The sequence below is a fragment of the Methanococcoides sp. DA23 genome, assembly GCF_057593895.1.
In genome coordinates this window covers 517,675-574,735 of sequence record NZ_CM172520.1, presented here as the reverse complement: position 1 = coordinate 574,735, position 57,061 = coordinate 517,675, and the positions used below count along the sequence as shown (strand labels likewise).

The window sequence follows — 57,061 nt, the reverse complement described above, 5'->3', positions numbered from 1 at the left end:
CTTCTACGAACACAAGTTCAAATACGAATTCCCCAGAGATCGGCCCTTCGAGCACGACACCCTTGCCAGAACCTAAAGCAGAACTGTCATCATCAAGGACCCAAATATCCCCATCATTGGAGATCCCTTTCCTGAACTCTATCGTGTCACCACCGATATGAACACGTGTTTTGAAACCTTCGGAATAGCTACAAATAATGGTGTTATTTTCCACAGCCCATGCCGTATTGGTCAAATTGCCATCCATGTCCGGGTCCGGATCGACACCGAATGAGACATACTCCACGTGTTCCGGCAATGAAATGTCAAACCTGCTCATCGTACCTTCAACATCATTAAGGGAAATATCCCTTGCATACCCATTCTGAATCGATGATATCCCAAGTGCAACATCCTCTAGCTGTTTGTCCACGTGAGCATCATCGATCACAGGAGAAATGTTGTTCCACGAAAACGCGGTCATCAGGATTATCATGCCTGCAATTGAGAGATAGAACACCATCTTCAACGGTATGGTATCAACACCACGGGTGTCAGCTAAGAAGCGTTGAAGGGAGTTCATATCATCCAACTACAATTCAGTAATAGCAGTATCTTGATTTAATCGAGCCAGGCGAAGAACTTGTCCAGCGCTCTTTTGCGATGGGACATTTTATTTTTCTCCTCGGTACCGAGCTCACCGAATGTCTGACCTTTATAATCGAATATAGGATCATAACCAAAACCACCGCTGCCACGCTCTTCATAGGCGATCTCACCTTCGACGGTGCCGGTAAATGTCACAGGTTCCCCTCCGGGTTCGCAATAGCCTATGACCGACTTGAAAACAGCACCCCGGTCAGACTCATCTTCCATGAGCTTTAAGACCCTCTGATTACCAAGATTTTCTTCCACGAATGCGGAATAAGGACCCGGAAAACCATTCAGTGCATTGATGAAAAGACCCGAGTCATCCACCATCACAGGATGTTTCAACTTTTCCGCACAGTATTTTGCACCATATGCAGCTATAGGTTCAAGTTCATCTTCCTGAAGTTCAGGATAGCCATCCTTATTCTGTATAAGTTCAATGTCCTTGGCTGCAAGTATCTCTTTTGCCTCACTGAACTTACCTTTATTTCCTGTCACAAATACCATTTCACGCATAACGACCCCTCTTTTCGATCTCTTTAACTCTATCCAGCACTTCATCCGCCATATCAAGGGTTATCCTGTAACCGCGACTGAAGGCCTTTATCAATTCCTCATGATCCGTATGTGTGCTCTCAAGGGTCTGGAACAGAACATGGATGTCAACACCCCTCGATTCTACCGAACCATCCACATATGCAAGCCCGAAATCGATAAGGTAGATACGATCCCCACTGTAAAGCATATTGGAAGTTGTCAGATCACCATGGATTATACCACCACTGTGAAGCCTTCCGATAAGCTTGCCCATAAGCTTACACATATTTTCATCAATAACATATTTTACAGGCTTGCCCTCGATATATTCCATTTCAATAGTAAAATCATAAATATCATGTATTATCGGAGTAGGCACTCCACAACGCCTTGCATCGGACATCAATCGGGCTTCCGCACGTGTCCTTTCCTTGCGTATCCTCTCGTCCAGTTCCGCAACCCTGTATCTTTTCGGGATACGGTCCTTGATGATATAACCGTCTTTAAGGGAAACCACCGCTTCAGCCCCACTTTGAAGATACATCACAGGACCTCCTTTTCATCGACTATCCAGGTCACATCGACAGTATCCGGTCTGAAGCTCGGGTCCACATGAGAACTTTCGACAGGTAAAGTGGTCCCGGAATTGAACATCAACAGACCGGTATAAGCTATCATGGCACCATTGTCACCCATGAAACGTCTTTCAGGTACGTAGAAGCTCGCACCCCTGTCCTCACACATTACATTGAGCATTTCACGAAGCCGCATGTTCGCACCCACACCCCCTGCAAGAAGCACTTCGCTCTTACCGGTGTGGGCCAGTGCACGCTCGGTAACCTCCACAAGCATTGCAAAAGCATTCTCCTGGAAAGAATAACAGACATCTTCAAGGGAATTGTCCTTCAACGCATCCGTTGCAGCCGTGGATAAACCTGAAAAAGAGAAGTCCATACCCTTCACAACATATGGCATCTTCACATAGCTCGTAGCTTTCCTGGCATACGCCTCCACCTTCGGACCACCCGGATGGGTCAGCCCTGCGCCCCTTGCAAACTTATCAAGGGCATTCCCTATGCCGATATCAAGGGTTTCTCCGAATATCCTATACTTCCCAGCCCTGTGAGCAAGCACCTGCGAGTTCCCGCCACTGACATATAGCACCACAGGATCAACTGCCGGCGTTTTCCAGCGTCCGATCTCAACATGCCCGATACAGTGATTCACACCCACAAGCGGAATATCCAGCGACAATGCCAGTGCCCTTGCGGATGTTGCAACTGTCCTCAAACATGCCCCTAATCCCGGCCCCTGTGAGAACGCAATAGCATCTATATTTTCAGGAGAATGACCTTTATCCCGATATTCCTTCAGCAATCTTTCAATAACATCGGATGCATGCAAAGCATGATGCTGTGCAGCTTCTCTTGGATGAATACCTCCGGTCTTTGGCCGATATGTCTCAGTCACCTCTGCAATAACATCATCTTCGTCAACGATCGCTGCACTTAGATTCCAGGCTGTGCCTTCTATACCGAGAACAGTTGTCAATAAGTTAGTCTCCTTTTGGGAATAATGATTTTTGTGTGTATTAGATTTGATGGATTACATATAACTTGTCATTCCATTGAGAAACGTTTTAGTACTTAGTAAACCAATCCACACCCATGGAAGAAAAGGAATCAACAGCAAAAAACCCTGAGGTCAAAAACAAGGAAATGCTCCACACTGTCGGGGAAACGAGCCTTGGACTTCACACACCACCATCCTTAAGCAATGAGCTACCTGCCCTTGATGGCATCGAGTATATGTCACACAAGTCAGCAGGATTACAGTCCGCTTCTGACATGTGGATAGACAAAGCAAGGATGACAGAGAATCTTCAGAACAAGCCGGTCATAGAGAAGATCCTGAAAGGCAGGACACTCTAAAACTTCTACTTTTTCTGATACATTATTTTTTGCATCTTTTTTAAAGGAAACTCATGCGGTTATTATACCGATCAGATAGTCTCCAAAAGTTCGTCCAAAGTAAGGGACTTATCGAACTGAGTAACTCGTCCATCATCTGTCAGCGTGAATTTGCCCTGTGAAGCACCAGTGACAACAAAGTGTTCTGGACCAAAATCTTTGGTATCAGCCCATGTGTCATTGTTCAGATAAAGGAAAACCCTTTCCCCGGGAGAAAAAGAAGATTCATCTTCCACATCTATGGAAACGTAACCGTCACTACCACCCTGTATTCTAACTATAACTTCTGTTTCGGGCAATGGGTTTTTGAGATATCCATCCACACTGATAATGACATCAGTATAGAGAACATCATGCCAACCCAGGTCATCGATATCATCGGTTGGCCTCGTTCCGTCAGCAGTGTTCCATTTACTTGGAAGTACTTCCTTGACCGTACCTATTAAAATTACATCAGACCGATCGCTCAGATCTTCATAGCTTAAGAATTCAAGGAGGGCACTAACCACGAGAGTCTCTCCCACAAGAGCACGATCTATCTGATTGGTTGACTCAGTGGTTAATTCATTTTCTTTCACGATATCTATTGTGAAGTTATTGGATTCTGCCATGCCAATCCAATAAGGTTTTGTAATTGATTCACCCCTTGAAGTATGATATACGGCATTAAGTATATACTCACCATTACCCAGGTTCCAACACTTTGAACTAAAGGTAGCATTAAGAGATTGATCGGGATGGAGTTCAACAAGATCATCATTATTTAAAGGCACTCTTGAAATTACTCCACATTCATATGGCACTTTAGAACCATTTGGAAATAAGAAAGTAATATCATAGCTCACTTGTTCTTCCATTTTCCACACATTGATAGTTTTGTTACCAACGTTTGTTAACATCAAGTGAATTTTGAAAATTTCACCTTCCTGCACCTGTGTCTTTTCAGGCACCAGGATAAAATTCAATTCACCGATCTGCTGGTCAGGTTCTTTTGAATCTATACATCCCCCTGCAAGCAACATTGAACTTATTAGGAACAGTACTAGTATTATTGTGGTAATTTCTATATTGCTGAGATCTTTGATGTATTTAATGTTCATCCCCACCTAATCAATAAATTAGGCATATGGATTATATTCTTTCCCCTGTTCAACGTTTTATGTATTGACACACAACATTGACAAGTATGTCAAAATTGTGTTTTAGTTAATTTGAGGAAATCTAAAGATCTAATTATTTTAAAAAGAAGTGTGAGAGGATCATATAATATCCATCTCACTCAGCCTGTTCGGCAGATAAGTATCCGTTACAAAGTCCAGACCCTTTCCGGCAAAAGCTTGTTGTTCCGCCTTTTTCTTGATACTAAGCTGTAAGCTTATCTGCTCTTTCCAGTAATCGTTTGCGAACCTCGGGTCTGTAAGTTCACTTCTAAGCGCATCAATATCCTTGTCTGTCAGCTTATCGGTTGAAAGCTCATACTCAACGATATCCGTTGGCTGAACACCAATGAACTTGGCAGCTGGGGTTGCCATGAACTCCGAAAGGTGAGCACTCTTGATGGCACCGTATGCAACTGAAGCGAAGATCCTGTAAGACCAGGGATCACCATCAGTGAAAACAACTACAGGGATACCAAGCTCCTCGTTCATCCTTTTGATAAGACGGCGTGTTGACCTTGCAGGCTGTCCCTTAAGGTGCACAAGGATAGCATTGTACTTCTCATCAAAGCCGTTCTCGATAAGTCTTGCATACATACCACCAGTCTCTATGGCAATGATGAACTTGGCATCGTGGTCAAGGAACTCGATGTTCTCCACATTGAACGGGATCTGATAACCACTTTCACCGATATCTTCCTGACAGTGTATGATACGGGAACCACGTTTGGTCTCCTCGCGTATCCTTATAGGACCGAACATTGTCGCACCATCCTCTTCAGGACGCATATGGAAATATTCCCTCTGAAGGGCTGTGATTATCTCAAGGTCTTCAATAAGGCGATTGCTCTCCGCCTGCTCACGGAATTTCGCAATATCCCAGTTCTCTGAGATATAGTACAGCTCCCTTAAGGTCGAACCACGGTCCTGTGCCAGATGGTTCTTCACAAGAAAATCAATGGAATGTACTGTCTTAAGCAACTGGAAAGCCCCTTTGACCGTTTTTGCGGTCCTTTGGGTTTCCTTATCGCCATATACCCACACATCACTCTCATTACTGTATTCGATATTGTTCTTGGTACGGCTGGATATAGCCACATTCGGAACTATCTCGTCAATGAACTGGTCATATAGCTCCTCTGCCAGCCCCATCAGCCTGTTCTTTGCCAGATGGTCGTTCTGTTTTTTCTGCTCTGTGTAATTGGAATTAATAGTATCTGCCATTTCAGATCAACCCCTTGATAGCCTTCGCACCTGTGACCAGCTCTTCATCCAGACCTTCAACGATCAATTGAGGTAGCCGCTTTATCTCGTCCTCGCTCATGGAGCTCAACGAATATGTTATCGCTTTAGAGCCTTCAGGAGAAACCTTCATAGCCCATACATAATCAAAATCACTGCCCATTGAGATCACCTTTGGTTCTGGCGATACATCACCGATCTCATAGGGAAGCATATCGTGCAGCTTGAACTCAGCAAGTTTGCTGCCAAAGTTCTTCACCTTAATTGTGATCGCTGTATCCCCGTTATCCCCATGTTCCACATTGCGCATAACAAGAAGATTCCCCATTACCTTTGCGACCACCGGATTGATGTCAGGGAGATCACGCTCAAGCGTATCCGCAAGTTTCTGGGCCATCTTAGGCAATACCTTAGTGATGATGACCTCCTTCTCACGCCTTTTCTTAAGTGTGACCTGACGATTGAGATAACGGTTCATCTTCCTCGAGACCTCTTTGATCGCAAGCTCCACCTCATCCCTTATCTCAGGAATATCAGCAATGGCATCCTTGGATTCTGATGTGAACGGTACGTTCGTAGAAGCCACATGCACAAGCAGGACAACCGGACCAGATGGCATTCCGCCTCCGGGCTGGTTCAGACCATACTGTTTCCACTTGATCCCCTCGACAGCATGGGTTGACGCACATCCACCCTGCTGATACAGCAAGGGAACACGGTTTGCAAATCTCATGATATCAATACGGTCATCTTTCTGGAGAACACCACCGTATGCGATACCTACCTCCACCACGAAAGGATTGCCTGAAAAGACAGAAGGGCTACGAGTGGTCGTTGCGATAAAATCAACATTGAACTCCTTTTCAAGGCCTTTGTAGATGAGCTCTTCACCGATAGGAGAAAGACAATCTGTCGGTGGCGCCATTATCTTCACTTTTTTGAAGGCATCCAGCAGTTTCTTCGTCTGGTCCCTGGTCAGGTCCGAAGGCACCATCTCGGTATCGAGTCCCGCTGCCTTGCAGATCTCCTCGGCCGTAAGCAGACCTATCTTTGAGAACGAATAGCGTAAGAAAGGAGCTAATTTCTGGCGGTCGGTGTAGCGCAGCATCTTCATGAGGGTACCAAGCTCGATCCCATGAGGATGCGGCAATATTTCCTTTGCAGGAATTGGAAGCTTGTCTGTAGCCCTATCAAAGATGACCTCATTCCCGTCCGGCTCGATCAAAGTGAGCCGTGCATGAGGATTAACAATGGCGGTTGCCTTCAGATATTCATAGATGGACTGTCTGCGTCCCTTTACATAAGACGCTTCCATTTCCATCTCCACACGAGTACCATGTGGCCTGTCCCAGTCGATCACCTCATCAAGAAGGATCTCAGGGTCATTGGTACTGGTATTTATCATAACCTCATAGTGATGGGCAGGAGAGTCAGATCCGATCTTGGAAATGACACTTGTCGGGTGACCTGCTGTCAACTGTGCGTAAAGGACAGAAGCTGAGATACCAATACCCTGCTGGCCTCGACTTTGTTTCAGTGCATGAAAACGTGAGCCGTAGAGCAACTTGGCAAACACCTTTGGTATTTGCTCTTTAACAATACCCGGACCATTGTCCTCTATTATCACACGTACATTATCCTTTCCGACACGCTCGATATGAAGCAAGATGTCAGGAAGGATCTCTGCTTCCTCACATGCATCAAGGGAATTGTCCACTGCTTCCTTTACGGTAGTTATCAGACTACGCGGAGCAGAGTCAAAACCAAGGATCTGCCGGTTCTTTTCAAAGAATTCTGCAACACTTATTGCCTGCTGCTTTTTTGCAAGTTCTTCTGCAATTGGGGCTGCCATATGATACTCATCCTACATTACTAAAAATTTGGTTGAAACAACGACTATACATTTTCTGATAGAGATATCAGGAGCTATTGACTGGGATCATTAAAAAATAGAATGCAAGATATTTATTCGTTTGCAACCATTCTAATTTTCAGCATGATCACTCTGACAAGACCTCTGCAAAACATATCCACGAAATGAGATATCGAGTTAGATACTACACCGATAACCATAGTGGATAAGGTTAAGCTCATTTTCCAATATCTTCATTCCAGAGTTCCGGATTTGTACTGATAAATTCGTCCATCATTGATACACATTCGTCAAGATCAAGGTCTATCACTTCAACACCGTGGGATTCCATGAACTCCTTTGCACCCGGAAATGTCCGGGATTCACCAACAATTACCTTTTTTATGCCAAATTGCACCACAGCACCGGCACAAAGATAGCAGGGCATCAAAGTGGAATAAAGAATTGAATCACGGTAGCTCCCAACCCTTCCGGCATCCCTAAGGCATGAGATTTCAGCATGTGCCATTGGGTCATCCTGTTGAACACGCAAATTGTGACCCTTGCCTATAATAAGATCATCCCTTACAAGAACTGAACCAATGGGGATCCCGCCACTGTTAAGTCCCGATCTCGCTTCATCTATTGCTACCTGCATAAATTCATCCATGTTTTTACACCCCGAGAATTTAAATGGAAATATTAATAAGTATAAATATATTAAATATTATAAATGTTTTGAAAAAAAGAATTCATTCAGGGATCCCTAACCTGTAGATCCTGTCATTTTCCCGCACTTTATCCGTGACAGCAATTCCCACGACATCCCCTGAAGATGCGGATAGTACAGAACCTTCATCCGACCTTATTTCAGTGACATCCTGTTCAAAGTATGTGCTTTTGCCTTCGATTATAATGTGATCCCCAACAGCGAGACCAGTTTCGAGAAGCTTTACTTCCGCAGCCCCGCTCTTTCTGTAATAGTTGGTGACCACGCCCACAGCATGTCTTTTAGTAGTTGATATATTCATATCGGATTCGATGGAAATACCATCCGGACCCGGGACCCCGAAGTAGAACCCCGTGGAAAAGCCACGGTTGAAGACAGAGGCCAGCTCTTCTTTCCATGACCTCGCTTTTTCAAGTGTGTACGAACCATCACAATAGGAATCAAGGGCTTCACGATAACAGCGGGATACTGTAGATGTATATCTCGCGTCCTTCAACCTACCTTCGACCTTGAATGCATTCACACCTGCATCGATCAGCTCAGGGATATGTTCTATCATGCAAAGGTCCCTTGCACTTAGCAGATATTTACCTTCAAGGTCGACCTCACTGCCGTCCTCCCCAACAAGTTTCCAGCCCCACCGGCATGGTTGGGAACATTCGCCACAATTACCGGATTTGCCGAGAACGTAAGCGGAAAGGTAGCACCTGCCGGAGATAGCCTGACACATGGCGCCGTGAATGAAAACCTCAAGCTCGACATCGGTGTTACGGCGGATCTCCTTTATGTCATCCATGCTGAGCTCCCTTGCCAGAACGACCCGGGAAGCTCCCAGGGAACCATAGAATTCCACTGTCTGCCAGTTCGAGACATTCGCCTGAGTGGATATGTGAACCCTAAGACCTGCATTTACTGCCTTTGTGATAACCGCCGGATCCCAGGCAATGACAGCATCCACATCCGAGGATGCCACAGAATCAATTACAATATCCAGATCATCAAGGTCATCGGGATAGATCACCGTGTTCAGCGCAAGATAGGCATTGAGGTCATTCTCTTTGATATCCCCTACAAAATCGTTGAGACCATCAAGAGTGATATCACATGCTCTTGCCCTTAGACTGAACCTGTCGATGGAGAAGTAGACCCCGTCTGCATAGTCCCTGCACGCAGCCAGAGCTGCACGATTCTTGACACCCATCATAAGTTCAGGGATCTTTACAGATGATCCAGAGCAGTTCATGGAGTAGCATCGTAAATGATAGTTTAAATCAGTTATTGTTGGAAAAGAAAAAAGAGGGATGCGAGTTAAAGATCGAGAACTTGCTCGATTGGAGCATATATTTCAGTAAGGATATCTTCAGGAGCCACCTCTTGCGGATCGTTCAGATATATTTCCCTCATCGGACCGATAATAGCAAATCCATTCTCGGCCAGCCATGTAAATAGTGCCTGATATGTAGGACCACAGTCCTCATAAGGACCTTTGTGGATGGTCTTCGCCATTTTTCCACCCGGCAGTTCGTAGCACTTGACATTATCAGTATCCTCCATCTTTTCTGATACAGGGATAACGACTTCCAGCTCAGCGTTACCTTCAGAATCAGCCCTCAGTGCATCTTCTTCACTGGTCTCATGCATGACAAAGATCGGTGGACCGGCTATCTCAATATTGTTCCCAACAGCAAACTGGAATATTTCAGGGAACATCGTAGGAAGTAGCTTGTAACTCCCGACCTTTCTTATTCCAATAACGAGTTGTGGTTCAACTTCAACTATACTTATATCGATCATCTCAGTACCCCCATATCATTTCACAATATTACTTGTAGCTAATTTTGTAAATATTGTCCCAATATTGAACATAGCTAGTACTTTTATTTATAAGCATTCCAATTGAACAATGGACATCTTCCCGGAGATCATTCCCCAACAAACGGCCTGGAAACCCTGATAATGATCACTGACACCAGACCCCAGGCAAACGGAAGCCATAAGGGGATGTTAAAGAAAAAGGCAGCTGCGTATGTCCAGACCCCTAGATAAGTACCGATGAACTCTGCACTACATCCAATGATGACACCTGACACAAATACGATATTATCCCCTTTCTCAGACCAGAAATATTCGCGTATGCCATATATAGATAAGATCAGAAAGGTCAGCAGAAGGTTGTTTTCCCAGAATTGTACTGCTACGATCAGTGCAACCGCAAAGATGAACAGGTCCCTGAAGATCGCTTTTTTCATGTAGTTCTCCATGCAGCACTAGAAAACATAATTGTATAAATAAAATTTGGAGTTTATATTGATCAAAGTAAGGGAACAAAGCCAGGATCTTGTTGAGAAGAAAATAAAAAGTTGAAGGTAGGTCAAGCAGACCTAACTACCTCCAAGCATTTTCAGATCACATTGAAATACAAGAGCAGAGCAAGTAATATCAATATAACACCTGTAACGAACCTTATCGCAGAGCGTCTTTTCTCCCTGAATTGCATCACAGTTTCAGGACTCATACCGAACGCCAGAAATACACCAAGTCCTAACACCGGAAGCACGACTCCGAAATTGTATAGGAAAAGATATACAGCCCCTTCCAGCAGATTTGTCCTTGCTATTAACATATCCAGGATAGAAAGATAAACGGCACCTACACAGGGAGCTTTGACCAATGAGAATAAACCACCTGCAAAGAACGATAGAGCAAGGGCATTCTTCCCGTGTATGCTGTCCATAAAGGATATTATTGAACCCGGTGTTTTGAAGGTCGATCTTGAGTGGCGCTTGAGGTGGTATGCGTCATAGATATGCCAGATACCGAGAACCCCTATCAATACCGTCATGAACAATGTTATAGCATCCCTTGATGCAGGGAAGATAGTGACGGCTTTCAGGAAACTGATTCCGAATATCATGTAAGTGGTGAATATACCGGCGCAGAACCCACCGATGACCACCAGCATTTCTTTCTTCCCGCCGTTAGAGGATATCGTGACCGAAGCCAGGAATGCCATCACTGCGAGAAGGCAGGGATTGAAGCCGGCGAGCAGGCCTGTGATCAGTACAATTACCGGTGAGAGTTCAAAGGAAGTAATGCTTCCATCAACATTTTTGGCTAATGGTAAAGTACCATTGGCCGGAATTGCCGGTGCGTTCTCAATAGCTTCTACCAGAAGGCTTTCAAGTAATATATCATCCCCATCGTAATCGGAATAAGCTATAACCGTACTCTTGTTTATTACAATAGCAGGAACAGTGTATACTCCGTATCCTTTCATGATACTGTAGGAGGTCGCTACGTTGTGACTTGTGTAATTGATACCCTCAAGCCTGACGACCACCGAATCTATGACAGGGGACGTTTGCTGGCATTTCAGGCAGCCATCCTCGTAGAAATATTCAACCAGCACTTCGTCTGATCGGGCTGCTGAAGCAGGCATCATGCTTGAAATGACAAGCAGAAGTATCAATAAGGTCAATATCGATTTAGTGGCATACTGTCGTAGCACATGTCTTTTTGTCATATTCACTCTCTGAAACTATCTTTTTTGATATATCCAGCACTTCACCATTATTTGCCAAGACATAACCTTCCACAACATACAGATCGCTTATCTTCTGGCAAGAACAACTGCGCTCCATGATCTCAACTTTCCAAATATCGTATCCCTGCATGGCAGTACCATTTTGGTCGTAAGGTGTTTCCTGGACAAAGGTTGTTCTGATAACCCTCCAATCCGGTTCTTTGAAGTGACGTGCCATATAATCAGATACAACCGGATCATTCATCGTTATTTCTACAGCTTGAGAGCCATTAAGATTAGACCTCAACTGCGGATCGTTCTCCTGCTGAGAGTAATTTGCATAAACAAGACCTACTCCCACAAGACAAAATAAAACCACTACAGCTACTGCTGCTACAACTAAATTTGAACTTTTTATAAGCGTACCCCCTTATTATATACAAATTATAATTGATCTAATATAAGGCTAATTAACTAATTTTTGCATTTCATATATTAGTTACTTAAGAAAGTCAATGCTAAGTTTAATTTTTTGATGAAATATAAAGTTGAGTATAGAGGAAAGAATAGTTCTTGGGTTTAAAGCAAAGGAGTCATCTATCATCTTGTCGGGAAGAAGAAAATGGTTGATCTTGTTAAGCATTTTTATGAGAGGAAAAGAGATGATTCCGATCTAGAGGTTGGAGATGTTGAAAGATTTTTGTTAAGGTCCATTGGCCTACAAAACATGAATAAGATAATTCTACTGTGTAATTGATATAGAATACTATACAAAGATTCAATGAATACCAACTAAAGGAGTGGGGGTTAAAGCATGGGCATGAAAGAATTTGAAGGTATGGTTTTCTGCCAGAGCTGTGGAATGCCTTTGGGGAAAGACGAAGATTTTGGAACTAATGCCGACGGGACAAAAAATGATGAATATTGTCTCTATTGCTACCAGAAGGGGAAGTTCACACAACCTGATATTACCCTGGAAGAAATGATAGAGCAAACTTCAAAAGCAATAGATAAAGAGGGATTTATGCCTCTGGAAGAAGCACAGAAGCTGAGTAAACAGAATATTCCAAAATTAAAGAGATGGAAGTGAATTTTTGAAGTGACGCTGTCAGTGTTACTTTACCGGAAGCAGAATACTAGGTCAGGAAAGCCTTTCAGACTTAATTATCTTATTAAAGAGAGTTGACCTTCGGGCAACCATCTGTGATAGATACATCCAGGGTGAGATGAATCAGGTGAATTTGATAGCTGAACCAAAGCAGGAGAACCAGGACAGAAGAAGACTGCCCTGAATTCACAGGCATTTCCCACTCAATTAAATTATGAATGCAATGCTCATGTTTTTTCGGATTTTCAAACAGGATGAGGAAAGAAGTTGTTCCAGAAAATGCATATTTTTATATAAAGGAGCATAGTACTAACGAAGTCTTCAAAAACGAAAATGAGTGAATCAAATGATAAAAATAAAAGGACATGAAATTGACCCAGTAATTATTAAGAACGCTGGTAATCGTAGAGCTATGCAATTCAAGAACAATATTGTTACGGCTTTGAGAAGGGTCGGTGTTAATGAAAATGATATTGATGTCCCTCTTGAACGTTTAGCGATGAAAAAAACTTATGCTTCTGCAACCTGGTACCAGGATGGACATCGAATGCATTACACCCATGGGCTACAAAATAAATATGTAGAGAATCTTCATATCCTATCCAAGGTGATTGAGATCGAAGCAAATAGGGTAATTTCCGGGGAAAAACCACTGTCCGATTTCATTTTAGAGTTCAAAGAAGATAAAGACGTTCATGACAAGCGCAAAGAGGCACGAGAGTTTTTCGAGTGTGCTCATGATGAGACCGATTTTGAGGTCATTAATAAAAAATACAAGGAAATGGCAAAAGAATTGCACCCGGATAAGCCAACTGGTGACACTGAGAAATTCAAGCAGCTAAATGTCGCTCATAAGATACTGAAGAGAGAATTGACATAAACTCCCTTCATACATCTTACTTTTCATTCCATTCTGATCTGACAGGATCCATTACACATCAACCTTACAAATTCGGACATAATATCATAATTTACCTTTGCACAGGACACGATACTATTATCCCCCATCATCCGCAATTGTGAACTAATTGTATGTCAGCGGGATTAGCTCGTATGCTAATATGGAATAAATTTCATAAAATGATCATTGGTATTAGTTAAATAATTCAATAAATTAAAAAAAAAGATTGGTTGAGAGGTGATCACTCCCAACTAGTTCTTAACAATATGGTTCACCAGAACGATACATATCTACCAGTTCACTGAGTTCTCCAATAGATATTGGTCCCTGGTTACGGTAGTCATCGATTGCCGTACTCAATTCACCGATATCGATCACAGAATCCTTATTTTCATCGTATGGATTGTATGTAACCACAGGGGCTTCGTTAATGGTCAGAATCGTATTTATGACCGAGGCATCTATGGCAACTCCTAATGGATCACTTATGATCACGTTTTTCAGACTGATCTTTGATGTGCTTGTAGCTTGCTCCTTTACACTCATTGTGATGGTTGCAAATGATTCAGGTTCTAAGCCACTTGGAGAACCCAGTATCAAACCGTAAACACCTGAAAGTTTTCCTGCATTGTTGTCTATGTTTCCGGCGTTAAAAAATGTTGAAGCTCCATACTGACTAAAGAATATGCCTTCAGATACACTTTCTACCTGTAATTTTGAGCTGTCAAACTCGATATCTAACTGTAATCCTGCAATTGTAGTATCAGGTGATACAAAGACATCTATTGTGAAGCTTTCACCGGTTTTGGCCATTTGAGTTGATGGTTCAAGTGTTACTTCTGTTGCAGTTGAATTGAAACAACCAAAGACAAGCAGAAGTAAAAAGATCGTAATTATTGTAATGATTTTGATGGGTAAGCCCTCCTTATTATAGAGCTTGTAGACTTATATATATATATAATTATTCAATGACTTATATAATAAAATTGGATTTATTCTGAACAAAATCATTTTTGTACGTCTCAAATCGAGAGCTCCTGAGAAAGTTAAAAGGATCTAATTTATTTAAAATAATCAGAACAAAATTATTGTTTGAGAATTAAACTAAATACCCCGAATTTCTCCAAACAATATGATCATTGAAAGTTTACGGTAAACTTTCTGCTTATTTAGAGGATTCGGTTTTTTTGTGTTACCTATATCCCCAAACTAATTATTTTAAAGCAGATCGATGTAATGCCTGGTATTAGCTCCCATTACATTCATAGCAAAGATCCCATATCCATTATTAGCGAGACCACTATTGCAATTATCGAGAAGGTGATGATAAGCAGGTAGTTCAAACGTTCTTTTGAAACTGAAAGGCTCCATATAATGTATTTCAGACCATCCAGATCCTTTTCTGTAAGGATCTCGCGCTTTTCGATCTTGTCAAGCAGTTCAAGTTCATCCAGAACTTTTGTGCGGCGCTTTGCTATACGATAGCGGTGGGCAAAAAATACCATGTACCCAATAACTCCGAGATAGAATAGTATGCTTGCGAGATGATCATTATAGTAATCAGCTATGATTATGACCCTCAAGGCTATTGCAGAAACAAGACCCACCCAGAAATATAAACTGATGGTCCTGTTGCTATAACCTTTTGGTATCTTTACGCCCGAGAGATTTATTTTACAGCTACCCATGGAAGTAGATATGCAATCATTTCTTATAAAGTTTGTTGATAACTTTATATAGTAAAATAAAGGTAAACGGTTTCCTTTTGCCCGATAAGGGATTTTGGCGAACAATGTGCTATGGACAATAAGCCGTTTGCCCTCAATGTTCATGTGAAGGAGAAGTTGGATAAGACCAAAAAGGAATCAAATGGAAGATAAACTTTTTTAGAACTAAATTAATAAGATAATTGGTTTAGAATATATTAAATAGACTTTTATATAATACCAATCTTATATAAAGAATGTAATAAATGTGGCACTTGTGCCCAGTGGAAAAATATATATGTATTTGTGTATGCCACATAAAATATATATTAAAGCATGCTTCAATAAATGAGAATGATTTGTATTAATATACTTCGGAAAAAGTGGTTTTTTGATGCGTTTTGAGATAAAGGATGGAAAGGACACAAATCTTTTTTTGAAAGATTGCGGCATACCATCAAATTTTTTTGAACAAAGTCCCATAGGAATGGCTTTTGTAAGTCCAAAAGGAAAATGGATCAAAGTTAATCCATTTTTATGTAGCATGCTTGGCTACTCTGAATCAGAGCTACTTCAATTCGATTTTCAAAAGATCACATATCCAGAGGACCTCAAAGAGAATATCACTTATTTAAAAAGGATGCTGGATGGAAATATTGATGTTTATAAAACTGATAAAAGGTATGTCCACAAGGATGGCAGCCTAATATGGATAAAGCTGGTTGTCTATCCTTTCAGAGATCAGAATAATGAAACCCTGTATTTCGTGGCTCAGATGGAAGACATAAATAAACACAAATTAGCCGAAAAGGCGATTGAAGAGTCTGAAAGAAAGTTCAGAGACATATTCAATTATTCCCGTGATGCTATATTCATACATGACATGGATTTCAATATTCTAGAAGTCAATCAAAGAGCATCTTATTATCTGGGCTATAGCAAGGATGAACTGCTTCAGATGTCAATCCCCGATCTAACAGGTGATGATTGTAGATCACGAATTGACCGCATCAGTGAGGATTTGATCGAGGGGAGATATTCGAATTTTGACGCGATCGCCACCAGAAAGGATGGTTCTGAATTCTTATATGAGGCGAGTTTACGCTTAATAGATTATCAGAATAAACCGGCTATTCTGGTAATAGCTCGTGATATCACTGAACGCAAAGAAAATGAAAATTTGTTAAAAGAATCAGAACAAAAGTTCAGGAATTTGTTTGAGAGTGCTAGTGATGGTATATTCATCAATGACTTTGAAGGTAATTTCCTTGAGGTCAACGAGGTAATATGCGAAAAATTGGGTTACACCCGAGAAGAAATGATGAGCCTGAAAGCCCGAGAAATCATCTCCAAAGAGGACATAAGAAAACTTACAGGAAGAATAAATGAACTGACGAGTATAGAACATTCCATATTCGAGATAGTGCATGTTCGAAAGGATGGATCAACTATCCCAACCGAGACCAGCGCAAAGATAATCGAATATTCAGGCAAAAGGGCCATACTCAGTACAGCCCGGGACATTACAGAAAGAAAACGAGCAGAGGAGATGCTCCAGAAAAGTGAAGAGAAATATAGCGCCCTTTTCCATTATAACAGCGCTGTGATGCTAATGATCGAACCGGATACCGGCAACATAGTGGATGCAAATCCTGCTGCATGCTCATACTATGGCTACGACATAAAAGAGCTCAACCATATGAAGATAACCGATATCAACATGTTTTCAAAAAAGCAAGTATTCGAAGAGATGGAAAATGCAAGATCTGAAAAGAGAAAACAATTTTTCTTCACCCACAGGCTTTCCAGCGGGGAAATGCGCAATGTGGAGGTCTACAGCTGCCCAATAATGATCAATGACAAAAAGCTCCTTTACTCGATAATTCACGATATCACAGACCGCAAAAAAGCAGAGGACGAGCTTGTCAATGCTAAAATTGAAGCAGATTCAGCCAATAGGACCAAGAGCGAATTCATCGCAAATATGAGTCATGAGCTAAGGACACCTCTTAATTCGATCATCGGTTTTTCGAAGTTGCTAAATAGCGATCCTTTCGGCAACATGACTGAAAAAGAAATTAAATATTCATACAATATCATGAACGCTGGGAATCACTTAATGGATATTATCAATGACATTCTTGATATTTCAAAGATAGAAAGCGGAAAAATGGAACTTGAATATGAAAAGATAACATCACCGAATTTCTTTTTTGAAGTAGAAGCTATGATAAAACATCTGGCAGATAAAAAGCACATTGAGATCTGTAATCAGGTTAGTTCTAAAAATATCGAAATATCTGCTGACCGGTTAAGATTGAAACAAATATTGTATAATCTGTTAAGCAATTCCTTGAAGTTCACACCTGAACATGGGTGTATATAGATCAATGCGATTGATCATGATAATATGCTGGAGATCTCAGTATCGGATAATGGCATTGGTATTCCCAGAAATAAGCATGAGGAAATATTTGAGACCTTCAAGCAGGCGACCTCTTCAACTACTAAAGAGTATGGAGGGACCGGTCTTGGCCTTGCAATTGTAAAGAAATTTGTTGAAATGCATGGCGGAAATATTAGGGTTAACAGTAAGGAAGGAGTGGGTAGTAAGTTTACTTTTACCATCCCCCTAAATAAGGAGAAAATTGTATATTCCTAAATTATTTTTTAAATCATTTAATTCTGAAAAATAAATAGATTCGTTTTTAATATTATCAAAATTCCTTCCCAAAGAAAAACATATATATTGTGTGTAAAAGAATGTATAAATAGTACAATTGTCTCTGCAGATATTTCAGATCGTACCTTAAAATACTAAAAGTGGTGGTGGTAACCATGATAGAAATTGATGGTATAGAAAGCTATAGTGAAGCAAAGACCTATGCAATGACATACTTGCACAACTGTAGGATCTCAAATGAATACAGGAATCAATTGCTCAATTGGGTAGGCACGTATCTTGATGAGAATATACTTGAGAACATCATTGCTTACAAGAATTCAGAACACTGGGACCAACCCTTCGAATCCATAAAGACCGAGGCTGAAAATGATCTGGAAATTGCAGCTCTCTATGCACATATGAATGAGCACCTGAACATCGACATGATGGTCTTTGAAGGTAATTTGCTGTCCCTTTTCAACATATTGCTTTCCAGAACAATGGAAAAACTGGAGGAAAGGATGGTAACTCACTAAAATAGATGAACGGGGCCTATCAGACCCGTACTCTCTGACTGCTGGAATTCCTCTTATGGTCACCCAGTTCGGAATCAATAAGAAGGGAACCGTTCAGCACCGGACCATCCTTACATACCCTCAGACCTTGAGGGTCCATACAGCAAGCGCCACAGACTCCGATCGCACATTTGAAATACCTGTGCATGCTGAACTCTGAGCGGTCAAGTGCATCATTTTCCTGTAACACTTTCATTACATTGGCCATCATTATCTCAGGCCCGCAAACACAGATCCGGTCATAGACAGAAACATCCATGTCCGCAAGCACTGTGGTAACAAAACCGCATGTGCCGGCAGAGCCGTCATCTGTGGTTATATGAAGTTCCCCTGCTGAAGAGAAACGGTCCTCGAAAACCAGTTCGTAACATTCCCTTGAGCCCAGGATCGTAGTGACCTTTGCACCACATTCAGAAGCATAGTCGGCAAGGGGTCCCAGAGGTGCAGCTCCAACGCCGCCTGCGATTATCAGTATGTGCTCATCTTTCTTTGGTAAAGTGAAACCTTTACCGAAGGGTCCTCTAAGACCGACAGAATCGCCAACCTTCATATCGAAGAGTTTGGAAGTGGCATCTCCCACCTTCTGCACAGTGATCCCATTCAGGTATGAAGAGCCCATTGGTACTTCATCCACACCACGTACCCAGACCATTACGAACTGGCCGGGAAGGGCAGCATCAAAGGAAACATCGAAACGGAACGTCCTAATGGAAGGGGATTCCTCGACTATCTCAACTATCTTTGCATCTACTGGTTTCATTAGATCACCTCGTGGGAAAGACCAATAATGTCCTCGACAGCCGAGTAGCCTTTGTCCTGAAGGAAAAGCTCTATCCCTGATGCGATATCTGAAAAGATATCCACACTCTCATGGACCGCTGAACCTATCTGGACTGCACTTGCGCCTGCCATCATCATTTCCACTGCGTCTTCCCATGTGGAAACACCGCCAACCCCTATAACAGGAATATCGAGTGCTTCATAGAGATCATAGACACATTTTATTGCAACCGGTTTCACAGCCGGGCCGGAAAGCCCTCCAAAGCGATTACCCAGTATAGGATAACCGGAATTGATATCGATAGCCATACCACGAAGGGTATTGATGGCCACCACTGCATCCGCACCACCGTTCTGCGCTGCCTTCCCTATGGCCTTGATATCGGTCACGTTGGGAGTGAGTTTCACCCACACCGGGACGTCCACAGCATCACAAACAGCTGACGTGATCGATTCCACCATGCAGGTATCGGTACCTATGGTAGCACCATACCCTTCCGCATGAGGACAGCTCACATTAAGCTCAAAGGCTGCAGGTTCGGAGGATGCAAGGCCTTCTGCCACCTTAACGAAATCCTCGGCATTGCCACCGAAGATGCTTGCTATCACCGGTACATCAGTACCGGATCTAACTATCTTTATCTCATCATCGAATTCAGTATAGGAAGGGTTTGGAAGGCCCATGGCATTCAAAAAACCACATTCCAGTTCTATCATGCTGGGATTTGGATGACCCGCCTTGGGCTCCGGTCCAATCGATTTGGTCACAACCCCACCTGCACCACATTCTGCAATGCGGAGAAGGGATGCACCGGTAGTTCCCATTATACCGGATGCGAGCATGGTCGGATTCTTGAGATCTATTCCTGTAATAGTTACCATAAGCTTCCACCTCCCATCATCAATTATTCATCTTCGCAGCCGGACATCTCGCAGACCGCTTCCCGCACAAGCTCTTTACCGCCCATCTCAACAAGCATCCTGCCAATACTCAGAGCATGTTCGCGATAGTTCCTTACAGGAATATCGTCATCGATACGGATCTCACGGGTACCATCCACTGCGAGCACTTCCACGAGCACATGGATCTCGTCCCCATCCTCGTTCATCTGTGCAAAGGAACCAATAGGAACGATACAACCGCCTTCAACCTCGGTAATAAGAAGACGCTCCACTTCAGTCTCTATCCTGGAGCGTTCATGGTTCAGAACAGAACATGCCCTTTCGGCCTCATCCTCGGCCCTTGTGACGACCACAATTGTCCCCTGATTCGCAGAAGGACAGAAGCTTGAAGCAGGAAGGCGTTGTACATCCATTTCCCAACCCATACGCTGAAGACCTGCTTCAGCGAGCAATATCCCATCATACTGACCTGCTTCAAGCTTCTGTATGCGTGTATTGATGTTACCCCTAAGGTCCATTACGTTGAGATCAGGGCGATACCTGAGAAGTTGTGCCCTTCTGCGCATGGATGTGGTTCCGATGATAGCACCATCCGGAAGCTCGTCCAGAGTGGAACCGTCTGCAGTTAAAAGCACATCGTATGGAGAATCACGTTTTAGCACCGCAGCAATAGCAAGCTCCGGCGGTCTTACGGTTGGAAGGTCCTTCATGGAATGGACCGCAATGTCCACTTCGCCTTCGATCATCCTGTCATCGAGCTCACGTACGAACACGCCTACTCCGGCAACTTCGTGGAGCGGACGGTCCGTAAACACATCGCCGGATGTTTTTATCACATTCCTTGTGATCTCATGGCCTTTCTCTTCAAGCATACCTGTAACAAGGTCTGCCTGAGCGATCGCCAGAGCACTTCCGCGGGTTCCGAGTATCATCTTAGACATCCCCTTTACTTCAAGTTAGCTGCATAAGCTTCGAGCGTTGTCTCTAGGTCAGCTTCTGTGTGTGCGGTTGACAGGAAGTTCGTCTCGAACTGTGAAGGTGGAAGGAAGACATTGCTGTCAAGCATATCGTGGAAGAACTGAAGGTAACCTTCCTTATCGCATTTCAGTACATCCTGATAATTAAGGGGTTTGTCACCGAAGAACACCTTGAACATGGATGCAATACCACCCACATGATAATCAAGTCCTTTGTCTGTGATTATATCATTAAGACCGGCACGGAACATGTTCCCGGTAGCTTTGAGTTTCTCATGGACCTTCTCTTTTTCCAGCACATCCACAGCTGCAATACCTGCTGCAACGGATGCCGGGCTGCCACTGAACGTACCTGCCTGATAAACTGAACCTGATGGTGAGATCATCTCGAGGATCTCACGTTTACCACCGAAAACGCCTATAGGCAAGCCGCCTCCGACTATCTTTCCAAGGGTGGTCATATCAGGTGTCACACCGAAATATTCCTGTGCTCCGCCCATTGCGAGCCTGAAACCGGTGATGACCTCATCGAATATAAGGACAACATCGTTCTCTTCAGTTACCTTCCTTACTTCCTTGAGATAGTCACCATCTGGAAGTATAGGACCAATATTACCCAATACTGGTTCCATGATAACAGCAGCCATATCGTCCTGGTTCGATTCGATGACCTCTGTCATTGCCTCGATATCATTGTAAGCCACTTGAAGGGTGTTCTTTGTGAAATCTTCCGGTATGCCAAGGGAATCCGGTTTACCGTGTGTCGTTGCACCTGAACCTGCCTTGACCAGGACAGCGTCATGAGCACCATGGAAACCGCCCTCTATCTTAACGAACTTGTTCTTCCTGGTAAAACCACGGGCAGCCCTGAGAGCGCTCATCGTGGCTTCGGTACCTGTGGAAACAAATCTGAGCATATCAATGCTTGGATAAAGGGAAGCTATCTTTTCAGCAAGGGTCACTTCAAGACCTGTTGGAGTTCCGTAAAGCCAGCCTTTATCGAGCTGGTCGATGATGGCCTGTTTGATGACAGGGTTAGCATGTCCCAGAATATTAGGGCCGTATGCCAGACAATAATCAATGTACTCGTTCCCGTCAATATCCTTTATACGGCAACCCTTTGCAGATTCCGTATAGAACGGATATGGTTTGATAGCACGAACCGGACTGCTGACCCCACCTGGAAGGATCGCTCTTGCTTTGTCGAATAGGTCTTTGGACTTGTCTAAAGTAACCATGATAACACCATTTGATATTTAATTGTAAATTTTGTATTTCTCAGAAATATATCGTTTTTGTACCCACAAAGCTCACTTAAGCATACGTGCGAGGTCCTTTGCGAAATAAGTAAGTATCATATCAGCACCGGCACGCTTGATGGACATGAGAGATTCATACATGACCATCTTCTCGTCAAGCCAGCCCTTTTCAGCTGCTGCCTTTAGCATAGAGTATTCCCCACTGACATTGTACGCAGCAGTGGGCATCTTGAACTCATGTTTGATGCGATAGATAATATCAAGATAAGGAAGAGCAGGTTTCACCATAACGATGTCCGCACCTTCCAATATGTCCAGTTCTGCTTCACGGATAGCCTCATTTGAATTTGCAGGGTCCATCTGGTACGTTGAACGGTCACCGAACTGGAAAGCGGAATCCGCAGCCTCTCTGAAAGGGCCGTAGAATGCCGATGTGTATTTTGCAGCATAGGACATGATAGGAGTGTTCTCAAAATGGTTCTCATCGAGAGAATTACGAATAGCACCTATCATACCGTCCATCATGCCCGAGGGTGCAACTATGTCCGCACCGGCCTCAACATGACTTGTGGCGATCTTGCCGAGAATATCAAGGGTAGGGTCATTTAGCACGTCCTCGGTATCCATATCGACAATACCACAGTGACCGTGATCGGTATATTCACACATACAGACATCGGTGATGACCACCATATCCTTACCAAGGTCTTCCTTGATGCTTCGGACAGCTTGTTGTACGATATCATCCTCGCCATAAGAACAGGTTCCGACAGCATCCTTGCTCTTTGGAATGCCAAAAAGTACCAATGCCGGAATACCGAGATCTGCTGCTTCCTTAGCATCATCGACCACTTTGTCCAGCGGCAAGCGCTGTATTCCGGGCATAGATGATATTTCCACGGAAGAATCAGTGGTCTCATCTACGAACATTGGATATATCAGGTCATCTACGCCAAGTGAGGTCTCCCGCACCAGATCGCGTATCTTACCACTTCTTAACCTTCGCATTCTAACCTGTGGGAACATTAGTATCAACTCTTATTTTGTAATTCCATCGTTCTTCTTAATTGGGCGTATATCAAATAAACGAGATACGGAATCAAGGAACTTATCGTCATCATATTCCGCAGCATTGCGTAATTTCTTGGTGGGTTCTGCAAGGATCTTGTTCGTGATCGCATGCGTGAGATCTTCAAGCACCTTGCGTTCAATATCACCCATGGTATGGTAGGCACTCAGTTTATTGATGGCATGCTCCATCTCGTTATGCCTGAGACCGTGGGATTGACTGTACAGATCGGATATGATAGCATCCGCCTTTTGACGTTTGTACTGGGCCTTCAATAGCTTCAATTCATCATCAATGATGACCTCGGCCTTCTTGGCCTCCACCATCCTCATCTGAAGGTTCTTTTCATTAATGACACGTAAACCGTCGATATTACGGAGAATTACATGTGGAATTTTCTCGACTGCAGGATCGATATCTCTCGGACTTGCAATATCTATGAGAAGTAGTTCGTTCTCACGGCCTTCCATGACTTTACCCACGAGATCATCCTTCAATACATAATGAGGAGCAGAAGTAGCACTGATGACCACATCGGCAGCGTGGACGTATTTTTCCAGCTGGTCGAACATGACAGCTTCCCCGCCAAGTTCTTCGGCAAGGTCCCTTGCCTTCTCATAAGTACGATTTGCAAGATAGATAACATGCATATCCCTGTGTGAAAGCGCTCTTGTGACCAAGGTACCCATTTCACCGGTACCGATAACAAGAATGTGCTTGTCATTCAGACCGTGAAGGATATCCTCTGCAAGATCGACCGCTGCCGAAGCAATGGAAACTGCACCTCTATTGATGAATGTCTCTGTACGGACCCTCTTACCCACCTGGATCGCCTTGCTGAATGCAGTACTAAGTACTTTCCCAACGGTTCCGGCCTCCTTGGCCAAAAGGAAAAAGTCCTTGATCTGACCGAGGATCTGGTCTTCCCCGATTATCATGGATTCGAGACCGCAGGCAAGCCTGAGCAGATGTCTTAACGATTCATCATGGTCATAGAACTCCACTATCTTTGCGGAAACTCCCATCTCTTTTGCATAGTGGAAAAGCACACTGCTACCTTTTGAAGATACCACATATATCTCTACACGATTACAGGTCTTGAGGACTGCACACTCATAAACAAGCTCATTTGAGTAAAGCTGGCTCAGGACAAGCTCGATGTCACCGTGCCAGGAATCTTCCATTTCCTCAACAGTAGCCTTTGCGTGTGTAATTACCATACTGGATATTTCTGTCACTCCAAGCCTCCACGAACGGCGTGTGATAAGTGTAACATATCCACATGAATACGAGCATTGGACTTAAACCTAATGTAATATTTCATGATAACATCAACCTTTCTTGTCTATGTGCTCCTGAACTATATTATATGCTACATTATACCCTTTTTCATACGAATCTTCCAGGGCATCCCATATAGTCTTGTCCTCGAGTATCTTCCAGAGAAGGGCTTTACGCTCTTTCTGCAAGTCCACTTTACTTTTGAGCAATGTTCGCATCTCATCCTGCAAGCGTATCATATCCCCATATTGAGGAGTGATGATAGATTCCAGTTTCCGGCGAGTATATTTTGAGACCGCAGGACTTGAACCAAAGGTCGATATGCCTATGGAGAGTCCATCCCGCTGTATAACAGAAGGAATTACGACCTCCCCTGCCATATCAATGCGGTTTACAAGTATCCCACACCCCTGTGCAAGCTCCCTGATCCGATCATTCAATGAAGGAACGTTAGTTGCAGGGATCACAAGAAAGGCATCCTCCATCAGGTCAATTATGGATTCATCGGAAACGGAAGAAAGGTCTGACCCGACCAGTTCAACTGCTGATGAAGAAGCAAGCTCTTCAAGTTCAGGAGAGAAATCAATGCTTATTACAACAGTTTTTGCATATTCTGCAAAGAGGGAGGCTTTTCGCAATCCCACAGAACCTCCACCGAATACCACCACCTTCCGACCTTCCATGTCAATGAAAAGGGGCAGATATTTCCGACCAGGGTCATTCCCTGTCATTTACAGCCTCACGCCAGTCTTTTTGAATTCCCGGACACTGTACAGAAGATTGTAATCGGAGATCCCTGTTGCCAGAGAGATCTCCTTAGCAACATGCTCGCAGTCCTCGCGAGTATATGAATGCACCATTGTGAAGAGATTGTATGGCCAGTCGGGATAACGAGGTCTCTCGTAGCAATGTGTCACTTCAGAAAAACCTGCCATGATTGCACCGACCTCTTCCACAAGCTCATCTGGAACGTTCCAGGTGCACATTGCATTCGCGGTTATGCCAATGGCACGATGTCCTATAGACGCACCGAACCTCCGAATAAAACCGTTCGCCTGAAGATGCTTGATCCTATCGACCACATCTTCTTCGGTCATGCCGAGCTCCTTTGCGACATCAGTAAAGGGAGAATGAGTGAGCGGAATTCCATCTTGGGTCAATTTGAGAAGACGTGTGTCGATCTCATCCATTTGAACATTATCATCTGACATCGAATTTCACCCCGATCTTAAAGAGACGTTTTGTCGGAAGATCGATCAGTGGACAACCGGTCTCGTCCTTGAGGTCGTTTATTATCTGCTCCAGACGTTCACGGTTCGCAGCGGAAACTGTGAACCAGATGTTGTAATCCGCCTGACGCAAATAGTTGTGAGAAACTTCCTGATGCTGATTTATCAGTTCTGCGACCTCATCGATGCGGGATTCCGGCACCTTCATTGCAACAAGTGTACTGATGCCACCTACCTTTTTCGTGTTGATCACCGGACCGATACGCCTTATAGCGCCTTCTTCGTTAAGTCGTCCCATGCGTCCCAGCAAGTCCTCTTCAGAAATTCCAAGCTGCTGGCTTAATTTCTTAAATGGGTGAGGATCAAGAGGAAAATCCAGCTGTATCAGGTTCAGGATCGACTTATCGACCTCATCAAGTTCTATCATATAAATTAACACCATTTTTATTTGCAGTCATCTGGATGCTAGGCAGAGTTCATGCCATCATTAGATTATTAATATTTCCCGTAACCAGAGTTCATCTGGGATTATATATACAGTATGGCTCTTCCGCCATGTAGTCACCAGTGGCTGCATAAGCACGGGCACGGCAGCCCCCACAGACATTATTGTAGCTGCATCTTCCGCATTTACCACCGAGCTTATCATAATCACGAAGATCGTTGAAAAGGACCGAGTCTTCCCAGATCTCCTTGAAGCTCTTTTCCTTCACGTTGCCTGCGACCACGGGCAGGTATCCACAGGGTTGTACATCCCCGGTACTGGAGACGAAGCAGAAGCTTATGCCACCTAGACAGCCCCGTGTCATTGCCTCATAGCCATGTGTCTTAACAGTGACCTCAGTGCCTTCTCTTTTTGCGCGCTGGCGCATTATTCTGAAATAGTGAGGAGCACATGTGGCCTTCAACTGGATCTTGACGTGCTTCTGCTGATCATAGAACCAGTTCAGTACGCGCTCATATTCAACAGGCGGAATCTCTTCGTTCTCGAGTTCCTTACCCCTGCCTGTCGGTACAAGAAGGAAGATATGATGGGCTTCCGCACCGATATTGGTCGCAAGTTCAAGGATCGCAGGGATCTCATCGATGTTCCTTTTCGTTATGGTCGTGTTTATCTGGAAACCAAGCCCGCCCTTTTTCAGATAATCGATACCTCGCATCGTGCTCTCGAATGCACCGGGAACTCCACGGAAATCGTCATGTGTCTGTGCCGTTGAGCCATCGATACTTATACTGACACGCTGCACTCCTGCATCCTTCAGTTTTTTCACAACATCGTCATTAAGAAGGGTACCATTGGTCGCAAGAGCCACACGCAGACCTTTGTCAGTAGCGTATCTTGCGATCTCATAGACATCCTTGCGAACAAGAGGTTCACCTCCGGTCAAAATGAGAATGGGGTCTCCCATCTCTACGATCTCATCGACGAAATGTTTTGCTTCGGCTGTGGAAAGTTCACCTTCGGGTATCTCCGAGGTAGATGAACCTCTGCAATGAACACATGAAAGATTACATCCCCATGTCAGTTCCCAGGCTATAAGTCGTGGAGGTTTTACCATGTGTGATCAAGTACTCCTATTTACTTAATATAATGTAAGCTATTATCAAAGGCAATTCTTTCAATTTACTTAAATAGTATGGAACTATACTACACAGAACCCATATAAATCGTATCGTCAAGATACATAAAATAACAACATATAATGCCCTTTTTGGAGCTAAGGATGATAAGATATGGCAATGGGAGAACAGGCATTTCAGACAGCATTCGCAATTACATGGATAATAATACTTTCCTACATTGTTTATCTGATACGCACACGCTTGCGTCTTGCATCCCTGATCCGAAAGCTTAAAGATTGATGGTGTTTGCAAATGGAAAAAAAACGAAAGGCGATCCTCACCATTTTTGCGATAGTAGCAGTCATGGTGATCGGACTTTGGGGCGTTGATGTCGAACAGGGATATATGATGGTCTCTGACATCACGACCAGCCCACAGGACCATGTGGGGCAGAAGGTCAGTACAATGGGACTTGTCAAGAATGGGACATTGAGCATCTCACCGGAAATGGTCTCGTTCACCCTTACGGATGCTGAAGACGAGGAACAGGAGATAGATATTGAATACACAGCTGACCTTCCTGCAAATCTTGTAGAAGGGAACAGTGTTAGTCTTACAGGGACCATGATATCGGAATCGAAGATAGAGGCAGAACAGATAGTTATCGGCTGCCCTTCAAAGTATTCCGAATGAAACCTGGAACATATCACATTATGAGGACATGCGATGAATATCGAACAATGGGATGAATACCGGCAGATCACCGTTGCCATGAACGAAATGATAAGCGACATGGATGATTCACCCCAGATGAAAAACGTCGTCGGACATATTTGCAGGTCGGGCGGAAAGAAGGTCAGACCTATTATATTATTGCTGGCTTCCCGAATATGCGGAGGAGACTCCGACAATAGCATAAATGCAGCACTTGCGATCGAGCTTATCCACTCCGCTTCCCTTATACACGATGATATCCTGGACGAAGGGGTCATACGAAGAGGGGTAGAGTCTGCACATAAAAAGTTCGGACCAGCGGCTGCCATGCTTGCTGGAGACTATATGATCTCAAAGTCCATTGAGCTTATTTCAATATACAATACACCGGTAGTACGGGAGTTCGGACGTGCAGGAATGGCAATGGCAGAGGGCGAGACCATTGACATAAAAAGCACATCCGAGGATTTTGCAGAGATGAACTATTTCGATTGCATCGACAAGAAGACCGCATCCCTCTTTGCAGCCAGTGCGGCAATGGGTGCATATATAGCAGGTGCTGATGAAAGGACTGCAAGTAAATTGGAGGATTATGGAGAAAAGCTCGGAAGAGCATATCAGATCGTTGACGACATTCTGGAATATACAGAGAATGTCGATGATAAGAGATCGGATAATGAGTCCATATCGATCTTGCAGATATATAGAAGGACCATGCCATATGAGAGCGCTGTAGAAAAGGCGACCTTACTGGCAATGGAGAACGTGAGAATGGCAAAAGACATATTGGAAGAGTTCGAGCCTTCCGATTCAAGAAGCAAGCTCATGGAAGTTACAGATCACATAACAACGGAAATGCTTCCGACATCATTGAAAAACACTATCAGATCCAGGTGAACATTATGCGGGTATATGACAAATCAGTTATCAAAGTAAATGCCAGTACAGAGAATGGAAAGGTCGTTCTCGACACAGAAGGACCACTATCAGCTGTATCAAAGCCTGTGATAAAACGCATTAATAAGATATTCCGGGAAGAAAAACCAATATTGGTGGATGAGGATAATATCATTTTTTCCACATGGGTACCACCGGTCCCAAGTCCCGCATTCAACAGGGTCATAAGTGCACAGATCGGCGCAGTTATGAAAAAGCGTATCCCTGACCAGTTCTCCATAGGGATCACTGACAGATGCCCATACAATTGCATACACTGTGGTGCTGCAGGCATTGTTGCGGATCCAGAATTTTCACTTGAAGAAGTAAACAGGGTAGTAGACGAGGCCATAGACCTTGGAGCATACCTGATCTCTTTCGATGGTGGTGAGACCATGGTTCGAAATGATCTTGTGGACATGGTCGCCAGTGTTGATAAAACAAAGGCTATAGCCACTTGTTTTACATCTGGGTTCAGGCTGACACCTGAAAGGGCAAGGGACCTAAGGAATGCAGGCCTTTATTCAGCCCACATCAGTGTAGATAGTCCGGATGAGAAAGAGCATGACCGCGTAAGAGGTCTTGAAGGGGCATTCAAGAACAGTATGGCAGGGATCAAGAATACGCTGGATGCAGAGATCATGGCAGATATGTTCGTTGTGGTATCACCGGATAATATCGATGATCTTGAGGAGTTCTATACCCTGGCAGATGATCTTGGCATGCAGGAAATGTCCATCTATGAGATCATTGCCGTGGGAAGATGGCTGGACCATGAAGATGAGACCCTAACCAAGAAAGATGTTGTAAGGCTTGAAAGGTTCCAGAAGGACAAGAACAAGGAAACTGACGGCCCCAGGGTCACTGCATTCCCGTATTTTAACGGACCTGAACAGTTCGGTTGCTTTGCAGGCAGGAGATGGATGCATGTTGCTGCGGGCGGAGATGTTATGCCATGCGCTTATACGCCGCTCTCTTTCGGGAACGTTAGAGAAGATGGCCTTGAAGATATATGGAAACGTATGGGCAAGCATGCAGCTTACAAGGGATCTGCAGATTATTGTATGATGCGTAACCCGGAATTCAGAAAGGAGTACATACATACCATACCAAAGGATGCTCAAATTCCTTTAAGAGTTGACCTTCAATACAAAAAATAAGCTCTAAATAGAGCAAAAATAAAGAGAATTAAATATTCCCATACTTTTTTAGCACATATTTGTTCTGGCAAACTGCACATGAGGTTTGCAGATAGTCAGAACTTAAGTATTTTTTGTATAAATTTCAATGATAAATTATTAACATTTCCGCGAACAGAAAAGCATAACCGAATAACTTATATGCAAGTTTGCTATTAGGAGTGTAAATTACGCCAAGTTATCATTTTATAGATGTATCGAGGAGTTACATGGCCAAAGACAAAATCTTATCCGAAATCAAGGAAGCAGAACAAAGTGCGGCCAAAATGGTGGATGAAGGGCTTAAGAACAAGAGCGAGCGCAATATAGCAGCTCGTGCTGAAGCTAGAGAGATCATCAAACAGGCGGAAAATGATGCAGCACAATCTGCCCAGAATGCACTGAAGTCAGCTGAAGAGACTATTAAACACGAATCTGAGGATATTATCTCCAACGGCGTGAACGAAGCTAAGAAGATCAGCGACAAAGCTGAAGGTAACGTTGACAAAGCCGTTGAAAATCTGGTCACAGAGTTTGAGAGGACAATACATGCTTAAGCCAAAACAGATGAGTCGTGCCGTCATTGTAGGACACAAGGACATCATGGAAGCTACAGTGGAAGCAATTCACGGTAGCAACTTGTTCCACCTTGAAGATTACAATGAAGACGGCTCCGGACTTAAGCTTGGCAGACCATTCAAAAATGCAGGCGAAGTTTCTAAGAAACTTATCCAATTAAGATCTATCTCATCCTTCCTTGGTATTAAGAACGGATCAATACCAAAACAGAAGGAAACAACTGTTATCAATGAGCTCGATTCAATGCTGGACCAGCTTGATATCGAGGTTAGTGCTAAAACAGAGAAAAAGTCTGAACTGGATTCACGACTCAAGGAACTTGAAGCACTGAAAAAGGACATTAGTCCATTTTCAGCGATCCCTATAGATATGGAATTATACCATAACTATGAGAGCATTAAGGTCTTTGCAGGAACTGTCAAGGAGAACATTGGTTCTGCTGTCTCACAGGTAACATCGACCTATGAGATGGAATATGACCAAAGTACCGGAACTGTGGTATTATTCGTCAAGAAAGAAGATGAAGCTAATATCTCAGAGATCCTTTCAAATTTCGAGTTCAGAGAAATAAGGATACCAGAGATAAGCGGAACCCCTTCAACCCTGATAGCAGATATCACAAGGGAAGAAGAAGGGATCCAGAAGCAGATCACTTCACTGGAAACGGATATTTCATCTATCAAGGATAAATATTCAGAGTTTATACTTGCCAGTGAGGAATTGCTTACTATCGAATCTGAAAAAGCAGAGGCTCCAGTAAAGATAGCAACATCAGAGCATACATTCATCATTGATGGATGGATACCTGATGATCAATTTGCAACTCTTGAAAGGACAATTGAATCTGCTACAAGCGGAAGGGCTTTTGTTTCAAAACAGAAGATCACAAAAGCTGATACAGATATCATACCTATCGAATATGATAATCCAAAGATCACCCAGCCATTCCAGGAGATCATGGACCTTTATGCACGTCCTAAATACAAGGAGATCGATCCAACTTCTCTGATATTCATATCATTCCCACTTTTCTATGGAATGATCCTTGGAGATATTGGATATGCAGTGATCCTTCTAGCACTTGCATTAGGTATCAAGAAGATGGTCAAGTCAGACGCAGTAAAGCCTTTGATGAATGTACTTATCTATTGTCAGATATCAACATTGATCTTTGGTGTTCTGTATGGTGAGTTCCTTGGGTTCCCACTTGCAAGTTTGACCAGTCATGGTATTACCATCCCTGGATTAATACCGGGATTCGAGACCATTGCTCTCTTCAACTCTCCAGTTGGAGGAGAAGTTATAACATATCCAATACACCGTACTCACATCGTTATGACGATGATCATTGCAACTGCACTTATCGGTGCACTTCATGTCAATTTTGGATATGTGGTCGGATTCATAAACGAAAGGAGAAATCACGGATTCGCTGCAGCTATGTTCGAAAAGGGCAGCTGGCTTGTAGTTGAACTCGGAATAATCCTGGGTGTACTCGGATATGCAAATATCGCACCTACGGAAATAATCGGAATTATAGTGTTCCTTATAGGATTCGTCATGCTCGTTAAAGGAGAAGGCGCAAAAGGAGCTATAGAATTACCTAGCTTATTAAGTAATGCACTTTCCTACACTCGTTTAATAGCGGTAGGATTGTCATCAATCTATATTGCATCAACTGTCAATCTCATAGCTTTTGAGATGATCCTTCCACAGGGTGGGATCGTGGCAGTGATAGGTGCAATAATCGTATTCATATTCGGACATGCATTAAACACAGTCCTGAGTATAATAGCCCCTGGATTGCATTCACTTAGGTTGCAGTATGTAGAGTTTTTCGGAAAATTCTACGAAGGTGGCGGAAGAAAATACAGCCCATTCGGATATATTAGGAAATACACGGAGGAATAAACAAATGGTAGACGCAGCAACAGCAACAGCAGCAGTAACATATATGGACCCAGCAGGATTAAAAGCAATTGGAGCAGGACTCGCAGTAGGACTTACTGGACTTGCATCAGGAATTGCAGAAAGAGATATTGGTTCAGCAGCAATCGGCGCAATGGCAGAGAACGAGAGTCTGTTCGGTAAAGGATTGATCCTTACCGTAATTCCAGAAACAATCGTTATCTTCGGACTTGTTGTCGCACTGCTTATCAGCTGAGTTAATTTAAGAGCAATCATATTGCTCTTAAATTCTTTTAAGGTGTCAGAGCATGGGACTCGAAACAGTTATAAAAGATATCATGGGTGCTGCCCAGACAGAAGTAAGCACGATCAATGCAGATGCTGATGCAGAAGTATCACAGATACTGGATGATGCTAGGCAGACTGCAAAGAAGATCATGGGCGACCGTCTGGCAAAAGCCGAAGATGATATCAAGCGATTACGCCAACAGGAGATCTCCAGCGCAAATCTGGAAGTCAAACGTACAATGCTTAATGCTCGCAAAGAGGTCCTTGACAAAGTATACGATAATGCAATAGAGACTATTGTATCCCTTCCTGAAACAAAGCAGGAAGAGCTGTTAAAAGCGATCATTGATGAAAATGATAGCAACGGCAGTAAAATATACTCTAACAAGGACTCAGAAGAACTTGTCAAAAAGTTGTCTTCCCTTGAATACGCCGGCAATATAGATTGTATTGGCGGAGTGATCATAGAGAACGATGATGGAACAGTTCGTTTAGATTATACATACGATATAATGATGAAGAATGTTAATGAGCAATCATTGAAACAGACATCTGATATCTTGTTCGGGTGATATCCAAATGGGGCTTTTGCAAAAATTCACAAGAAAAAGTAGTCCGAAGCAGAGCGGAAGTGGCTCCAATTACGCTTATGTGACTGCACGCGTTCGCGCGATGAAAAGCAATCTTCTCCCTAGGGAGTCATATCCTCGATTAATGAACATGGGTATCGACGAGATCACCCGTTTTATCGAAGAGTCACAGTATAAGCAGGATGTCGATGAACTGGCAAGAACATATGACGGTGTTGATCTGTTTGAGCACGCATTGAACAGAAATCTTGCGGTCACTTTTACAAAACTGATCAATATCTCCGAAGGAGAGCTGAACTATCTGATCTCTGAATATCTTAGGAAATATGATATATGGAGCATCAAGACCATTCTACGTGGTAAGTATTGTAATGCATCAGTAGAAGAGATCAATGATAGCATAGTTTCCGCCGGACAACTGTCTTATCCATTTTTGTCAAGCCTTTCAGAAAAAGAATCTTATGAAAGCATCATCGATGCTCTCAGTGGAACCGATTATTACCCAACATTAAAAGGATATGATGGGACAAACCTCTCTGAGATCGAAAACCAGCTTGATAAGATGTACTATACCGGACTGTCCAATACAGTAGACAATCCAAAATCCAATGATAGTAAACTGTTCTCAAAGTTCATCCGTACTGAGATCGACATGAAGAACCTGAGTACCCTTTTCAGGTTGAAGAATGCCAATGTGGAAAAGGATGAGATCGCAGACCTGATTCTTGAAGGCGGTCTTCATTTAAGCATTAAAGAGATCGAAAAACTAATACCACTTCCTTTCAGTGAATTTATTCAGTCACTTGAGAAGTATCCTTATTGGGAGGATATATCTGGAATAGTGAAACCTGAAATGGACTCACTGGTGGAACTGGAAACTCAACTCACTAAGTCCAACATCAAATCCGCTTCAAGCTTTTCACATGTGTACCCATTATCCATTGTTCCGATCATGGACTATATACTGAACAAAACGAATGAAGTACACAACTTGCGTATCATTCTGCGCGGAAAAGCAGCAGATCTTGATGAAGAAATAATCAGGAACCAGTTGGTGATCTAATGGAATTAGCAGTAGTAGGTAGCAGCGAGTTTGTAACAGGATTCAGACTAGCTGGTATTAAGAAGATATACGAAGCTAAAAGTGATGAGTTGGAATCTGTTGTCACAAGCGTGCTTAAAGATTCAGATGTAGGTATCTTTGTGATACATGAAGATGACTTTAATAAACTACCGGAAATTTTGAGAGATACTCTTAGTGAGTCTGTTGACCCAACAGTGGTCACTCTCGGAGGAACTGGTGAAAGTTCAAACTTAAGGGAAAAGATAAAACAATCGGTAGGTGTAGATCTGTGGAAGTAAATGGTGAAATTTATCGTGTGGCAGGACCTGTTGTAACGGTTATAGGAATTAAACCGAGAATGTACGACGTGGTCAAAGTAGGTCACGAGGGACTGATGGGAGAAGTCATCAGGATCAAAGGCGAACAGGCTACTGTTCAGGTATACGAGGATACTTCCGGGATCAAACCGGGAGAACCTGTAGTGAACACCGGACTGCCTTTGTCCGTTGAACTTGGACCTGGATTATTAGAAAGTATTTATGATGGTATTCAGAGACCTCTGCCAGTGTTGCAGGAACAGATGGGCAACTTCATCGAGAGAGGAGTTACCGCAAATGGACTGGACCGTGAAAGGGTCTGGGAGTTCAAGCCAACAGCAAGCGAAGGCGATGAGATAAAAGGTGGTAATGTACTCGGTCTGGTCCAGGAGACCGCAAACATCGAGCACAAGATCATGGTCCCACCAACCATCTCTGGTACTATCAAAGAGATAAAAGCAGGTAGTTTCAAGGTCGAAGACACAATCTGTGTGCTCACAGATGGAACTGAGATCGCAATGATGCAGAAGTGGCCAGTACGAGGACCACGCCCTGTAGCAAAGAAACTCATGCCAACCAAGCCTCTTATCACAGGACAGAGGATCCTTGATGGTATGTTCCCTATAGCAAAAGGCGGAACAGCTGCAATCCCAGGTCCATTCGGATCAGGAAAGACAGTTACCCAGCAGCAGCTTGCTAAGTGGAGTGACACTGATATTGTTGTTTACATCGGTTGCGGAGAACGCGGCAATGAAATGGCTGATGTATTGAACGAGTTCCCGGAACTCGAAGATCCAAAGACAGGTCGTCCACTCATGGAGAGGACAGTTCTTATCGCAAATACATCCAACATGCCTGTAGCTGCTCGTGAAGCATCAGTTTACACTGGTATCACAATTGCAGAATATTACAGAGACATGGGATACGATGTATCACTCATGGCAGACTCAAGCTCAAGATGGGCAGAAGCAATGAGAGAAATATCCTCAAGGCTTGAAGAAATGCCTGGAGAAGAAGGTTATCCAGCATACCTCTCTGCAAGACTCTCTGAATTCTATGAGCGTGCAGGAGCAGTTAACTCCCTTGCAGGAGTCGATGGTTCAATTACTGTAATTGGTGCAGTATCACCACCTGGTGGTGACTTCTCAGAGCCTGTTACCCAGAACACACTACGTATCGTAAAGGTATTCTGGGCGCTTGATGCAAAGCTCTCACAGAGAAGACACTTCCCATCCATTAACTGGCTTACAAGTTACAGTCTGTACACAGAGGGACTTGCTGACTGGTATAGCGAGAACGTTGGACCTGACTGGACACAGCTCAGGGACAATGCAATGGACCTTCTCCAGCAGGAATCCGAACTTCAGGAGATCGTGCAGCTCGTAGGTTCCGATGCACTTCCAGAAGATCAGCAGCTTACACTTGAAGTTGCACGTATGGTAAGGGAATATTTCCTCCAGCAGAATGCATTCCACCCTGTTGACACATACTGTCCATTCGACAAGCAGTACAAGCTTCTCAAATCTATCTCAAAATACGGAGAGATGGCAACAGCTGCACTTGAAGCAGGAACTCCAATGAACAAGATCATCACCATCCAGTCAAAGGATGAACTCGCAAAAGTCAAATACGAGGAAGACTTCGATGCAGCACTTGATGCAGTCATGAAGAAGATGGATGAAGAATTTGCACAGATCGGAGGCAACTGAACATGACCAAAGAATACAAAACGATCGTAGAGGTCTCCGGACCACTTATTTTCCTTGAGAAGACCGAACCTGTAGGATATGGTGAGCTTGTCCAGATCAACCTTCCTGATGGAACGACCAAGAGAGGACAGGTACTCGATACCTCTGCAGACATGGTAGTCGTGCAGGTCTTCGAAGGTACAGTAGGACTCAACGAGGAATCCGGTGTAGTATTCAGTGGCGAGACCATCAAACTCCCTGTATCAAAGGATATGCTTGGCAGAATCCTTTCAGGAGCTGGTGAACCACTGGATGGCGGACCAAGGATCATACCTGACAAGAGAGTAGATATCAATGGTGCATCAATGAACCCATATTCCAGGATGCCACCAGAAGATTTCATTCAGACAGGTATCTCCACCATTGACGGTACAAATACCCTTGTAAGAGGACAGAAGCTTCCTATCTTCTCTGGATCAGGTCTTCCACATAACGAGATCGCACTTCAGATCGCAAGGCAGGCTAAAGTTCCTGGCAGCGATGAACCTTTTGCGGTGGTTTTCGCTGCAATGGGTATCACCAATGAAGAAGCACAGTACTTCATGGAAGATTTCGAGAAGACCGGCGCTCTTGAGAGAGCTGTTGTTTTCCTGAACCTTGCAGATGACCCTGCTGTCGAGCGTATCGTTACACCTAGGATGGCTCTTACAGCTGCAGAGTACCTTGCATACGAACATGATATGCACGTACTCGTTATTCTGACAGATATCACAAACTACTGTGAAGCACTACGTCAGATGGGTGCAGCAAGAGAAGAGGTTCCAGGTAGACGTGGTTACCCAGGTTACATGTACACTGACCTTGCATCACTGTATGAAAGGGCAGGAGTTATCAAAGGAATCAAGGGATCTGTTACTCAGTTCTCCATCCTTACAATGCCTGGTGACGATATCACCCACCCTATCCCTGATCTTTCCGGTTACATAACCGAAGGACAGATCGTGGTTTCCCGTGAACTTCACAGGAAGGGTATCTACCCACCGATCAATGTATTGCCATCACTCTCACGTCTTATGAACTCCGGTATCGGAGACGGTAAGACAAGGGACGATCACAAGGCAGTGTCTGACCAGATGTACGCAGCATACGCAGAAGGCCGTGACCTTCGTGGACTTGTTGCTATCGTTGGTAAAGAAGCACTGTCCGAAAGAGACAGGAAGATGTTGGAGTTTGCGGACTTGTTCGAGGACAGATTCGTACGCCAGAGCAGAGACGAGGACCGTACCATCGACGATACATTGAGAGTCGCATGGGAGATCCTTGCAGAGCTGCCTGAAGCACAGCTTACCAGGATCGATAACAAGTACCTTGACAAGTACCACCCTGCTCACCAGAAAAGCGAGTGAATCAGTAGTGAGGGATCACAATGGGCGCAAAAGAAGTAAAACCGACTCGTTCAGAACTCATTGAGCTGAAGAAGAAGATCAAACTTTCAGAAGGCGGTCACAAGCTGCTTAAAATGAAAAGGGATGGTCTTATCCTTGAGTTCTTTGATATTCTTAGCAAAGCAAAGGATGTTCGCTCCGAGTTGGATGCTGCCTATGAAAAGGCCAATGTGAAGATCGGCATCGCAGAATCAGTGGAAGGCAGAATAACTGTTAAATCCACTGCATTTGCAATGAAGGATGCACCACAGATCGAGCTCGAAAGCCACAATATCATGGGCGTAGTAGTGCCGAAGATCGAATCCTCAAGTGTGCGTAAACCCATAAACAAGCGTGGATACGGACTTCTCGGAACAAGCTCCTACATTGATGAAGCTGTCGATTCATATGAAGAGCTGGTTGAAAAGATCATTCTGGCAGCAGAGATCGAAACAACCATGAAGAAGCTTCTCGATGATATCGAAAAGACAAAGAGGCGTGTCAATGCTCTTGAGTTCAAGGTCATACCTGAGCTCACAGAAGCAATGGTATTCATTCGCCTGCGTCTTGAAGAAATGGAAAGAGAAAACACATTCCGCTTGAAGAGAATCAAAGCATAAGGCTTTCTCATGCAACAAAACTCATCTGATCGGCCAAACCTGGCCGACAGAGCTTTTTCTTTATTAACTCAACCTGAAAATCTAGCACGCATATTAAGATGGGCGTGGTTAGTTTCACTTGGTATGTTGATCTTAGGATATCTTATTATTTACTTCAAAATAAAGTCCCACATCAACTTCTTACCATAAGAAGATCTTTCCTGTTTCTCAGCTCTTGTATCGAGCAAATGTATTTCTGACAAGTAAAAACTGAAATTATATCAGTAATACTTAAATAAATATAATACATATAATATATGAAATATAGTAATATATTCGATCGGCGGAGCAAAATATTTTTTAAAATATATATAATATAATCTCCCAATTAATAAATTCATCGAACTCAAAGGTTGATCCACAATGAGTGAACTACCATGGGAAAATAAAAAAGGAAATGTAAATTCCTCTAATGAGCATTCATCTGAGCCTGGCCTACCTTGGGAATCTGAAAGGAAGAAGGATATATCTATTAATGAAAAGGCTGAAGCTGTTCCAGATATTTTTGTAAATGCCGTCACACCCTCTGGAGAAAGAAATGATTCGGATGTAACCGTACATCCGGCATTTTTTCCAAAAATGACATCAACATCCAATGATGAAGCTAAAAATAAAAACGATAATGTTCACATCGATACGGCAGAACAGAATGTATCGAACATAGAGGTCGTTGATGAGATCAAAACCACAGGGGACAAACATGAAAGAGTGGACATTCCCAACAGAATATCAACAACCGAAAACGAAACAAAAAAAGCCCCTTTGCCACTATTCGAACCAGATATACCGGACAATGCTATGGCGCCATTCAATCCCAGCGAACACATCGGGATGGAAAAGCATTCACATATGTCTGAAAAGACAAATCCTTCAAATAACATTACCCATAACAGTTCTTCTTTTGGTGATAGATCCGCTCAAGAAGCATCACACCCGATGCCCGACAAAAAAGAGAAAGGATTCTTATTTTCAATAACAAATACATTGAAAAGGATCACTCAAAAGAGAAAATTGATCGACAGAATGGAAGAACTAAAGCCAGTTACACCTGAAAATGTAAATGGAGAGGAAGCACAATCCCCATTCTCAAAAGAAGATCCTAAATACATAGGTTCTGAGACCAAGATCGATCATCCCATTAATACCACTGGAAATGTTCCTTTGGAAAATATAAGGACAGTAGTGCCAATAGAGAATCCTAATACGAGCACGACCATAGACATAGACATAAATGAAAGCGATCCGGCAATCGATATAATGGAAAGTCCAATCCCTGATGTTTCTTCAGAAGAAATGGAAGAAATGAAAAATGAACTTGCTGATTCAAAGCATTCCCAAGAGAAGATCATTACTAACATCGATGAACTTGCCGGAACTATTGAAGAGCTGAAAAGATCATTAAACATCATCCAAAATGAGAGTGGAGACAGCAATTCCAGTATTAATGTCAAGATAGAGAGATCAACTGATCACATTACCAAGATCGAAGAACGATTGAGTGAACTGGAAGATACTCTGGAAAATATTCACACCGATAATAGCGAACTTAAGACTGGACTTTCTTCCATTGAAGGGAACATTGCTGAACTCACAAGCTCACATACAATAATACTCTCCCAGATACAGAAAATAACAGAATTCGGTAATTCAAGATCTGCAGAAATATTTGCAACGAAAGACCGCATCGACAAAATGGAAGAGTCCCTGACATCACTTACCCAGATACAAAGTGAATCCCAAAAAAGTATACAGGAGTTAAGAAACGTAGCTTCCGACCTTATCAAGGGATTAGAAAAGGCACACAATACAAACAAAGAGTTCAAAACTGATACCGATGAACATAATGAACTTTTAAAAGATCAGCTTGAAGAACTAACTGATTATGTAGAAAATGAACTTAAAGAGATCGGGGCCAGAAGCTACAAAGGCAACGGGGGAAATGTTCAGCTGAACAACATCATTAAAAATTCCACAAATATGAAAATATGTATGGAATGGCTGGAATTCCTTATGGAACTCGTGGGATGTAATCACCTTTCAGACATTCTTTCCTACTATGAAGAGCTGGGATGGATAAACGAAGACATACGCATTGAACTTCTCAGGTATGCGGAAGGGATCGATTACTATATTGAAAAATCCGATTGGAAGCTCGCCCCTGATGACCATGTGAAATCCATATGGTTCATTGAACAGCTTGTAGGTCTTAAAGTAGATAAGAACCGGCTCTCTATTATAGATAAGGACATAAAAAAAGTGATAAAGGGTACTGAGATATATGGTATCTGATCTACCGATCACCGGAGATCGTATTGAACACACAGACCGGATAAATGAAAGACCATTCAAACGATCAAATAATAAACACCTGAAAACAGACAGAGCTCAGATAACTATTGATTATCTGATAGCAATTACCATATTCCTGTTTGCTGTCTTTTTTGTTTTCCAATACACTTCGGGTCTTTTCACTCCCTTCCAATCAGATTCAGATGAGATCACACTCGTAGCAGATCGAGTTGCAACATCGATCACAGAAATAGAATTAGCTTCCGGAGATATCAACACCCCGAATCTTGTAGACCAGAACAATACTGACACATTATTCTACTCTTTAACACATGATTATGAAGATACAGTATCAGATCTGGGGTTAAGAGGAGGGTTCCAAAGCTATGAGCTCAACATAACCATGACTAATAGCACTTCTCTGATGTACATTGCTGGCAAACCATTGCCAACTACTGGAAATATAGGACAGACCAAAAGAGTTGTCCTTCTTGAAGATATCGGATCCAGCAAAAGAGAAAATGCGATCCTATCAGTGCGGGTGTGGTAAGGTGAGACACAGTAAAGGTCCCGATATAAAAGAAGATGAACAAGGCCAAATGCATACCCTTGAAGCTATCATGGCCGCTACCATAATGATCGCAGTACTCGTATTTGCCGTACAGGCAACTGCCCTTACCCCGCTTACATCTTCCACTGCAAATGCTCACATCGAATCACAGATACACACCATCGGACAGGACATGTTAACAGTTCTTGACCACTCCGCTTATGGAATGAATTCAGACCTGAAAGACCAAATAATCGATTGGAATGGTGATGAATACGTTTGGACTGCGACAAATTATCGTTCCAGAACAAATACCAGTGATATTTTGACCGGTCCTTTAACAGAAATGCTCGAATTCGTAGTGATCGAAAATGGAATTGCACACAATATAGAGTTCACTTTCAATACCGAGACCGGATCAAGCCAGACAATGCCTTTCATTTATAATGGTGATCCGTCCGACAATGCAGTGATAATTTCGAGAAAGGTACTGATCTCCAATACAGACATAGAAGATGCTGCCACCTTTGCATCAGATACCGGCATATCTGACATGGACAGTTCAACTGATTACTATAATATAATTGATGTCAAGCTTACCATGTGGCGTATGTGAAAAACGAAACGGGATGAAAAAGATGAAACATTGCGATGAATCCGGACAAATATTGTTACTTGCAGCCTTTGCAATAGGTTTCATGATAGTGATATCAACAGTGATGCTGAACAACATAATATATGCAAGCAACATGGCATCTGAATCAAGCAATGACATAGACCATTTCGAGATAGCGAACATTGCCCAGATCACACAAGAAGCATCAAATGCTGCCTATTATAATGCCACAACTGGCAATCACTTTGATAATGATGTTTATTTCAATTATCTTGAAACGTATAGCCAGGAGATCTCAACTCTTTATGCGTATCGAGGTTTTTCATTTTCCTTTGGAAACAGTACCCTTAATGATGCATACTTTACAAAAAATGGATTGATCACAGGAAGATCGAACTGGACGATCATAGATAGCGTCAACCAGACAAACATATTTACAATAGAGATGGCAGATACAAGCAAACTTTCAAACTCATCGGATCCCTTTGAGATACACGCCATAAACCATTCAGGCGTACCCATATGGAAAATGAAGCTGTACGATGATGGTAGCAATATCAATGTGTCCGTGGACGAGCAGACACACACAATAGGAGCATCCAATAGCAGTATTTACCTCAACATAACTTATAACGATCCGGTATTCAAATTTTCCACATCAACTGCAGGTGAGACCTACAGGATAGATTATTTCAATTCAAGCAATGCCATGGGCCTGTATTCTATCACCGGAACTCTGGCAGATGGACGTGATTTTGCCCGTGAAAGGTATAAAGTGATCAATACAACTATCAGCATCGCATCCAGCAAGAACAGTATCAATGTATCCCTTCCAATTACCGTACCCTGAAGTGTGAAAAATGAAGCAGTTCTATACAGACAATAAAGCAGTATCAACGTCAATTGGATTCATACTTACATTTGTAATTACAATTATAACCTTCATACTTGTAATGCAATCCTCATACGGTCTAATGGACCAGGCAGAGCATACGGTCATGCGCGAAGAATTCGAGATACATGGAAACAATATCGCACTTCAACTTGCAAAGATCGACACAATGGTAGGTTTAGTGAACAACGGCGGTGGTGAGATCATTGATCATCGGACAGAGCTCATGATACCAATAAGGATCGCAAATGAATATTATTATGTTGAATTCTCGAACCAGACCCGTGAGATCATATTCGAGTCCAATCAACGTTCTGAAACAAGAGTACAGGTTGCTTTCGACATTGAAAATACTAACATAATGTCCACAACATTGAGTAGTGCTTCAGGCGACCACTTCCTACTTTACAATAGTACCTCGAATATGATCGAGATATACTGAAGAAAAAAAGGACTTAGACAATGATACCAAAAAGGCTGTCCAATTCAGAAAATGCAGTGTCAGAGGTTATCGACGTAGTGTTCATACTCGGCATAATGTTCCTTGCAATATCCCTGATTGGAATCTCAGGATATCCATTTCTTCAGAACATGCAAGAGAACAGCCACACCGAGAACATAAAACAAAGCTATATCGTTCTTTCAGAGAACATGAACAAAGTTGTTTTTGGCACTGCTCCTTCCCAATCAGTAGAGCTGAAGATGTATGGAGGAGGAATATGGGTCACCGGAGATAGTGTCATCAACATAACCATTCAGACATGGAACTCATCGCTCCTGCCCCCGGTTATCGAATCACAGACATTTAGTCATCAGACAAGGGAAATACAGAATGAGTATGAAGGAACTCTTATTTCCTATGAGAATACGGGAGTCTGGGCTAAATATGAAAATGGAGCAACTGTGATAGTAAAAGAACCAGAATTTGTGTTCTCTGATAACACGCTGTTCATACCTTCCAGTAAGATCTCCGGAGTTGGCGGTCATGCCGGTGAGGGACTTGTGCGTGCCGTTGCAAACGGAGGAGAATCTACAGTATATAAGTACACTAATGTGTCAGTTGTAGATATCACCATAATGAGCCAGTACTACGATGGATGGGAAGAATATCTTGGCGATAGTCTAGGAATGAAAACCATTAGCAGGGATGAGAACAACAATACTGTCCACGTACGAAAGGATGATTATTTGGAGAACATTGATGTCTACGTCCTGTATTCACCCCTAAGTGTAAGAATTGAGTAAGGAGGAGAAAGGATGGAGAAGGACAGGAAAGTATATGATTGCAACTGTGGTGCATCAGCCGTTATTGGAGTACTGCTTATGTTCGCACTAACCATCGTTTCAATAAGTGTAATGCTTCTTTACAGTGTACCCATGATCTCCGACCTACAGGATGATGCACAGGCACAGAAAATAGAACAGGGTTTTACAATTCTGGACTCTCGTACAAGTAAAGTTGCCCTTGGGGAATCACCCCTTCAGACAACATCAGTTTCACTCATAGGTGGAAGTATTAACGTGAACGATGACACCGTGGATGATAAAAGCAACATTAGAATTGTCATTGCCAATCTAACGAACCCCGGCGCTTCAGAGGAGTTCAACTGCTCTTTTGGTACAATAGAATACACAAAAGATAACCAAAGGATAGCATATGAAGGTGGAGGAGTATGGTCTAAACATGAAGGTCGCGGAGGATCAATTATGATCTCACCACCCGAGTTCCATTACAATGGAGAAACACTCACACTTCCAATAATGTCCATCAATGGCAGATCATCATCATCCGGCAACGGTGACACCCGTATTTCAGTTTCATCGGAAAATAAACCTTCCATACTATTTCCTAATACCTCAATATCACCTTCAAGGAAAAATCCCGTTACTTCAGATAAAGTATACATCTACATCAAAAGCCAGTACTATGATGCCTGGGCAGACTATGCTGATACAATGGTCTATACGACTGCAACTCTTGACCATGAGAACACAACTGCGATCGTCGAACTCGATGTAATGCCACCAATGGGAACATCAACACTTACAAACATGATAAAGGTCGGTGCAGTGAACACATCAAACCCATTACCAATATATGATTTTTCTTTTTATCTTGAAGCAGAGGATTCCAATAATAATGGATTAAATCCTGCAAAATATGAGATCAAAGCAACATCCGGTACAAAGACGCTCACATACGACCTTGCAAAAAAAGGTGGTGCAGATCAGCTTGAGGTCCATGTAACCTATAAGGATACAGCAGCTGGAGCTGACTATATTGAAGAATGGGAAGGAGTGACCGTTTACCCGGTAAGCGGTAGTAAAGCAGACCAATATGCTACAGTAGATTATCTGGACCCTACATTCATGATGAGATATGTTCCACCTAACACAAATGCAGATCCGGACTTTTCATGGAATACTTCAGGCCCTATAAGTGAACTTCCTGATGTTGAGATCCATAGTGGTAATGTTTCATTCTCGATGAACGACCTGACACAGCATTATCTGAAACTGCTCACAAAGGATGGAGCGATCATATTCGATATTGATGGTGGGAAGCAAGACCCTGTGGATTATGAAACATCAAAAATAACGATCAATTACGATGGAAGGCCAGGAGCGATCACTTACCTGCACATTACCAGAAATGATATGCATGTTGCAATAACGGATTAAAAGATAGATTATATCGGAAGTCTGATGTGAATATCAGTTCCAACCCCTTCCTCACTTTCCATCCATATCATTCCTTCATGTGCATTAACGGCATGTTTGCAAATATACAGAACGATATCAAAATCACAAACAGATCTTTTTCTTTAGAGACGTGGGGCCGTAATTGCCCATGAAAACAATATGAAAAGGCTAAATAAATTAAAAAAGATGAGGATATGGAGATCCACATCTGTTAAAGATCACTTATTCTCATCATCCTGATCTGATACATCAGTATATTCAGCAGTGTAATCACCATCATTTCCGAGATAGGATATAGCAGCTGCAACTAATGCAAGGGTTATGATCGGAGTGGTCACAAACGTTCCGAGGTAGGTAATTCCACCAATTGTACTGATGATAGCTACGATGATCAGCAATACCAGACTGTCCACAAAATTCTGCTTTGAAATATCTATACTTTCCTTTATTGCATCCATGGCGCCATAATCCTTTATGACAAGAAGAGGAAGGGAATAGATAAGGAGAATTGAAAGAACTATACCCGGAAGGATCAGGAGCATGTAGCCTATACTGATAAGGATAACAGAGACAAGCAAAAGGACCCAGCTTTTCACAAAATAATTGAAACCTTCGAACACATCATTGATCTCGACCTTTTCTCCCCTCAGGCCTTTCACGGCCATATAAGTAAGACCGTATACTAGCGGAGCTATTGTCACAATGAAGATGGAACCGAACACCACGATGATCGTAGCTACAATAAAGGCAGCAACGTTGTCCTTGAAAGCGTTCCATGATCTACGAAATATATCTTCATAATCCAAAATGTCACCTCAAAAATAGATTGGTTGCTACATATATATAATTTTGTCAATGAGGAGACATATACAGGATCATTCCGGCTTCAACAAGGTATATGTGGGGAATGGAATCCCGATACCTGCTTTTTTGAACTCGATGTCTATCAGAGTATTTACTTCGTTGATGACACTGAATTTATCGGAAGGGTATCTTACCCACAGTATTAGAGCAAAATCAAGACTGAAGTCCCCATGATTATCAAAACGAACAGAAGGTTCCGGATCGTCCAGAACGAGATCGATATGATTTCCGATCTTGAGCAGTACCTCCTTTACCTTTGAAACATCAGAACCATATTCGACCCCGATAGTTATTTTCACCATCATCTGTGGCTGGGGAGACGTGTAGTTCACTATCTTGTTGTTGGCAATGATACTATTCGGGATTATGATCATATTGTTGTAGAAATCAAGTATACGGGTACTTCTGATACCTACTTCCTGCACGATACCGATCTGACCATCCCCTATCTCTATACGGTCCCCATTCTTGAACGGCTTGTCATAATAGATGGAAAGCCCACCAAAGAACTGGGATATGGCATCCTTTGCAGCAAAGGCAATGGCAATACCAACGATACCGGCAGATGCAAAGAGAGGACCTACATTAATACCCCATATCCCTTCGAGGATCAAACCTATTCCGACAAGTATGATTATGATATCAGACAGACCTTTCAGCAATGGCAGGAGCTCATCATCCATTTTGGTTTCTGTTTTCTGCACAAGTCCGGGGAAAACGTGGTCAAAAAATATTTTGCTTATATTAACCAATGCAAATAGCCACATCAGGGCCAGCAGTGTCAGCAAGAGATTATTGGTAGCAATAAGGAAATACTCTCCAATACCGACTACGGAAAGGGCAAGAAATATCCCAATAAATATCAGCGTATAGTAGATCGGGCGTTTTACAGCATGGAGAACAAGATCATCGATCTTGAATCTGGTCTTTGCCGTGTAATGCAAAAGCACTTTTTTAAAAACGAGATCCACACCAAAAGCAAGGATGATCGAGGAAATGATTATCAGTGCAGCCACAGCCAGTTTAGATCCCGTTGTATCAAAAAGCGATCCTGCAACCTGCTGGACATACAAGGATATGGTATTATTGATTTGCATAACAATGATACAATTGAAAAGAGAGTATATATTTATATGGATACACCAGCCAAAACAATGTTCAGCATTGCCTTAAGTATTTTTTACGGCCCACCCCATGTTTTGCCGACATGCTCACAAATATATACCATGCCTGTATTTTTTAGGTATGCCTAACAATTACAGGGAGAACTAAACATGTTGCCAAGTTTCATGATAACATTCAGAGAAGGTCTGGAAGCCTTCCTCATCGTAGGGATAATCCTCGCATATCTTATTCAGACGAAAAGAACTGAACTTAATAAATATGTATATAGCGGTACCGGACTTGCTATAATCGGAAGTATTGCAGCAGCCTTCATATTCAGCATTCTGGCCATACAGTTCGAAGGACGCAATGAAGAACTGTTCGAAGGGATAGTAATGCTTGTTGCAGCAGCCATACTGACCTCCATGATAATCTGGATGTCCCGGGAGAACAAGAATATCTCAACTACCATAAAGGAGCAAGCAGAAGGAAAGAAAGCTTACGGGCTTTTTGCACTGGTATTCCTCTCAGTACTGAGAGAAGGTATTGAAACCGTGCTTTTCCTCGGGGCTGCGGCCATGAACACTGAAACGAACGCAGTCCTTTATGGTGGGATCGCAGGTCTTGTGACCTCAATAGTGGTCGCTTATCTGGTATTCAGGTATTCATCGCATACCAGCCTTGATAGCTTCTTCAAGGTCACCAGCATATTCCTCATACTCTTTGCAGCAGGACTTGCAGCCCACGGAGTGCATGAATTGCAGGAGGCAGGTGTAGTACCGATCCTGATCGAGCATGTCTGGGATGTAAACCACATCCTCGATGAGAAGGGAACCCTCGGTTCCATAATGAAATCCCTCCTTGGATACAATGGGAACCCATCGCTCATAGAGGTCCTCACCTATGCAGGATATTACATAGCAGTTGGAATTGGTCTGAAAGTGCCGCGAAAAAGAGGAGCATCCATGATCACAGCTTAAATACAAAAAAAATACTATGCTGCCATTACTCACAATGGCAGCCCCCTTATTTTCAACCCAAAAGCACCCGGTTTACTGTCCATGTGCAGCCATATACAAGTGCCACAGCTAACAGAAGCTCCCACAATAAAGATGCGGGCTTGTGAACCCCCTGAAGTAGCTATATTATATAATCACAGAACTAATAGCTTCATAAGAGGATTGGATAAAATGTACACCGTATATATAAAAGCAGTAAAAGATGAAAATATCTTCACCCCTTGCAATGTAAACGTTGATGCCATCAAATACATCCATTGCATAGAGAACAAAGTGTTCCTGGCTCTAAATCCCGAAGACGTAGGCTCCATGATCTGCATATATGCCGGAGAGCCTATCAACGCAGAAGAACAGATCGATAACATCGTATCCCTTATTGCATCGGCAAAAGCAGAGTCTGAAACATACGATATGCCGATCATACTTGACTTTTCAGAGCAGATCGATCAACCAAAGGCCACCATGATGCGTGGTCCCCGTGTTGTTGCAAAGTGAGATTCTATTTTTAGTTGTGCCAATGGCACAACTCTTTGTTGTTAATGTAAAACTTCATATTTCGTCTGCTTTCCTTGTGCTAGAATTATAGAGAGTTTATTCAATATTTTCGATAATAAATCTCACAGCATCTGCATTATAAAGACTTTGAATACCACTTGGTAATGTGCCATTCTCTTCATACTTAGTTCTATTTTTTTTGTTTGTAAAGTTATAATACGAATATTCAGTATTTTTTTTAATATCATATTCACGTATGAATGAATTAATTTCATGTTGTTTTATATGAGGCTTTGATTTCTTTACAGAACCATAAAGCTCACTATATGATATAGGATACTTATCAATTATGTGTTGAGTTCTAACCACAATTGGCATATCAGTTTGTGTGCTAGAATCAATAAACGTTGTGAAGCCGGCATCCCCTACAAAATTATTGACCGATTTTAATTTGGTTTCAACTTCACAAACAAAATGATACTTACTTTCAGTATCAAGGCTTGATTGTGTATTAGAAACTGATTTAATTAAGTTAGATATTACTTCAGGTGAATCATCTAACTCCACAAGGGAAAATGTCTTGAAATTATAAGCAAATGCAAGTGGAAGAATATAAAAATTATATTCGAGTAAGCTCCTTGAAAACCATTCATTCATTAACATTTGATAATTTTTAAGAGAGGCAGTGCTAAGAGTATAAAGCAAGTATGCCAATTTAGCGTCATTATAAAAATGAATCGCTGTATCCCTTATTTCTATTAAGCTTGTGATATTTGATTCAATTATAGGATCAATATTCAATTGTCTCATCGCTTTATTAATATCAATAGTAAAAGGAATATCATTTCGATTTAGTTTGGGAACACCTTTATTCATAACGTATAAACTTTCAATATTACCTTCTGCATCATCTAATATTTTTGCTTTTAATAATAACTCCCAAGAGTTGATATTCAAAATTGTAAAAATTTCTTCACGATACTTGAAATCTGGTTTATTATAAATTTCAATTGAAGATAGTGCAGCAGATAATGAATTTTCTATAAGATTTTTTGTAATCCCTCCCACTTCTTCTATTTCATCTACTTCCTTTATTTCTTCCATTAACATCACCTACTAAAATAGGTAAAGATATTATCAGCTATAAGTACTTTCTGAAAAAATAAATAAAATGCCCGATTTTATTTTAATGGTATATGTCCATCGTTTTTTAGGAAATATTATAAGCAAAATGATGATTTCAAATAATAACTAAAACTGAGAAGATGATATGGCTAATCAAGATAAATTACATCGACTTTGGGAAGAAACAAACCAACCTACCCAAAATGTTACTTTGAAATATATTGGTAATTTCGCACAAGAAAACAAAAAAAAGCTAAATTATAGAAATGAGGAAAGCAAAGAAATAACGCCAAGTGGGTTAGATTATGCTGTTCTTAAATTCATTTGGTGTTATTGCAATTCAGTAGATTGGAACATTAATGATTTTGAGTGGGCTAAAGATCCACACACAGGTAAATACAATGTTTGGAAAGATTATTCTGATTATAAAGTGAATGTATCCCCTACAAAAATTCGAACATAATCGATATTGATCTTACAAATCTCCATTCAATATCTTAGAAATATTCGGATCATTCCCTACAAGACCCATCAACTTAAGCATAATTTCCTTAGAACCTTTTACCATCAGATTGGTCAAAGACATTGCATATATTCATAAAGTGTCAGTTCAGTATAAGTTCACTATAAGATACATTTATGAATACGATATCAACATAGTTTATGTTAAAATAAGGGGTTATCAATTTGAAATGGAAACATGACAGGGGACTTGAGGTAAGGATGTTGTTGACACTGTTCCTGCTGGCGGCGGTGTACCTAGGATTTCTGGCATTCCTGGTCTATTCGGGTGCGCCTCAGATGTTCATGGTGTTGTTCATAGGCGCTTTCATGGGATTACAATACTATTACTCAGACAAGCTGGTGCTCTGGACCATGCATGCCAAAGTCGTTACTGCGCAGGAGGCTCCTGACCTTCATCAGACCATCACCCGGCTGTGTGCCATAGCGGACCTGCCAATGCCCAGGGTGGCAGTGGTGAACACCTCGATCCCAAATGCCTTTGCAACTGGGCGAGGTCCCAAAAATGCAGTGGTTGCAGTGACCACGGGGCTGATGGACCGGCTTAATCAGGGAGAGCTTGAAGCTGTGCTTGCACACGAGCTGAGCCATGTGAAGAACAGGGATATGGCGATACTGACCATAGCCAGTTTCATATCTACCCTGGCATTCTACATAGTCAGGTACAGTTTCTACTTTGGAGGCATGGGAGGTATGGGTGGCAGGAGAAAAGAAACAGGCGGTATTGTTGCTATCTGGATCGTCTCATTACTTGTATGGATAATAAGTTTCCTGCTGATACGTGCCCTTTCAAGATACAGGGAATTCGCGGCGGACAAGGGTTCTGCTGTCATCACAGGTCAGCCCTCCAATCTGGCATCGGCACTGACGAAGATAAGCGGGATCATGCCTCGCATTCCCAAGGATGACCTGAGGGAGGTGGAGGGCATGAACGCATTTTTCATAATCCCGGCGGTCTCGGGTTCTTTCATGAGCCTGTTATCGACCCATCCTACAACAGAAAAAAGGATCGCAGCACTCGAAAAGATACAAAGGGAGCTTGAACTATAATGGGACTTAAAGGCATGTTCGATTCCCTGCTTGGCAGGAGCAAGTTGCCGGAATCGAATACGGACCGTCTGTTCTCCATCTCAACGGCAGTGGTCACGATGGAGGTGAACCTGAACCTCCATCCATCCGGTCAGGCTGGCATCTGTTTCAAGTCCATGTCCATTGCCCAGTATGAGAACACCAGAATGGAAATAGAGGGGCTGTTAAGTTACAGCACAAAGGAAACAGGGACAAAATATCACATAGAGAAGGACAAGTACAACTTTCTCTGGGTGATACTGGATGATAAGGATTTCGAGGACCTGGTCACGAACATACACATGATCAGCCAGACCCTGATAGAGCAGGGATTCTCAGAACAGATATTGTGTGCTGTTTATCGATTCGAGAGCAAAGGACCAGTCTACTGGATATATAGTTTCAAGCAGGGTAACTACTATCCTTTCGTACCACGGGAGAAACAGGAAAGGGACAATTCCATGGAGTTGCGCCTCAAGTCCCTCATAGAGAATGAGCTGCCAATTGAGAAAAATGTGGAGAAATGGTATCCCCTCTGGGGGATGCCATTCTAAATATCTTGTTTTCAATCTTCCAGCAGACCGCTTCCGGTAAAGATCTCGGTTGCTTCTTCCAGACTAAGGTCCTCAGGCGGGACGATGATGTTGGATTCCACAATACTTGAATCATCAATTGGCTTTCCATTTGACTTGACCACATCAATGAGCTTTAAAAGTTCAGTTCTGTACTCAGCTTCATTTCCCTTGCCTACAAGCTCCACTATCCTGTTATCAATGATGTTGAGCTCATCGAACAGACTTCCAGGGACCTCATACTGCCCTTCACCCATTATCCTGATTATCATTTACCTTCCTCCTGCCTGAGCTTTGCCAGCTCCGTTTCGACATTCGATTCTGCACTGATCTTTGCAAGTTCCCTGTCAATATCATCTCCACTGCTTGTGATGTCATCAAGGGTGCCTGCATCAATGAGCTCGTCAAGGGCAGAGGCGCGTGCCTTCATATCTTCTGTCTTGTTCTCTGCTCTCTCAACGGCAAGACCCACATCCGCCATTTCCTCGCTGATACCAGATACCGATTCACTGATATTTACCTGGGCCTCAGCAGCGGAATATTGTGCCTTGATGGTCTCCTTCTTCGTCCTGAACACCTCTACTTTGGTTGAAAGACGTTTCTCAGCAGCCACAAGTTTATCCTGCTCCTTTTCAAGGTCTGCTATCTGCAGGTCAAGTCCCTGGACCTGGATCTCCAGTGCACCCTTGCGCTCAAGGGCAAGTCTTGCAAGGTCTTCCCTGTCACTCTTGATGGCATCTCTCGCCTGCCCTGAGAGTTTATCAATGCTCTGCATCAGCTTTGAACGTTGCAGTTGAAGTCTTTTCTTTGAGGTTGCCACATCAGCAACCCCTCTTTTTACACCCTGTAACATTTCCAGTTGTTTCTCATAGGAATAATCAAGTGTTTCTCTGGGGTCCTCCATGCGATTGACGATCTTGTTCATCTTCGCTTTGAGGACGGTTTCCATTCTGTTAAATAGACTCATATTTTCCCTCCCACTATTATGTGTTCGTTAGTCCACAGGACTAACTATCATACTGTTATTTGACACGTTTACTATTTCTAATTTTAGCTTCAGTGAATGTTCCGTACAATTTAAAAAAGAAGGTTATAATTCTGTACCGAGAATGAAAAAGTATATTTCACTGACCCTTACCTATATAAATGTACAGAGGATAATTCTTATTGAAATAATAAGGAAGGTGGGATCACATGAAAACATTAGTAACATATATGACACAGACAGGGAACACAAAGAAGATCGCAGAAGCTATTTATGGCGAAATTACCGGTGAGAAGGACATCAAAGACATTAAGGATGTAAGTGATCTTGATGCTTATGATCTTGTATTTGTAGGTTTCCCGGTACTGCAATTCAACATTCCAGAGAATGTTTCAAAATTCGTTTCAAAGAATGTGGCTGGTAAGGACATAGCATTCTTCATGACCCATGGTGTTCCTGAAGGATTTGAAGCCATCAAATCATGGACAGGATCAATAAAGGATATCGCAGCTGATGGCAATTTACTTGGTACATTTGAATGTCAGGGTGAAATTGCACAGCACGTTCTTGATATGCTCGAAAAGTCCGATGACCCCCAGATGAAAGCATTTGCTGCGTTGGGTCCAGCCGCAAAAGGACAGCCAGACGAAGCTCATCTACAGAAGGCAAGGGAATTTGCAAAGGAAATTCAGGCAAAGGCACAGTGACCTTATATCTCTGATGATCTGCAATTCATGCGGATCCAGTAATTAAGAACAGGGGATAGATAAGATGGCAGACCAAAAAAAAGTTCCAGTATTCTGTGAGAAATATTGCCCCATATGCAAAGGAGCACGTTCAGGTAATGGCTTCTTCAAGTCACTGCAGAACATTGAATTGAAGATAGTCGGGAAGAAAGGTTGTATCTGGGGTAAAGCAAGAACCGAATACTACGGTGTCACTCCCGATAAGCCAATTCCAAAGTAAATATTAAAAAATAAAAGGTCATAAAAGCCTTTTATTCTCCCCCTTTTCTACTTTTAATGTGTCTTGAGGCACATACATTACAGTATTCATCATAACCAAAGAGAATTTCTTTATAGATTCCAGAACAAGTCGCATTGAGGATTTTGCCGAAGTCCCATAATAGAGGAAGTGTTCTTAGTTAAAGAGGATATGAATTAAGTATTTCCAGATCATTCAGTATCAATATGACAAAAAGAAAGAAAGATACGAGTGAATACGAATTACCCGATATTCAAAAAAACGCCCTGGATAATTGGATAACTTTAAATATATTTCCACAAAAAATATCAAATGATATTTACACCAGTTATGCACTTAAACTTCTTTTTGAACAAACACCAGATGGCTTCTTCATCACAAATAAGCAGTTTAAAGAAGCGATGGTCAGATGTGATTTCTCACCCGTAAATAAAAATAAATTAAATTGGGATTTTCGAGTTTCTCTAAGATCTCCAGAGTTGAAATGATCAAAATGAGGTTGTGAACCTAACATATATTAAAAAAGCTTATCCAATTTGATCTGATCTGCCGTTTGGGATCTTCTTTTTTGGCTTAGCGCCCCCATATCTCGGATGCTGTCTTGAAGTGCATTTTTGCAACTTCGTGTAATCTCTCCCTGCCATACTTTTCAATGAACTTTGCACCAACCTTCTTGACCTTATCCGATGCACCCTTTGGGAATGTTCCGATATACTTCTCGTTCATTTCCTGCATAGCCTCAAGGAAAGCTGCACGTGCAAGAATTGATGCTGCAGCCACTGCAATTGACTGGTCTTCTGCTCTGGGTATCTGAACAGGCTTCACATCGATGTTCCATTGGCGAAGTTCATCCTCGACCATACTGTCGTGGTATGCGAACTTGTCAATTATGATGCTATCGCCCTGCTGGTACAGGTCTCTGATCGCACTTACATGGTTTACGGTAAGCATAATGTTCAGGTTCTTAACATTTTCATAGTATTCATTGTATGCAACTGGTTCAAGGATCTTCACGGAGAACATATCAGCTGAAATTGAGCTCATTATCTGCTTCGCAATAGAAATGTTCTGATGATCGGTCAACTGTTTGCAATCCCTGACACCGATCCCCTCAAGAATTGATTCAATTTCTGGAGTGGTCTTTACTGCAGCTACCACAAGAGGACCAAAGAAATCACCCTTGCCTGATTCATCAGAGCCAATTACACCATGTCCATTTGTAACAGGCAAGTCCATAGATGATGTTAGCTTTTCTTCGGGAATTGAAATGTTCTTATTTTTAGATGAAGGTATTACACCTTCTATGAGTGCAATACGTATTTCTTCTGCTTCAGGTGATGTGCCTAACTGGGACAGATCAACTTTAATTCCCTTCTTTCCATCGTATATTCTTATTACGCGGGAAAACTGTTTCTTTGATACGCTGAACTGAATACCGAAATTGATTTCCTTTGGTGTATCCACGTCAAACCCTGGAATCAGGATCGATCTTATCTCATTGTACTTGTCAGTTATTTTCATCTGATTCCCCTTATTATTATTTCTTGATCCTAAGTCTGGTATTTTCGTTCGGCTCTTATTCCTTGTTCCCATATCAAATGGATACATAACCTTGTTTACAAATTGTAAATCATCTCATCAATCCCTCTCACCAAATAGATAATATCAATTATCTTATTGTGCCGTCATCAATGAAAATGCTTAACTAATGTTCGCTACAAATACGATTGCTGAAGAACACAGGAACGATGTATGTATGACAGAAGTTACGAAAGTATTGCTGCTTCTCAAGAGCATGGTCTATGAAAGTACCAGCCCCATGGAGTCACTTAGGTTTGCGAATTACTATTGCAATAAAGGTCTTGATGTGGTGGTAATCCTGTTCGGTCCGATGGGAGTCATCCTTGGAAAAGCTGATAAATGCGGATCTCCTATCTACGATGACAAGATAAGAGAATGCATGGAACTGGGTGCACAATTCAAATGCTGCAAACTTGGAGCATCCATTATAGGAATGAAAAGGGAAGAGCTTATCCCTGGTATTGAACTCATCGAGTCGCATGAGATAGCAGAAATGCTTCTGGAATACTGCAGTGAAGGGCAATTGGTCGTTACGCTATAATGTGATCCGTGGTACCCTCAAAACTGAATATTGAATATGGCCGACTTCTTCCTAATGTGTAGTATTATGTGGGACTCCCCATTTTCTGTATGTGTTTCAGGTACCTTATTTCTTTTTCTTACCGTGAGTTTGTCTCCTATGGACACAGAC

At 42.5% G+C, this 57,061-nt stretch carries 66 protein-coding genes (1 of these 66 cut by a window edge); 35 read left to right on the top strand and 31 right to left on the bottom strand.

The genetic code is table 11. The features are described 5' to 3' along the window. The 4 genes in view from AC20MK_RS02975 to AC20MK_RS02960 are tightly spaced (at most 38 nt apart) and all read right to left on the bottom strand, a layout consistent with a single transcriptional unit that may run on beyond the window. Positions 1–562: the 5' portion of a hypothetical protein gene (locus AC20MK_RS02975; protein WP_487356520.1), read on the bottom strand. Its footprint begins 32 nt before the window's first position; only the first 562 of its 594 coding nucleotides appear in the window; it begins with the start codon at positions 560–562; its stop codon lies off the left edge, out of view. Positions 563–600: 38 nt separating this feature from the next. After that, positions 601–1,146 carry an XTP/dITP diphosphatase gene (locus AC20MK_RS02970; RefSeq protein ID WP_487356519.1) on the bottom strand — a complete coding sequence of 182 codons (546 nt, stop codon included), beginning with the start codon at positions 1,144–1,146 and terminating at the stop codon, positions 601–603. Continuing rightward, positions 1,139–1,711, bottom strand: coding sequence for a Kae1-associated kinase Bud32 (locus AC20MK_RS02965; protein ID WP_487356518.1), 573 nt, complete (start codon positions 1,709–1,711; stop codon positions 1,139–1,141). Before AC20MK_RS02965 ends, AC20MK_RS02970 begins: the two co-directional genes overlap by 8 nt. Beyond that, the gene (locus AC20MK_RS02960) at positions 1,711–2,718 is read right to left on the bottom strand and encodes a bifunctional N(6)-L-threonylcarbamoyladenine synthase/serine/threonine protein kinase (RefSeq protein ID WP_487356517.1); all 1,008 of its coding nucleotides are present in this window, start codon (positions 2,716–2,718) and stop codon (positions 1,711–1,713) included. Before AC20MK_RS02960 ends, AC20MK_RS02965 begins: the two co-directional genes overlap by 1 nt. Before the next feature lie 116 nt (positions 2,719–2,834). On the opposite strand from AC20MK_RS02960, the gene AC20MK_RS02955 reads away from it, so the two are divergent. Then, on the top strand, positions 2,835–3,098 hold the full coding sequence (locus AC20MK_RS02955) for a hypothetical protein (RefSeq protein WP_487356516.1): 264 nt from the start codon (positions 2,835–2,837) through the stop codon (positions 3,096–3,098). Between the two features lie 71 nt (positions 3,099–3,169). On the opposite strand, the gene AC20MK_RS02950 is transcribed toward AC20MK_RS02955, so the two are convergent. The 9 genes from AC20MK_RS02950 to AC20MK_RS02910 all read right to left on the bottom strand — a co-directional run bounded on the left by AC20MK_RS02950 (position 3,170) and on the right by AC20MK_RS02910 (position 12,020). After that, the gene (locus tag AC20MK_RS02950) at positions 3,170–4,237 is read right to left on the bottom strand and encodes a hypothetical protein (RefSeq protein ID WP_487356515.1); all 1,068 of its coding nucleotides are present in this window, start codon (positions 4,235–4,237) and stop codon (positions 3,170–3,172) included. 159 nt (positions 4,238–4,396) lie between these two features. Next, positions 4,397–5,518 carry a DNA topoisomerase IV subunit A gene (locus tag AC20MK_RS02945; RefSeq protein ID WP_487356514.1) on the bottom strand — a complete coding sequence of 374 codons (1,122 nt, stop codon included), beginning with the start codon at positions 5,516–5,518 and terminating at the stop codon, positions 4,397–4,399. Position 5,519: 1 nt separating this feature from the next. Further along, complete coding sequence (locus AC20MK_RS02940) at positions 5,520–7,388, bottom strand: DNA topoisomerase VI subunit B (RefSeq protein ID WP_487356513.1); 1,869 nt, start codon at positions 7,386–7,388, stop codon at positions 5,520–5,522. 238 nt (positions 7,389–7,626) lie between these two features. Then, a complete protein-coding gene (locus AC20MK_RS02935) occupies positions 7,627–8,058 on the bottom strand; it encodes a nucleoside deaminase (protein WP_487356512.1) in 432 nt (143 codons plus the stop codon). Between the two features lie 82 nt (positions 8,059–8,140). After that, on the bottom strand, positions 8,141–9,361 hold the full coding sequence (locus AC20MK_RS02930; RefSeq protein ID WP_487356511.1) for a peptidase U32 family protein: 1,221 nt from the start codon (positions 9,359–9,361) through the stop codon (positions 8,141–8,143). 65 nt (positions 9,362–9,426) lie between these two features. Beyond that, positions 9,427–9,912 carry a GyrI-like domain-containing protein gene (locus tag AC20MK_RS02925; RefSeq protein ID WP_487356510.1) on the bottom strand — a complete coding sequence of 162 codons (486 nt, stop codon included), beginning with the start codon at positions 9,910–9,912 and terminating at the stop codon, positions 9,427–9,429. Positions 9,913–10,040: 128 nt separating this feature from the next. Continuing rightward, the gene (locus tag AC20MK_RS02920; protein ID WP_487356509.1) at positions 10,041–10,367 is read right to left on the bottom strand and encodes a hypothetical protein; all 327 of its coding nucleotides are present in this window, start codon (positions 10,365–10,367) and stop codon (positions 10,041–10,043) included. A 152-nt stretch (positions 10,368–10,519) separates the two neighbouring features. Beyond that, a complete protein-coding gene (locus AC20MK_RS02915; protein WP_487356508.1) occupies positions 10,520–11,641 on the bottom strand; it encodes a cytochrome c biogenesis protein in 1,122 nt (373 codons plus the stop codon). After that, entirely contained in the window at positions 11,604–12,020 is a 417-nt protein-coding gene (locus tag AC20MK_RS02910; RefSeq protein ID WP_487356507.1) for a hypothetical protein, read from the bottom strand. Before AC20MK_RS02910 ends, AC20MK_RS02915 begins: the two co-directional genes overlap by 38 nt. Before the next feature lie 435 nt (positions 12,021–12,455). Between AC20MK_RS02910 and AC20MK_RS02905 the strand changes: the two genes are divergently transcribed. Beyond that, positions 12,456–12,731: a zinc ribbon domain-containing protein gene (locus AC20MK_RS02905; protein WP_487356506.1), complete on the top strand. Its 276-nt coding sequence runs from the start codon at positions 12,456–12,458 to the stop codon at positions 12,729–12,731. 364 nt (positions 12,732–13,095) lie between these two features. Continuing rightward, a complete protein-coding gene (locus AC20MK_RS02900) occupies positions 13,096–13,629 on the top strand; it encodes a J domain-containing protein (protein ID WP_487356505.1) in 534 nt (177 codons plus the stop codon). A 279-nt stretch (positions 13,630–13,908) separates the two neighbouring features. Here the strand turns inward: AC20MK_RS02900 and AC20MK_RS02895 are convergent, their stop codons facing one another. Both AC20MK_RS02895 and AC20MK_RS02890 read right to left on the bottom strand, forming a co-directional pair. Further along, positions 13,909–14,526, bottom strand: coding sequence for a cohesin domain-containing protein (locus AC20MK_RS02895; RefSeq protein WP_487357046.1), 618 nt, complete (start codon positions 14,524–14,526; stop codon positions 13,909–13,911). 386 nt (positions 14,527–14,912) lie between these two features. Next, positions 14,913–15,338, bottom strand: coding sequence for a hypothetical protein (locus AC20MK_RS02890; RefSeq protein ID WP_487356504.1), 426 nt, complete (start codon positions 15,336–15,338; stop codon positions 14,913–14,915). Between the two features lie 412 nt (positions 15,339–15,750). Here AC20MK_RS02890 and AC20MK_RS02885 point away from each other — a divergent pair, with 412 nt between their 5' ends. From AC20MK_RS02885 to AC20MK_RS02875, 3 genes are all read left to right on the top strand, one after another. Beyond that, positions 15,751–17,742, top strand: coding sequence for a PAS domain-containing protein (locus tag AC20MK_RS02885; protein ID WP_487356503.1), 1,992 nt, complete (start codon positions 15,751–15,753; stop codon positions 17,740–17,742). A gap of 24 nt (positions 17,743–17,766) precedes the next feature. Continuing rightward, positions 17,767–18,018, top strand: a complete 252-nt coding sequence (locus AC20MK_RS02880) for an ATP-binding protein (protein ID WP_487356502.1) — start codon at positions 17,767–17,769, stop codon at positions 18,016–18,018. Positions 18,019–18,194: 176 nt separating this feature from the next. Further along, positions 18,195–18,557 carry a hypothetical protein gene (locus tag AC20MK_RS02875; RefSeq protein WP_487356501.1) on the top strand — a complete coding sequence of 121 codons (363 nt, stop codon included), beginning with the start codon at positions 18,195–18,197 and terminating at the stop codon, positions 18,555–18,557. Positions 18,558–18,576: 19 nt separating this feature from the next. Here the strand turns inward: AC20MK_RS02875 and AC20MK_RS02870 are convergent, their stop codons facing one another. The 10 genes from AC20MK_RS02870 to ahbD form a co-directional block, all read right to left on the bottom strand. Continuing rightward, positions 18,577–19,356 (bottom strand): dihydroorotate dehydrogenase electron transfer subunit, encoded by a 780-nt coding sequence (locus AC20MK_RS02870; protein ID WP_487356500.1) that lies wholly within the window; start codon positions 19,354–19,356, stop codon positions 18,577–18,579. After that, positions 19,356–20,258 carry a dihydroorotate dehydrogenase gene (locus tag AC20MK_RS02865; RefSeq protein ID WP_487356499.1) on the bottom strand — a complete coding sequence of 301 codons (903 nt, stop codon included), beginning with the start codon at positions 20,256–20,258 and terminating at the stop codon, positions 19,356–19,358. The genes AC20MK_RS02870 and AC20MK_RS02865 overlap by 1 nt, the downstream gene beginning before the upstream one ends. A 23-nt stretch (positions 20,259–20,281) precedes the next feature. Next, complete coding sequence (gene hemC / locus AC20MK_RS02860; protein ID WP_487356498.1) at positions 20,282–21,211, bottom strand: hydroxymethylbilane synthase; 930 nt, start codon at positions 21,209–21,211, stop codon at positions 20,282–20,284. Positions 21,212–21,225: 14 nt separating this feature from the next. Then, on the bottom strand, positions 21,226–22,494 hold the full coding sequence (gene hemL / locus AC20MK_RS02855; RefSeq protein ID WP_487356497.1) for a glutamate-1-semialdehyde 2,1-aminomutase: 1,269 nt from the start codon (positions 22,492–22,494) through the stop codon (positions 21,226–21,228). A 72-nt stretch (positions 22,495–22,566) separates the two neighbouring features. Then, the gene (gene hemB, locus AC20MK_RS02850) at positions 22,567–23,541 is read right to left on the bottom strand and encodes a porphobilinogen synthase (protein ID WP_487356496.1); all 975 of its coding nucleotides are present in this window, start codon (positions 23,539–23,541) and stop codon (positions 22,567–22,569) included. A gap of 12 nt (positions 23,542–23,553) precedes the next feature. After that, entirely contained in the window at positions 23,554–24,822 is a 1,269-nt protein-coding gene (gene hemA, locus AC20MK_RS02845) for a glutamyl-tRNA reductase (protein ID WP_487356495.1), read from the bottom strand. A gap of 93 nt (positions 24,823–24,915) precedes the next feature. Next, positions 24,916–25,596: a precorrin-2 dehydrogenase/sirohydrochlorin ferrochelatase family protein gene (locus AC20MK_RS02840; RefSeq protein WP_487356494.1), complete on the bottom strand. Its 681-nt coding sequence runs from the start codon at positions 25,594–25,596 to the stop codon at positions 24,916–24,918. After that, positions 25,597–26,076: a siroheme decarboxylase subunit beta gene (gene ahbB, locus AC20MK_RS02835; RefSeq protein WP_487356493.1), complete on the bottom strand. Its 480-nt coding sequence runs from the start codon at positions 26,074–26,076 to the stop codon at positions 25,597–25,599. It lies immediately after the preceding gene. Further along, positions 26,066–26,521: a siroheme decarboxylase subunit alpha gene (gene ahbA / locus AC20MK_RS02830; protein ID WP_487356492.1), complete on the bottom strand. Its 456-nt coding sequence runs from the start codon at positions 26,519–26,521 to the stop codon at positions 26,066–26,068. The genes ahbB and ahbA overlap by 11 nt, the downstream gene beginning before the upstream one ends. Positions 26,522–26,612: 91 nt before the next feature. Further along, positions 26,613–27,653 carry a heme b synthase gene (gene ahbD, locus AC20MK_RS02825; RefSeq protein ID WP_487356491.1) on the bottom strand — a complete coding sequence of 347 codons (1,041 nt, stop codon included), beginning with the start codon at positions 27,651–27,653 and terminating at the stop codon, positions 26,613–26,615. A 175-nt stretch (positions 27,654–27,828) separates the two neighbouring features. Between ahbD and AC20MK_RS02820 the strand changes: the two genes are divergently transcribed. The 20 genes from AC20MK_RS02820 to AC20MK_RS02725 all read left to right on the top strand — a co-directional run bounded on the left by AC20MK_RS02820 (position 27,829) and on the right by AC20MK_RS02725 (position 46,030). Next, complete coding sequence (locus AC20MK_RS02820) at positions 27,829–27,957, top strand: CcmD family protein (RefSeq protein ID WP_487356490.1); 129 nt, start codon at positions 27,829–27,831, stop codon at positions 27,955–27,957. A 12-nt stretch (positions 27,958–27,969) separates the two neighbouring features. Then, a complete protein-coding gene (locus AC20MK_RS02815) occupies positions 27,970–28,350 on the top strand; it encodes a cytochrome c maturation protein CcmE domain-containing protein (protein WP_487356489.1) in 381 nt (126 codons plus the stop codon). A 33-nt stretch (positions 28,351–28,383) separates the two neighbouring features. Then, positions 28,384–29,268: a polyprenyl synthetase family protein gene (locus tag AC20MK_RS02810; protein WP_487356488.1), complete on the top strand. Its 885-nt coding sequence runs from the start codon at positions 28,384–28,386 to the stop codon at positions 29,266–29,268. Positions 29,269–29,273: 5 nt separating this feature from the next. Next, a complete protein-coding gene (locus AC20MK_RS02805) occupies positions 29,274–30,467 on the top strand; it encodes a radical SAM/SPASM domain-containing protein (protein WP_487356487.1) in 1,194 nt (397 codons plus the stop codon). A 248-nt stretch (positions 30,468–30,715) separates the two neighbouring features. After that, positions 30,716–31,042, top strand: coding sequence for an ATP synthase archaeal subunit H (ahaH, locus tag AC20MK_RS02800; RefSeq protein ID WP_487356486.1), 327 nt, complete (start codon positions 30,716–30,718; stop codon positions 31,040–31,042). Continuing rightward, positions 31,035–32,975, top strand: coding sequence for a V-type ATP synthase subunit I (locus AC20MK_RS02795; RefSeq protein ID WP_487356485.1), 1,941 nt, complete (start codon positions 31,035–31,037; stop codon positions 32,973–32,975). The genes ahaH and AC20MK_RS02795 overlap by 8 nt, the downstream gene beginning before the upstream one ends. A gap of 4 nt (positions 32,976–32,979) precedes the next feature. Next, positions 32,980–33,228, top strand: a complete 249-nt coding sequence (locus AC20MK_RS02790; RefSeq protein WP_487356484.1) for a V-type ATP synthase subunit K — start codon at positions 32,980–32,982, stop codon at positions 33,226–33,228. A 52-nt stretch (positions 33,229–33,280) separates the two neighbouring features. Further along, positions 33,281–33,832: a V-type ATP synthase subunit E gene (locus AC20MK_RS02785; protein WP_487356483.1), complete on the top strand. Its 552-nt coding sequence runs from the start codon at positions 33,281–33,283 to the stop codon at positions 33,830–33,832. Between the two features lie 7 nt (positions 33,833–33,839). Continuing rightward, positions 33,840–34,913 (top strand): V-type ATP synthase subunit C, encoded by a 1,074-nt coding sequence (locus AC20MK_RS02780; RefSeq protein WP_487356482.1) that lies wholly within the window; start codon positions 33,840–33,842, stop codon positions 34,911–34,913. Continuing rightward, complete coding sequence (locus tag AC20MK_RS02775) at positions 34,913–35,212, top strand: V-type ATP synthase subunit F (RefSeq protein ID WP_172368027.1); 300 nt, start codon at positions 34,913–34,915, stop codon at positions 35,210–35,212. Before AC20MK_RS02780 ends, AC20MK_RS02775 begins: the two co-directional genes overlap by 1 nt. Further along, entirely contained in the window at positions 35,203–36,939 is a 1,737-nt protein-coding gene (locus AC20MK_RS02770; RefSeq protein WP_487356481.1) for an ATP synthase subunit A, read from the top strand. Before AC20MK_RS02775 ends, AC20MK_RS02770 begins: the two co-directional genes overlap by 10 nt. Positions 36,940–36,941: 2 nt before the next feature. After that, positions 36,942–38,324: an ATP synthase subunit B gene (locus AC20MK_RS02765; RefSeq protein WP_487356480.1), complete on the top strand. Its 1,383-nt coding sequence runs from the start codon at positions 36,942–36,944 to the stop codon at positions 38,322–38,324. Positions 38,325–38,344: 20 nt separating this feature from the next. Next, complete coding sequence (locus AC20MK_RS02760; RefSeq protein WP_487356479.1) at positions 38,345–38,962, top strand: V-type ATP synthase subunit D; 618 nt, start codon at positions 38,345–38,347, stop codon at positions 38,960–38,962. Positions 38,963–39,364: 402 nt separating this feature from the next. Continuing rightward, the gene (locus AC20MK_RS02755) at positions 39,365–41,290 is read left to right on the top strand and encodes a FlaD/FlaE family flagellar protein (protein ID WP_487356478.1); all 1,926 of its coding nucleotides are present in this window, start codon (positions 39,365–39,367) and stop codon (positions 41,288–41,290) included. Further along, positions 41,280–41,840 (top strand): DUF7287 family protein, encoded by a 561-nt coding sequence (locus tag AC20MK_RS02750; protein ID WP_487356477.1) that lies wholly within the window; start codon positions 41,280–41,282, stop codon positions 41,838–41,840. The genes AC20MK_RS02755 and AC20MK_RS02750 overlap by 11 nt, the downstream gene beginning before the upstream one ends. A gap of 1 nt (position 41,841) precedes the next feature. After that, on the top strand, positions 41,842–42,456 hold the full coding sequence (locus AC20MK_RS02745; RefSeq protein WP_487356476.1) for a DUF7288 family protein: 615 nt from the start codon (positions 41,842–41,844) through the stop codon (positions 42,454–42,456). A gap of 13 nt (positions 42,457–42,469) precedes the next feature. Continuing rightward, a complete protein-coding gene (locus tag AC20MK_RS02740; protein WP_487356475.1) occupies positions 42,470–43,306 on the top strand; it encodes a hypothetical protein in 837 nt (278 codons plus the stop codon). 10 nt (positions 43,307–43,316) lie between these two features. Then, entirely contained in the window at positions 43,317–43,790 is a 474-nt protein-coding gene (locus AC20MK_RS02735) for a DUF7266 family protein (protein WP_487356474.1), read from the top strand. A 20-nt stretch (positions 43,791–43,810) separates the two neighbouring features. Next, positions 43,811–44,593: a DUF7289 family protein gene (locus tag AC20MK_RS02730; RefSeq protein ID WP_487356473.1), complete on the top strand. Its 783-nt coding sequence runs from the start codon at positions 43,811–43,813 to the stop codon at positions 44,591–44,593. Positions 44,594–44,605: 12 nt separating this feature from the next. Further along, a complete protein-coding gene (locus tag AC20MK_RS02725; RefSeq protein ID WP_487356472.1) occupies positions 44,606–46,030 on the top strand; it encodes a DUF7289 family protein in 1,425 nt (474 codons plus the stop codon). A gap of 239 nt (positions 46,031–46,269) precedes the next feature. Here AC20MK_RS02725 and AC20MK_RS02720 read toward each other — a convergent pair whose 3' ends face one another. Then, entirely contained in the window at positions 46,270–46,857 is a 588-nt protein-coding gene (locus tag AC20MK_RS02720; protein ID WP_487356471.1) for a glycerophosphoryl diester phosphodiesterase membrane domain-containing protein, read from the bottom strand. A gap of 69 nt (positions 46,858–46,926) precedes the next feature. Next, positions 46,927–48,012, bottom strand: coding sequence for a mechanosensitive ion channel family protein (locus AC20MK_RS02715; RefSeq protein WP_487356470.1), 1,086 nt, complete (start codon positions 48,010–48,012; stop codon positions 46,927–46,929). 177 nt (positions 48,013–48,189) lie between these two features. Between AC20MK_RS02715 and AC20MK_RS02710 the strand changes: the two genes are divergently transcribed. Together AC20MK_RS02710 and AC20MK_RS02705 are read left to right on the top strand one after the other, a co-directional pair. Continuing rightward, positions 48,190–48,999: an FTR1 family iron permease gene (locus tag AC20MK_RS02710; RefSeq protein ID WP_487356469.1), complete on the top strand. Its 810-nt coding sequence runs from the start codon at positions 48,190–48,192 to the stop codon at positions 48,997–48,999. Between the two features lie 210 nt (positions 49,000–49,209). Then, positions 49,210–49,533, top strand: coding sequence for a hypothetical protein (locus tag AC20MK_RS02705; protein WP_487356468.1), 324 nt, complete (start codon positions 49,210–49,212; stop codon positions 49,531–49,533). Between the two features lie 96 nt (positions 49,534–49,629). Here AC20MK_RS02705 and AC20MK_RS02700 read toward each other — a convergent pair whose 3' ends face one another. Next, positions 49,630–50,637, bottom strand: a complete 1,008-nt coding sequence (locus AC20MK_RS02700) for a DUF3644 domain-containing protein (RefSeq protein WP_487356467.1) — start codon at positions 50,635–50,637, stop codon at positions 49,630–49,632. Between the two features lie 166 nt (positions 50,638–50,803). Between AC20MK_RS02700 and AC20MK_RS02695 the strand changes: the two genes are divergently transcribed. The 3 genes from AC20MK_RS02695 (at position 50,804) to pspAB (ending at position 52,802) form a co-directional block, all read left to right on the top strand. Further along, positions 50,804–51,121 (top strand): hypothetical protein, encoded by a 318-nt coding sequence (locus AC20MK_RS02695; protein ID WP_487356466.1) that lies wholly within the window; start codon positions 50,804–50,806, stop codon positions 51,119–51,121. Between the two features lie 224 nt (positions 51,122–51,345). Then, positions 51,346–52,230: a zinc metalloprotease HtpX gene (htpX, locus tag AC20MK_RS02690; RefSeq protein ID WP_487356465.1), complete on the top strand. Its 885-nt coding sequence runs from the start codon at positions 51,346–51,348 to the stop codon at positions 52,228–52,230. After that, positions 52,230–52,802 carry a PspA-associated protein PspAB gene (gene pspAB / locus AC20MK_RS02685; RefSeq protein WP_487356464.1) on the top strand — a complete coding sequence of 191 codons (573 nt, stop codon included), beginning with the start codon at positions 52,230–52,232 and terminating at the stop codon, positions 52,800–52,802. The genes htpX and pspAB overlap by 1 nt, the downstream gene beginning before the upstream one ends. 11 nt (positions 52,803–52,813) lie before the next feature. On the opposite strand, the gene pspAA is transcribed toward pspAB, so the two are convergent. Together pspAA and AC20MK_RS02675 are read right to left on the bottom strand one after the other, a co-directional pair. Next, positions 52,814–53,092 carry a PspA-associated protein PspAA gene (gene pspAA / locus AC20MK_RS02680; protein ID WP_487356463.1) on the bottom strand — a complete coding sequence of 93 codons (279 nt, stop codon included), beginning with the start codon at positions 53,090–53,092 and terminating at the stop codon, positions 52,814–52,816. Then, positions 53,089–53,787 carry a PspA/IM30 family protein gene (locus tag AC20MK_RS02675; RefSeq protein WP_487356462.1) on the bottom strand — a complete coding sequence of 233 codons (699 nt, stop codon included), beginning with the start codon at positions 53,785–53,787 and terminating at the stop codon, positions 53,089–53,091. The genes pspAA and AC20MK_RS02675 overlap by 4 nt, the downstream gene beginning before the upstream one ends. 227 nt (positions 53,788–54,014) lie before the next feature. Here AC20MK_RS02675 and AC20MK_RS02670 point away from each other — a divergent pair, with 227 nt between their 5' ends. The 3 genes from AC20MK_RS02670 (at position 54,015) to AC20MK_RS02660 (ending at position 55,277) form a co-directional block, all read left to right on the top strand. Next, a complete protein-coding gene (locus AC20MK_RS02670) occupies positions 54,015–54,512 on the top strand; it encodes a flavodoxin family protein (protein WP_487356461.1) in 498 nt (165 codons plus the stop codon). A 64-nt stretch (positions 54,513–54,576) separates the two neighbouring features. Beyond that, a complete protein-coding gene (locus AC20MK_RS02665; protein ID WP_487356460.1) occupies positions 54,577–54,771 on the top strand; it encodes a hypothetical protein in 195 nt (64 codons plus the stop codon). 224 nt (positions 54,772–54,995) lie between these two features. Beyond that, positions 54,996–55,277 carry a hypothetical protein gene (locus AC20MK_RS02660; RefSeq protein WP_487356459.1) on the top strand — a complete coding sequence of 94 codons (282 nt, stop codon included), beginning with the start codon at positions 54,996–54,998 and terminating at the stop codon, positions 55,275–55,277. An 85-nt stretch (positions 55,278–55,362) separates the two neighbouring features. Here the strand turns inward: AC20MK_RS02660 and AC20MK_RS02655 are convergent, their stop codons facing one another. After that, positions 55,363–56,310 (bottom strand): ribonuclease HIII, encoded by a 948-nt coding sequence (locus AC20MK_RS02655; RefSeq protein ID WP_487356458.1) that lies wholly within the window; start codon positions 56,308–56,310, stop codon positions 55,363–55,365. 187 nt (positions 56,311–56,497) lie between these two features. Here AC20MK_RS02655 and AC20MK_RS02650 point away from each other — a divergent pair, with 187 nt between their 5' ends. Further along, a complete protein-coding gene (locus AC20MK_RS02650; RefSeq protein ID WP_487356457.1) occupies positions 56,498–56,911 on the top strand; it encodes a DsrE family protein in 414 nt (137 codons plus the stop codon). Positions 56,912–57,061: the final 150 nt, after the last annotated feature.

Bases quoted from the DNA above. Each gene is read 5' to 3' on its own strand.
- AC20MK_RS02970 (WP_487356519.1), bottom strand. From the start codon at position 1,146: ATGCGTGAAATGGTATTTGTGACAGGAAATAAAGGTAAGTTCAGTGAG.
- AC20MK_RS02965 (WP_487356518.1), bottom strand. From the start codon at position 1,711: ATGTATCTTCAAAGTGGGGCTGAAGCGGTGGTTTCCCTTAAAGACGGT.
- AC20MK_RS02955 (WP_487356516.1), top strand. From the start codon at position 2,835: ATGGAAGAAAAGGAATCAACAGCAAAAAACCCTGAGGTCAAAAACAAG.
- AC20MK_RS02950 (WP_487356515.1), bottom strand. From the start codon at position 4,237: ATGAACATTAAATACATCAAAGATCTCAGCAATATAGAAATTACCACA.
- AC20MK_RS02945 (WP_487356514.1), bottom strand. From the start codon at position 5,518: ATGGCAGATACTATTAATTCCAATTACACAGAGCAGAAAAAACAGAAC.
- AC20MK_RS02940 (WP_487356513.1), bottom strand. From the start codon at position 7,388: ATGGCAGCCCCAATTGCAGAAGAACTTGCAAAAAAGCAGCAGGCAATA.
- AC20MK_RS02935 (WP_487356512.1), bottom strand. From the start codon at position 8,058: ATGGATGAATTTATGCAGGTAGCAATAGATGAAGCGAGATCGGGACTT.
- AC20MK_RS02930 (WP_487356511.1), bottom strand. From the start codon at position 9,361: ATGAACTGCTCTGGATCATCTGTAAAGATCCCTGAACTTATGATGGGT.
- AC20MK_RS02925 (WP_487356510.1), bottom strand. From the start codon at position 9,912: ATGATCGATATAAGTATAGTTGAAGTTGAACCACAACTCGTTATTGGA.
- AC20MK_RS02920 (WP_487356509.1), bottom strand. From the start codon at position 10,367: ATGAAAAAAGCGATCTTCAGGGACCTGTTCATCTTTGCGGTTGCACTG.
- AC20MK_RS02915 (WP_487356508.1), bottom strand. From the start codon at position 11,641: ATGACAAAAAGACATGTGCTACGACAGTATGCCACTAAATCGATATTG.
- AC20MK_RS02905 (WP_487356506.1), top strand. From the start codon at position 12,456: ATGGGCATGAAAGAATTTGAAGGTATGGTTTTCTGCCAGAGCTGTGGA.
- AC20MK_RS02900 (WP_487356505.1), top strand. From the start codon at position 13,096: ATGATAAAAATAAAAGGACATGAAATTGACCCAGTAATTATTAAGAAC.
- AC20MK_RS02890 (WP_487356504.1), bottom strand. From the start codon at position 15,338: ATGGGTAGCTGTAAAATAAATCTCTCGGGCGTAAAGATACCAAAAGGT.
- AC20MK_RS02885 (WP_487356503.1), top strand. From the start codon at position 15,751: ATGCGTTTTGAGATAAAGGATGGAAAGGACACAAATCTTTTTTTGAAA.
- AC20MK_RS02880 (WP_487356502.1), top strand. From the start codon at position 17,767: ATGCTGGAGATCTCAGTATCGGATAATGGCATTGGTATTCCCAGAAAT.
- AC20MK_RS02875 (WP_487356501.1), top strand. From the start codon at position 18,195: ATGATAGAAATTGATGGTATAGAAAGCTATAGTGAAGCAAAGACCTAT.
- AC20MK_RS02870 (WP_487356500.1), bottom strand. From the start codon at position 19,356: ATGAAACCAGTAGATGCAAAGATAGTTGAGATAGTCGAGGAATCCCCT.
- AC20MK_RS02865 (WP_487356499.1), bottom strand. From the start codon at position 20,258: ATGGTAACTATTACAGGAATAGATCTCAAGAATCCGACCATGCTCGCA.
- hemC (WP_487356498.1), bottom strand. From the start codon at position 21,211: ATGATACTCGGAACCCGCGGAAGTGCTCTGGCGATCGCTCAGGCAGAC.
- hemL (WP_487356497.1), bottom strand. From the start codon at position 22,494: ATGGTTACTTTAGACAAGTCCAAAGACCTATTCGACAAAGCAAGAGCG.
- hemB (WP_487356496.1), bottom strand. From the start codon at position 23,541: ATGTTCCCACAGGTTAGAATGCGAAGGTTAAGAAGTGGTAAGATACGC.
- AC20MK_RS02840 (WP_487356494.1), bottom strand. From the start codon at position 25,596: ATGACAGGGAATGACCCTGGTCGGAAATATCTGCCCCTTTTCATTGAC.
- ahbB (WP_487356493.1), bottom strand. From the start codon at position 26,076: ATGTCAGATGATAATGTTCAAATGGATGAGATCGACACACGTCTTCTC.
- ahbA (WP_487356492.1), bottom strand. From the start codon at position 26,521: ATGATAGAACTTGATGAGGTCGATAAGTCGATCCTGAACCTGATACAG.
- ahbD (WP_487356491.1), bottom strand. From the start codon at position 27,653: ATGGTAAAACCTCCACGACTTATAGCCTGGGAACTGACATGGGGATGT.
- AC20MK_RS02820 (WP_487356490.1), top strand. From the start codon at position 27,829: ATGGCAATGGGAGAACAGGCATTTCAGACAGCATTCGCAATTACATGG.
- AC20MK_RS02815 (WP_487356489.1), top strand. From the start codon at position 27,970: ATGGAAAAAAAACGAAAGGCGATCCTCACCATTTTTGCGATAGTAGCA.
- AC20MK_RS02810 (WP_487356488.1), top strand. From the start codon at position 28,384: ATGAATATCGAACAATGGGATGAATACCGGCAGATCACCGTTGCCATG.
- AC20MK_RS02805 (WP_487356487.1), top strand. From the start codon at position 29,274: ATGCGGGTATATGACAAATCAGTTATCAAAGTAAATGCCAGTACAGAG.
- ahaH (WP_487356486.1), top strand. From the start codon at position 30,716: ATGGCCAAAGACAAAATCTTATCCGAAATCAAGGAAGCAGAACAAAGT.
- AC20MK_RS02795 (WP_487356485.1), top strand. From the start codon at position 31,035: ATGCTTAAGCCAAAACAGATGAGTCGTGCCGTCATTGTAGGACACAAG.
- AC20MK_RS02790 (WP_487356484.1), top strand. From the start codon at position 32,980: ATGGTAGACGCAGCAACAGCAACAGCAGCAGTAACATATATGGACCCA.
- AC20MK_RS02785 (WP_487356483.1), top strand. From the start codon at position 33,281: ATGGGACTCGAAACAGTTATAAAAGATATCATGGGTGCTGCCCAGACA.
- AC20MK_RS02780 (WP_487356482.1), top strand. From the start codon at position 33,840: ATGGGGCTTTTGCAAAAATTCACAAGAAAAAGTAGTCCGAAGCAGAGC.
- AC20MK_RS02775 (WP_172368027.1), top strand. From the start codon at position 34,913: ATGGAATTAGCAGTAGTAGGTAGCAGCGAGTTTGTAACAGGATTCAGA.
- AC20MK_RS02765 (WP_487356480.1), top strand. From the start codon at position 36,942: ATGACCAAAGAATACAAAACGATCGTAGAGGTCTCCGGACCACTTATT.
- AC20MK_RS02760 (WP_487356479.1), top strand. From the start codon at position 38,345: ATGGGCGCAAAAGAAGTAAAACCGACTCGTTCAGAACTCATTGAGCTG.
- AC20MK_RS02755 (WP_487356478.1), top strand. From the start codon at position 39,365: ATGAGTGAACTACCATGGGAAAATAAAAAAGGAAATGTAAATTCCTCT.
- AC20MK_RS02750 (WP_487356477.1), top strand. From the start codon at position 41,280: ATGGTATCTGATCTACCGATCACCGGAGATCGTATTGAACACACAGAC.
- AC20MK_RS02740 (WP_487356475.1), top strand. From the start codon at position 42,470: ATGAAAAAGATGAAACATTGCGATGAATCCGGACAAATATTGTTACTT.
- AC20MK_RS02735 (WP_487356474.1), top strand. From the start codon at position 43,317: ATGAAGCAGTTCTATACAGACAATAAAGCAGTATCAACGTCAATTGGA.
- AC20MK_RS02730 (WP_487356473.1), top strand. From the start codon at position 43,811: ATGATACCAAAAAGGCTGTCCAATTCAGAAAATGCAGTGTCAGAGGTT.
- AC20MK_RS02725 (WP_487356472.1), top strand. From the start codon at position 44,606: ATGGAGAAGGACAGGAAAGTATATGATTGCAACTGTGGTGCATCAGCC.
- AC20MK_RS02715 (WP_487356470.1), bottom strand. From the start codon at position 48,012: ATGCAAATCAATAATACCATATCCTTGTATGTCCAGCAGGTTGCAGGA.
- AC20MK_RS02710 (WP_487356469.1), top strand. From the start codon at position 48,190: ATGTTGCCAAGTTTCATGATAACATTCAGAGAAGGTCTGGAAGCCTTC.
- AC20MK_RS02705 (WP_487356468.1), top strand. From the start codon at position 49,210: ATGTACACCGTATATATAAAAGCAGTAAAAGATGAAAATATCTTCACC.
- AC20MK_RS02700 (WP_487356467.1), bottom strand. From the start codon at position 50,637: ATGGAAGAAATAAAGGAAGTAGATGAAATAGAAGAAGTGGGAGGGATT.
- AC20MK_RS02695 (WP_487356466.1), top strand. From the start codon at position 50,804: ATGGCTAATCAAGATAAATTACATCGACTTTGGGAAGAAACAAACCAA.
- pspAB (WP_487356464.1), top strand. From the start codon at position 52,230: ATGGGACTTAAAGGCATGTTCGATTCCCTGCTTGGCAGGAGCAAGTTG.
- pspAA (WP_487356463.1), bottom strand. From the start codon at position 53,092: ATGATAATCAGGATAATGGGTGAAGGGCAGTATGAGGTCCCTGGAAGT.
- AC20MK_RS02675 (WP_487356462.1), bottom strand. From the start codon at position 53,787: ATGAGTCTATTTAACAGAATGGAAACCGTCCTCAAAGCGAAGATGAAC.
- AC20MK_RS02670 (WP_487356461.1), top strand. From the start codon at position 54,015: ATGAAAACATTAGTAACATATATGACACAGACAGGGAACACAAAGAAG.
- AC20MK_RS02665 (WP_487356460.1), top strand. From the start codon at position 54,577: ATGGCAGACCAAAAAAAAGTTCCAGTATTCTGTGAGAAATATTGCCCC.
- AC20MK_RS02660 (WP_487356459.1), top strand. From the start codon at position 54,996: ATGACAAAAAGAAAGAAAGATACGAGTGAATACGAATTACCCGATATT.
- AC20MK_RS02655 (WP_487356458.1), bottom strand. From the start codon at position 56,310: ATGAAAATAACTGACAAGTACAATGAGATAAGATCGATCCTGATTCCA.
- AC20MK_RS02650 (WP_487356457.1), top strand. From the start codon at position 56,498: ATGTTCGCTACAAATACGATTGCTGAAGAACACAGGAACGATGTATGT.